We start from the raw sequence: 56,396 nt of genomic DNA on the forward strand, positions 1-56,396 counted from the left end.
GTGCGGGATGGGGATCGCTCGGCTCGTCTGTCGGCTGCTATCCGCAGATATCATGTTGACGGTCCCTCCACCCTGGCTCCTACATACCGCGTAGGAGCCGGGAGGAACATACAAGCCATGCTCGGCTGCTCTCCGCGCGATGATGGGATGAGTCGAGCGTGGCTCGACTCTACAGAAGCACCACGCAGGGCATGGATCTACCGCAGCTGCAGACCGATCCGTAGCACCGGCAGCAACCATTCGATGAACACCTGCACGCGCAGCGCACGGTGTTGCCGATGCGGCTGCAGCAGGGTGACCGGCAATGGCTGTGCGACGTGCTGTGGCATCACTTCCACCAGCGCGCCGGATTGCAGCTCGGCCTGTACGTCGTAGCGCGGAATCTGCAAAAGACCCAACCCCGCTACGCAGCACGCAATCGATGCCTCGGCGCTGTTCACACGCACCCAGCCAGGCATCGGCAGCGTGCGCAGTTGGCCGCCGTCCTGCCACTCCCACGGTTCCACCCGTGCCGTGGTCGGCGACGCGTAGTTCACCGCGCGGTGCTGCGGCAGGTCGGCAGGATGCTGCGGCACGCCGTGTTCGCGCAGGTAAGCCGGCGCGGCAACGTTGACGAAGTCGAGTTGGCCCAGCGTGCGCGCCACCAGGCTGGAATCGCCCAGCTGGCCGACCCGCAGCACCGCATCGCAACCGTCCTCGATCAGGTTCACCGCGCGGTCGGTCATGCCCAGGTCGACTTCCACCTGCGGATACTGCGCGAAGAACCCGGGCAGCGCCGGAGCGATGATGCGACGGCCGATGCGACCGGGTACGTCGATCTTCAGCAGGCCCGACGGCTGGGCGTCGACCTGCAGGAACAGCGATTCGGCGTCCTCGACCTCGGCGATCAGGCGCAGGCAGCGGGCATGGAACACGTCGCCGTCGTGGGTGGTGGACACCCGTCGGGTCGAACGCTGCAGCAGGCGGGTGCCGAGCCGCTGCTCCAGCTCCGCAATGGCTGCCGAGACAGTGGAGCGGGGCAGGCCGAGCTGGTCGGCGGCGCGGGTGAAGCTCGCGCACTCCACGACCCGGGTGAAGATGCGGAAGCGATCGATCCGGTCCATTGTTCGCTGGCTCTGGAAAGTTAAGTCAATGTGGCGGGCTTTATCCGCTTTTTCTGCACGATATCGTCGTCAGGGCAGGGTTGCCACCCCGGGCAGCCCCCTCCCGAGACCGAAGCCATGACCGAGCATTCCCTCAAGGGCAAGACCGTGCTGATCGCCGGTGGCGCCAAGAACCTGGGCGGCCTGATCGCCCGCGACTTCGCCGCACAGGGCGCCAAAGCCATCGTCATCCACTACAACAGTGCCGCTACCCAGGCCGATGCAGAAGCGACGGTAGCCGCGGTGCAGGCCGCCGGCAGCAAGGCGGTGGCCCTGCAGGGCGACCTGACCTCGGCGGCAGCGATGGAGCGCCTGTTCGCCGATGCCGTGGCCGCAGTCGGCCGTCCCGACATCGCCATCAATACGGTCGGCAAGGTATTGAAGAAGCCGCTGCTGGACATCAGCGAAGCGGAGTACGACGAGATGAGCGCGGTCAACGCCAAGGCGGCGTTCTTCTTCCTCAAGGAAGCAGGCCGCCACGTCAATGACGGTGGCCGCATCTGCACCCTCGTCACCTCGCTGCTGGGTGCCTACACGCCGTTCTATTCCAGCTACGCCGGCACCAAGGCGCCGGTCGAGCACTTCACCCGCGCGGCGTCGAAGGAGTTTGGTGAGCGCGGCATTTCGGTGACCGCGATCGGTCCCGGTCCGATGGACACGCCGTTCTTCTATCCGGCCGAGAGCGCCGATGCGCAGGCCTACCACAAGACCGCGGCGGCGCTATCGGCGTTCACCCGTACCGGGCTGACCGACATCGCCGATATCGTGCCGTGGATCCGCTTCCTCGTCACCGATGGTTGGTGGATGACCGGCCAGACCATCCTGGTCAATGGTGGGTACACCACCAAGTAACGCAGCCACGCGTGGCGTGGCTCTACCGTCCTGGTAGGTGCCAACCTTGGTTGGCACGGGCCGGGGCATCCACGCATGGCGTGGGTCTACCAGTGCAGCCACCCCATGGGTGGCTGCGCACGATATCCGGCGGAAAGCGCGCCACGCAGGGCGTGGCGCTACCGGGTCAGCCCAGCTTCGCCAGCACCGCGTCGGTTGCTGCGACCGTACTCACCGCCTTGCCCTTCGCAGCCAGATCAGCAGTGAACACGCCGTCATCCAGCACCGCATGCACGGCGGCTTCCACTGCGGCCGCTTCGGCTTCCAGCCCCAGCGAATGGCGCAGCAGCATCGCGGCGCTGAAGATCGTGGCGTACGGATTGGCGATGCCCTTGCCGGCGATGTCCGGAGCCGAACCGTGGATGGGTTCGTAAATGCCCACCGCACCCGGCTCGCCCAGCGAGGCCGACGGCAGCAGGCCCAGCGAACCGGCCAGCATCGAGGCCTCATCGGTGAGGATGTCGCCGAACATGTTCTCGGTGACGATCACGTCGTACTCGCGTGGCTTGGCCAGCAGGTGCATGGCCATCGAATCGACCAGCTGGTGCTCCAGCGCCACGTCCGGGAACTCCTCGCGGCCAATGCGCGCGGCCACGTCACGCCACAGGCGCGAGGTTTCAAGCACATTGGCCTTGTCCACCGAGGTGACCTTGCCGCGGCGCTGCCGGGCCAGGCGGAAGGCGCTGCGCAGCACGCGCTCGATCTCGGCCACGGTGTAGCGGCACAGGTCGCTGGCGCTGTCGGCGTCGCGGGTCTTGTCGCCGAAGTAGATGCCGCCGGTCAGCTCGCGCACCACCACGAAGTCCACGTCCTGCAGCAGCTCGGCCTTGATCGGCGAGGCGTGCAGCGCGGCCTCGTGGGTACGCACCGGGCGCAGGTTGGCATACAGGCCCAGCGCCTTGCGGATCGCCAGCAGGCCCTGCTCCGGGCGCACCCTGGCGTTCGGATCGGACCACTTCGGGCCGCCCACGGCGCCCAGCAGTACCGCATTGGCGGCCTGGCAGGCGGCAAGGGTCGACGCCGGCAGCGGCTCGCCATGGCGGTCGATGGCGATGCCACCGATATCGTGCTCGCTGAAAGTGAAGGTGTGGTTGAAGCGGTCGGCGACGGCCTTCAGAACGGCCACTGCCGCGGCGGCCACTTCCGGGCCGATGCCATCACCGGGCAGGACAACAATCTCAGCGTGCATGCTCACTCTCGTAACGTTCGATTTCAGGGACACGGCCCAACAGATACCCCAACTGGTCCACGCCTTCCAGCAGGCAGGTCTGCGAGAAGCCATCCAGCGGGAAGGAATAGACGCGCCCATCGGGCGTGCGCAGCTCACGCGCGGCCACGTCGATGGTCAGCGCATCATCCGGGCGCTGCATCAGCGCCTGGACGTCGGCCTCGTCCAGCACGATCGGCAACAGGCCGTTCTTCAGCGCGTTGCCGCGGAAGATATCCGCGATCTCGCTGCTGACGATGGCACGCAGGCCCAGGTCGGTCAGTGCCCAGGGGGCGTGTTCGCGCGACGAGCCGCAACCGAAATTGCGGCCAGCCAGCAGGATGCTGCGGCCGGCGTTGTGCGGCTGGTTGAAGGCGAAGTCGGCAACCGGCTCGCCGTTGGCTTGCCAGCGCCAGTCGTTGAACGCGTTGCGGCCCAGCCCGGCACGCTCGGTGGTGGACAGGAACCGCGCCGGGATGATCTGGTCGGTGTCGATGTTGGTCTGGCGCAGCACCACGCTGGCCGAGGTCAGGGTACGGAAACCGGTCATCACGCCACCTCCTGTGCGAACAGTTCGCGGGTATCGGCGACGTGCCCGTTCACCGCGGCCCACGCGGCGCTCATCGGCGAGGCCAGCAGCGTGCGCGAACCGGGCCCCTGCCGGCCCTCGAAATTGCGGTTGCTGGTGCTCACGGCCAGCTGGCCGGGGGCGACCAGATCGCCGTTCATCGCGATGCACATCGAGCAGCCCGGCTCGCGCCACTCGGCCCCGGCCGCGCGCACGATCTCGTGGATGCCCTCGGCCTCGGCCTCGCGCTTGACGATCTCCGAGCCCGGTACCACCAGCATGCGCACGCGCTCGGCGACACGACGACCGCGCAGCACCTGTGCGACTTCGCGCATGTCGCTCAGGCGGCCGTTGGTGCACGAACCAACGAACACTACGTCCACCGGTGTGCCCGCCAGCGCCTTGCCGGCCTGGAAGTGCATGTAGTCCAGGCCCTTCTGCGCGGCGGCATCGTTGGCGACGGGAATCGGCGCATCCACGGCGATCGCGGTACCCGGATGCGTACCCCAGGTCAGGGTCGGGCGGATGTCGGCGGCGTCGATGTGCACTTCGCTGTCGAAGCGCGCGCCGTCATCGCTGCGCAGCTGTTGCCAGCGCGCCACGGCAGCGTCGAAGTCAGCGCCCTTGGGGCCGCGCGGCGTAGCGGCGACGAAGTCGAAGGTGACCTGGTCGGGCGCCACCATGCCGGCGCGTGCACCTGCTTCGATCGACATGTTGCACAGGGTCATGCGCTGTTCCATGTCCATCGCTTCGATGGTGCTGCCACGGAACTCGATCACATGGCCGGTGCCGCCGTTGACGCCGATCACGCCGATGATGTGCAGGACCACATCCTTGGCGCCGACGCCGGGCGCCAGCGCACCGTCAACGGTGATCGCGAAGGTCTTGGCCTTGCGCTGCAGCAGGCACTGCGTGGCCAGCACGTGGCCGACCTCGCTGGTGCCGATGCCGAAGGCCAGCGAGCCGAATGCACCGTGGGTGGAGGTGTGGCTGTCGCCGCAGACGATGGTCATGCCGGGCTGGGTGAAACCCTGTTCCGGCGCGATCACGTGGACGATGCCGCGGTTGTCGGAAGCCATGTCGAACAGTTCGATGCCGTACTCGGCACAGTTGCGCGCCAGGGTGGCGACCTGTGCTTCGGCGGCGGCGCTGGCGTAGGGCAGCGAGCCGTCGGCGGCAGCAGGCAACGTCGGCGTGGAATGGTCCATCGTGGCCTTGGTGCGATCCGGGCGGCGCGGCGACAGGCCACGCGCGCGCAGCTCGGTGAAGGCCTGCGGTGAGGTCACCTCGTGGATCAGGTGCAGGTCGATGTACAGCACGGCGGGCGCGCTGTCGGATTCGGGAACCACCACGTGGGCGTCCCACAGTTTGTCGTACAGGGTGCGGGGTGCGGAAGTCATGCGTATGCCTGGCAGAAGTACGAGATAGCGAACATCAGTAAAGAAAGCGGAACGGTCAAGTCAGCGACGGCGGGCGAGCACACGCAGGCGCACGTAGTCGGCCAGCGGCTGGCCGGCGGCATTGCGCGGCAGCTGGGCCAGCAACGCGGTGGCAGCCTCGCGCACGGTGGCGCGGGCCTCGGCGGGCAGGTCATCCAGCAGCGGCGCGGCGAATACCCGCAGCCAGCCGGCGACGCCGGTCGGCAGTGGGGTCGGGCGCGGCGTGCACTCGATCAGTTGCACCTGGAAGCCATGCTGGCGCAGGCGGTCGGCATAGGCATCGGCGGTCGGGAAGTACCACTGGAAGGCGCTGGCGCCATGGCCGTGGGCCACGCGTGCGGCCTGGACCGCCGCGACGATCGTGGCCACGTTGCCATGGCCGCCGAACTCGGCGACGAAGCGGCCACCGGGGCGCAGGGCGCGACGCACGCCTTCCAGCACGCGGTCCGGGTTGCCCATCCAATGCAACGCGGCATTGCTGAAGACCGCATCGAACTCGCTGTCGAACGACAGCGCGTGGCCGTCCATCACCTGCGCGTCGACGCCACGCGCACGGGCGGCGATCACCAGTTCCGGCGACGCATCCACGCCGTGGATGCGCGCGCCGCTCAGGGCCAGCTCGGTGCTGAGCACGCCATCGCCACAGCCCAGGTCGAGGATGCGCTCACCGGCGCGCGGATCGAGCAGGCGCGCGACCGCGCCACCGAGCAACGGTACGAAGCCGGCATCGATCGCATAGTCCTGGGCGTTCCACTGCTGGCCAGCGGCTGCGGTAGGAGTGTCGAAGGCGCTCATCTCGGCTTCCTCAGGCGGTTGCGGGGGTGGGAACGTCGGTGCTGCTGTGGCTGGCGGCGTGGCGCTGGCGCAGCAGGCGGTTGGCCACGTCCAGCCAGGCCAGTGCGGAGGCTTCGATGATGTCCTTGCTGGTACCGGTGCCGTCGTACTCCACGCCGTCGTGGCGCACGCTCAGATTGGCTTCACCGCGCGCATCGGCGCCGATGCCGACGCTGTGGACGTGGTAGCTGTCCAGCATCAGCTGTACGCCGGTGGCGGCCGACAGTGCGCCGAACAGCGCATCGACCGGGCCGTCGCCCTGCGCGGTCTCGGCCACGCGGTTGCCGTCCGGGTCGGACAGTTCCACCAGCGCATTGGCGCGGCTGCCGACATCGCTGATGGTCATCGAGGCCAGGCGGTAGCCCTGCGCGTTGGAGCCGCCCTGCATCAGCGCCTGCAGGTCGGCATCGGTAACCACGCGCTGCTGTTCGCACAGGCCCTTGAACTGCTCGAACACCAGCTTCAGCTCGTCTTCGTCCAGCCAGAAGCCCAGCGCGCGCAGCCTCGCTTCGACGGCGGCCCGGCCACTGTGACGGCCCAGCACCATCTGCGAATCCTCCCAGCCCACGTCTTCCGGGCGCATGATTTCGTAGGTGCCGCGATGGCGCAGCATGCCGTGCTGGTGGATGCCCGATTCATGGGCGAAGGCATTGGCGCCGACGATGGCCTTGTTGCGCTGCACCGGCATGCCGACCAGGCGCTGCAGCAGCTGCGAAGTGCCGACGATGCGCGGGGTGTTGATCGAACTGTCCTGCTCGTAGAAGGCCTGGCGCACTTTCAGCACCATCGCGATCTCTTCCAGTGAACAGTTGCCGGCGCGCTCGCCGATGCCGTTGATGGTGCACTCGACCTGGCGCGCGCCACCTTCGATGGCGGCCAGCGAGTTGGCCACGGCCAGGCCCAGGTCGTTGTGGCAGTGCGCGCTGAAGATCACGTTGGCGGCGTTGGGAATGTCGGCGACGCCGGCGATGACCTGCTGGAACATCGCGCGGATCTCTTCCGGCGTGGTGAAGCCGACGGTGTCGGGCAGGTTGATGGTGGTGGCGCCGGCAGCGATCGCCACGCGCGAGACCTCGATCAGGTAGTCCAGCTCGGTGCGGGTGGCATCCTCGGCGGAGAATTCGACATCGTCGATGTACGATCGGGCCAGCGATACGTGCTTGCGTACCGACTCCAGTACCTGCTCACGGGTCATCCGCAGCTTGTGCTCGCGGTGCAGCGGACTGGTCGACAGGAACACATGCAGGCGTGGGTTGGCTGCCGCTTCCAGCGCACGTGCCGAGGTTTCGATATCGGCCTGCAGGCAGCGCGACAGCACGGCCAGGCTCAGGCTCGGGCGACGCAGTTCGCGGCCGATCAGCGCCATCGCCTCGCGGTCGGACTGCGAGCTGGCCGGGAAGCCGGTCTCGATGATGTCCACGCCCAGTTCGTCCAGCGCACGCGCCATCACCAGCTTCTGCGGCGGGCTCATGCTGCAGCCGGGGGACTGCTCGCCGTCACGCAGGGTGGTGTCGAAGATGCGGATGCGCGGGGTGGTAATTCGTTCGATGGTGGTCACAGGGAAATCTCCTCGACAGCGGGTGCGGCGGCTTGCAGGGGGGAAGGGGAAGAGGCGGGGGAGGCGAGGGCGCTGGCCTTGGTCGGCGAGCGCGGGGTTTCGCTGCGCCGTCGCCGTGGTTTGCGCGGCGGGCGCGGCCGGATGTCGGTGAGCAGGCCGGCCAGGACACCGGCATCGATGTTGCCGCCGGACACCACCGCACACTTGCGGCGGCCGGCGACACGGCGGCCAGCTGCCAGCGCCAGCGCACCGGCGCCCTCGGCGATGATGTGTTCTTCCAGTGCCAGCCGCACCAGGGTTTCACGCAGTTCGGCTTCGCGCACGATCACCACGTCGTCCAGCAGCGAGGTGCACAGGCGTCGGGTCAGGAAACCAGGGATCTTCACCCGCACGCCGTCGGCCAGCGAGGCGACGGGGGCGATCTCGCGCACGTCGCGGCGGATGGCGCGCGCCATTGAGTCAACACCTTCCACCTGGGCGCCGATCACGCGCACGCCCTGTGATTTCAGCGCCAGTGCAACGCCGGAGGCCAGTCCGCCACCACCGATCGGCACGATCACCACGTCCGGCGCGTGCGCGGCCAGCTCGATGCCGACGGTACCCTGGCCGGCAATCACATCTGCGTCGTCGAACGCGGACAGGAAGCGGTAGCCATGGCGCTGTGCCAGTTCGACGGCGAAGGCGTAGGCCTCGTCATAGCTGGTGCCATGCTGGCGCACGGTGGCGCCCCAGTGAGCGACGCCGGCGATCTTGGTGGCCGGTGCGCCATGCGGCATCACGGTGATGGCCGGGACGTCCAGGCGGTAGGCCGCCCACGCCACGCCCTGGGCATGGTTGCCGGCCGAGGCGCAGATCACCGGCCGGGTATCGCCGCGTTCGCGGCCGGCCAGCAGCGCGTTCAACGCGCCGCGCACCTTGTAGGACCCGGTGCGCTGCAGGTTCTCCAGCTTCAGCCAGGTGCCGAAGCGCTCGGCATGGTGCAGCGGGGTAGGCGGCAGGAAGCGGCGCAGCCGGGCCTGCGCCGCCAGTACGTCGGCGACGCTTACGTCGCCGACATCGCTTTCCTGGCTGGCATCAGCGGCCGGCATGGGCCACCAGCGGGTTGCAGGCGACCGCCGCATGCGGGCACGGGCGGCGAAGAAGACGCCTCCGTACCGGCACCGTGGTCACTACGGTACGGGTGTTCATACGGATGCTCCTTCCACGGCGGTGACCTGCACGGACACGCAGTCGTAGATCTTCTCGATCTGCCGGCACAGCGTTTCCGCCGGGCGCTGGCCATCCACCACCAGCTGCAGGTGCCAGCGGCCATCGTCGGCGGCCACCGGCGCACCGCTGATCGCACGCGGCGCGAAGCCACGGCGCTCGGCCATGCCGATCACGCGCAACAGCGCGCCTTCGGCCGGGTGCAGCACCAGGTCAAGCCGGTAGTGCATTGGGGACCTCCTGGCGGGCATGGGCGGGGTTGCTTTCCAGCATCGTGCTGTTGGCGGTGTTCGGCGGCACCAGCGGCCACACGTTGGCACGTGCATCGATGGCCACGTGCAGCAGTGCCGGGCCGGGTTCGGCCAGCAGCGCGGCCAGGCCACCTTCCACGTCGTCGCGGTGGTCGATGCGGGTTGCGGCGATGCCGAACACCTGCGCCAATGCCACGAAGTCCGGGTTGTCGGACAGGTCGATTTCGCTGTAGCGCTCGGCGAAGAACAGCTCCTGCCACTGACGCACCATGCCCAGCGAACTGTTGTCCAGCAGCACGATCTTCACCGGCAGGCGGCAGCGGGCGATGGTCGCCAGCTCCTGCACGTTCATCATGAAGCTGCCATCGCCGGAGACCAGCACCACGGTGCGGTCCGGGCAGGCGAACTGCGCGCCCATCGCCGCCGGCAGGCCGAAGCCCATGGTGCCCAGCGCGCCACTGGTCAGGTGGTTGCGCGGGTGGTTGAAGCGGCAGTGCTGGGCCACCCACATCTGGTGCTGGCCGACATCACAGGCGATCACCGCGTCGGCCGGGGCCAGCTCGCTCAGGCGCTTCAGCAGCGCCGGCGCGTAGATGTGTTGCCCCGGGGCATCGTAGCGGGCAGCGAAGCGATCGCGGTGCTGCGCACAGCGCTTGCGCCACGCCTCCTGGTGGGCCTTGGGGGAGGGGAAGGCCGCACGCAGGGCGCGGATGGCGTGACCGACGTTGCCGGGCACGGCGACATCGGCGCTGCGCAGCTTGGAGATCTCATACGCGTCCGCATCGATGTGAACGACGCGGGCGAACGGTGCGAACTCCGCCAGCTTGCCGGTGGCACGGTCGTCGAAGCGTGCGCCCAGCACCAGCAGCAGGTCGCTTTCCTGCACCGCCATGTTGGCCGCGCGGGTCCCGTGCATGCCCAGCATGCCCAGCGACTGCGGATGGCTGGCCGGCAGTGCGCCCAGGCCGCGCAGCGTCATCACGGTGGGGATGGCACTGGCCTCGACGAAATCGCGCAGGTCCTGCACCGCATCACCCAGCGCGATACCCCCGCCGGCGTAGACCACCGGCTTCTCGGCCGCGGCCAGCGCGGCAATGGCTTCGGCCATGGCGGCCTCGGCCGGCGCCGGCGGCGGTTCGACGCTGCTGGGCGCATGGGCCGGCAGATGGCTGGCGTCGGCCAGCTGCACGTCCTTGGGCAGGTCGATCAGCACCGGGCCGGGGCGACCTTCGCGGGCGATCCGGAACGCATCGGCCACCACGCGCGGCAGGTCATCGACGCTGCGCACCAGCCAGCTGTGCTTGACGATCGGCATCGTCAGGCCGAACACATCCAGTTCCTGGAAGGCGTCGGTGCCCAGCAGCGGCGTGCCGACCTGGCCGGTGATGCAGACCATCGGTACCGAGTCCAGCATCGCATCGGCGATGCCGGTGACCAGGTTCGACGCGCCCGGGCCGGAGGTGGCCACGCAGACGCCCACCTGGTTGCTGGCGCGGGCGAAACCATTGGCGGCCAGGGCGGCACCCTGCTCGTGGCGCACCAGGATGTGCTTCAGCGACGAGTCCACCAGCGCGTCGTAGAACGGCATGATGGTGCCACCGGGATAGCCGAACAGCGTGCGGACGCCTTCGGCCTCCAGCGCCTGGGTCAGCCAGCGCGCGCCGTTGGGCGGCGCGCTGCGGTGTGTGGAAGAGTTCATGGGGGAACCTTGCAAAGCGGGTGGGGGAGGGCCGCGCGGTTACGCGGCCTGTCCTTGCAACCAGACCATCTTGGCGCGCAGTTCCTTGCCCACCTTTTCGATCGGGTGCTCCAGGTCGGCCTGCTTGAACCTGTTGTAGTTCGGCAGGCCCGCTTCGTACTCGGCCACCCAGTTCTTGGTGAAGGTGCCGTCCTGGATGTCCTTCAGCACTTCCTTCATGCGTGCCTTGGTGCCGGCGTCGATCACGCGTGGGCCGCTGACGTAGTCGCCGTACTGCGCGGTCTCGGAGATGAATTCCAGCATGCGCGAGATGCCGCCTTCGTAGAACAGGTCGACGATCAGCTTCAGCTCGTGCAGTACTTCGTAGTAGGCGATCTCCGGCTGGTAGCCGGCTTCGACCAGGGTCTCGAAACCGGCCTGCACCAGCGCCGACGCACCACCACACAGCACCGCCTGCTCGCCGAACAGATCGGTCTCGGTCTCTTCCTTGAAGGTGGTCTGGATCAGGTTGGCGCGGGCACCGCCGAGGCCGGCCGCATAGGCCAGGGCGTACTCGGCCGCCTTGCCGCTCTTGTCCTGGTAGACCGCCCAGATGCACGGCACGCCACGGCCGATTTCATACTCGCGACGCACCAGCGCGCCCGGGCCTTTGGGCGCGACCAGCACCACGTCCAGGTCCTCGCGCGGCTTGATCATGTCGAAGTGCACGTTCAGGCCGTGCGCGAACAACAGCACCGCACCCTGTTTCATGTTCGCAGCCAGCACGTCGTCGTAGAGCTTCTTCTGCACCATGTCCGGCGTCAGCACGGCAACCAGGTCCGCATCCTTCACCGCATCGGCTGGTGCTTTCACGGTGAAGCCATCGGCCTGTGCCTTGACCTCGGTCGGGCCACCCGGACGCAGGCCTACCACCACGTCGAAGCCGGATTCGCGCAGGTTCAGTGCGTGGGCGCGGCCCTGGCTGCCGTAGCCGATGACGGCGATCTTGGTCTGGGGCAGGTCGTTGGTGCTCATGGGGGAGGTTCCTTGCGGTGGGAAGAAAAAAAGAACGGCCGGTCGTCGAGGTGACGTGCCGGCCGGTCAGGGGAAAGCGGTGGAGGGGGCGCCGCGCATCGCACAGGCACAGCCACTACGAGGCGTGGTGGTGGTCTGGGTCCGGGCTTTGCACTGAGCGTTGGTCATGGTGGTTGCGTCTGAAACCAGGTCCTGAAATGAAAAAACCCGCACCGGGGCGGGTGCGGGTTTTTGATGAGTTCCGGTGTGTCTGTTGCTTACACGCTGGCTCGTCCCGCACCTGTTGGCTGGGTAATAAGTACGAGCACAAGAATCGAACGCAGCGAGGCGGCGCCGGCGTCGGCGGCTTCAATGTGGGTTCGCAGTGGCGTGTTGTGATGCAACATGTGATCGAGAGAAACACAGCCGTTTTGGCGGTGTCAACCCTCGCGACGGTTTTTTTATCGGTTTCCAGTGAATCCAGCGCAATCGCTTGCGGCACAAGCATGGTTGCCGTTGAAAGTGTTTCGGTGAACCCGAATTCACTCCTTTCAGGGCGGTTTTTGCGCGGAATCCGGCGGCTTTCTGCCTTGGTCCGCATCTACCCCAGGATCAACGTCCATGACCTCTGCCCGATACCGTAGGAAGGTCGCAGCGGCGAAGATCGCGGAACCACCTTCCACCGGAACCCGACCGTGTCCCGACGCCTTGCCCGCTCCCTGCTCGCCGCCGCCGTGCTGGCTGCCGTGCCTGTACTGTCCATCGCCGCCGACCGCATCACCGGCCACACCTTCGCCACCCGTTCGGAGGTGATCGCCCCGCATGCGATGGCGGCTACCTCGCAGCCGCTGGCCACCCAGATCGCGCTGGACGTGATGAAGGGCGGTGGCTCGGCGGTCGACGCGGCGATCGCGGCCAATGCCGCGCTCGGCCTGATGGAGCCGACCGGCAACGGCATCGGTGGTGACCTGTTCGCCATCGTCTGGGACCCAAAGACGCAGAAGCTCTACGGCTACAACGGCTCGGGCCGCTCGCCGAAGTCGCTCACCCTGGCCGAGTTCCAGCGTCGTGGCCTGAAGGACATCCCGGCCACCGGCCCGTTGCCGGTGTCGGTGCCCGGTGCGGTCGACGGCTGGTTCGCCCTGCACGACCGTTTCGGTCGCAAGCCGATGGCCGACAACCTGGCGCCGGCCATCCGTTACGCCCGCGAAGGGCACCCGGTGGCCGAGGTGATCGCCTACTACTGGGACCGCTCGGTGCCCAAGCTGTCGCAGTACCCGGGCTTCAAGGAGCAGTTCACGATCAACGGCCACGCCCCGCGCAAGGGCGAGATGTGGAAGAACCCGAACCTGGCCAGCACCCTGCAGAAGATCGCCGACGGCGGGCGCGACGCCTTCTACAAGGGCGAGATCGCCCGCACCATCGGTGACTACTTCAAGGCCAACGGTGGCTACCTGAGCTACCAGGACATGGCCGAGCACCACGGTGAATGGGTCGAGCCGGTCAGCAGCAACTACCGTGGCTACGACGTCTGGGAGCTGCCACCCAACAGCCAGGGCATCGCTGCGCTGCAGATCCTCAACGTGCTGGAAGGCTACGATTTCTCGAAGATCCCGTTCGGCTCACCCGAGCACGTGCACCTGTTCGTCGAAGCGAAGAAGCTGGCCTTCGCCGACCGTGCGCGCTTCTACGCCGACATGGCATTCCAGCCGGCGCCGGTGCAGAAGCTGATCTCCAAGGAGTACGCCGCGCAGCGCCGCGCGCTGATCTCGATGGACAAGGCCCTGAAGGAAGTGCAGCCGGGCACACCGAAGCAGCTGGAGGAAGGCGACACGATCTACATGACCGTGGCCGACGCCGACGGCATGATGGTGTCGTTGATCCAGTCCAATTACCGCGGCATGGGCAGCGGCATGGCGCCGCCGGGATTGGGCTTCATCCTGCAGGACCGCGGCGAGATGTTCGTGCTGCAGAAGAACCATCCCAACGGCTACGCACCGGGCAAGCGCCCGTTCCAGACCATCATCCCGGCCTTCATTACCAAGGGTGGCAAGCCGTATGCCAGCTTCGGCGTGATGGGCGGCGCGATGCAACCGCAGGGCCATGCGCAGATCGTGATGAACCTGGTGGACTTCGGCATGAACCTGCAGGAAGCCGGTGACGCACCGCGCATCCAGCATGAAGGCTCGACCGAGCCGACCGGGCAGGCCACGGCGATGACCGATGGTGGCGAAGTGAATCTGGAAACCGGCTTCCCGTATGAAACAGTGCGTGCGCTGATGCGCAAGGGGCATCGCATCGTGTTCGCAGATGGGCCGTATGGCGGTTACCAGGCGATCATGCGCGATCCCGACACCGGGGTTTACTACGGTGCTTCGGAGAGCCGCAAGGACGGGCAGGCGGCGGGGTACTGAGGTTTCCCGGCCACCGGGCTGAGCCCCCTCTGCGGTGATGGCAGTGATACGGGGCTTAGCCGGGCGGGTGGATCGTCTGGGGGCCGCTGCAAGTACGTCCATGTAAGCTCGGTCGCCGCATCCATGCGGCTCACTGATCTGGCCCCCAGCCAACCCACCCGCCCGGCCACGGACAGTTTCCGTGTCCGTCACCGCAGGAAAAGAAAAAAGAAGAGCAAGAGCAAAGGCAAAGGCAACAGCCGCGCGCTGTGTGTTGGGGTCGGATCCGTTTTCCGAAGGAAAACGGATCCGACCCCTTCTTGTTTTCCGAGACACATCTTCCACGCAAAGCGTGGAAAACCAACCGTTACCGGGAAACTGTCGGGGGTGGGGCGGTGTGGGTGGGCAGGACCGTTGGCGCCATGGATGGCGCCATCGAGCCCCCATGGATGGGTTCACGGCGTGTCCTGCCCACTCACACCGCCCCACCCAACCAGCAGCAACCCGGAGCCGCCTTTGAATTTGACCTTGGCCCTTGCCTGAAAAGCGGTGCAGCCGCAGGCTGCAAAACACCCTCAATCCTGATCGTGTGCGCGTGCGGCCTCGGCCTGCGTCTCCTCCTGCGCCGCCATCTCGCGTGCGATCCACGCATCGATCATGTGCCGCTGGCGCTGCGCCTGCCGCCGCTCGCGCGTGTATTCCTGGTCCAGCACCCGATACAGCGACACCATCACCAGCACCATCAACAGTGCGAATGGCAACGCCGCAATCGTGATCATGCCCTGCAGTGCATCCAGGCCACCGGCCAGCAGCAACGCCGCTGCGATCAACGCCACCGCGATGCCCCAGGCCAGCTTGCGCTTCAACGGAGGATCGCCTGCTTCGTCAGTGGACATGCTGGCCAGAACCAGTACCGCCGAGTCGGCCGAGGTTACGAAGAAGATCATCAGCAGTACCAGTGCGACGCACGACAGCAGCAGCGGCAGCGGCATGCTGTCGAACAGCGTGAACAGCACCGTCTCGTAGCCATTGCCCAGCGCCTGCACCAGGTCGGCATGGCCGAAGATCTGCGCCCACAGCGCGGTGCCGCCGAATACCGCGAACCAGAAGAAGCCCAGCAGCGTCGGCGCGAGCACTACGCCGATCACGAACTCGCGCACGCTGCGGCCGCGCGAGATGCGTGCGATGAACGAGCCTACGAACGGTGCCCACGAGATCCACCAGGCCCAGTAGAAGATTGTCCAGTCCGCCACCCAGGTGCTGCCGGAGAACGGTGACATGCGCAGGCTCATCGTCACCAGCTGGTTGAGGTAGGAGCCAAGCGTGGTGGTGAACGTATCGAAGATGAAGCCGGTCGGCCCCAGCACCAGCAGGATGGCTGCCAGCAGGGCAGCCAACGCCAGGTTGAAATTGGACAGCCACTTCACACCCCGCTCCACGCCACTGGCGGTGGACGCCATATACAGCACGAAGGCGACGGCAATGATGGTCATCTGCACTGGGACGGTAGCCTGCACGCCGAACACGCGCTCGATGCCGGCGGCGATCTGGATGGTGCCGAAGCCCAGCGTAGTCGCGACACCGATCGCGGTGGCGACCACTGCAGCGATGTTGACCACCCGACCGATCCAGCCGCGATGGTGGCGGCCGATGATCGGCTGCAGCATGTCGCTGACCAGGCCACGGCCGTTGCGGTTGAACTGGAACCAGGCCATTGCCAGCCCGATCAGCGCGTAGATGGCCCACGGGTGCAGGCCCCAGTGGAAGAATGCATAGCGCATCGAGGCGCGTGCCGCGTCCAGGCTTTGCGGAGCAAGCCCTTCCGGTGGCTTGCTGAAGTGCGAAATGGGCTCGGCGGCGCCCCAGAACACCAGGCCGATGCCCATGCCGGCGGCGAACAGCATCGACATCCAGCTGGCCCGCGAGAACTCCGGTTCGGCGTCTTCGCCGCCGATGCGCAGGTTGCCGAAGCGGCCGAAGGCCAGGTACATCAGGAATACCAGCGCCAGGAACACGACCAGCAGGTACAGCCAGCCGATGCCGCGGATGAGTTCACCGAGGATGCTCTGCACCACGGTATTGAAGGGGCCGGGTGCAATACCGGCAAGCAGCACCAGCAGCAGAACCAGTGCGATGGAAACGCGAAACACCATGAAGGAGCTTCTCCGATCAAGGGATTGAGGGGAGCGAGCAGAGCTTGCAGCGAAGGGCCGGCGCCATGCAGCGCGAACCGGGCAGGGGCCGCGTCGGCGGCGAAGGAAGCATCGGTCGCTGGAGCGCGACGGACGTGCACGTTACTGAACGCGACGTCATGGTTCTGTTAACGAATATCGATTGGGGGCAACTCCGGAGGCGGGCGGTCTATGTTCTAATGCACGCCAGAAGCGGGGGTACCGCGGCCATGTGGCCGCGGTTGAGACAGTCCCTTGGAACCTGATCCGGCTCATACCGGCGTAGGGAAGCTTTGCAATGCAGCCATTCCCGGACTCCGCCCAAGGAGCGTCCGGGCACGGTCGCAGTGCGCCGCCGCTTCGTCCCTGACCTTCCTGGACGATGCCCGATGAACGCACAGCTCTCCGCCCTGCAGCAACAGGCCCAGCAACTCTCCGAATCCGTGACCCGGCCCATTCCCGGCTCGCGCAAGATCCACGTGCCCGGTTCACGCCCGGATCTGCAGGTGCCGATGCGGGAGATCGCGTTGACCCGCACCCCGACGCTGTTCGGCGGCGAAGAGAATGCGCCGGTCACGGTCTACGACACGTCCGGCCCCTACACCGATCCGGGCGTGCGTATCGATCTGTCCGCCGGTCTGCCGGCACTGCGTCGCGGCTGGGTGGAGGAACGTGGCGATACCGAGCAGCTCGAAGGCCTGAGTTCGTCGTTCGGGCGTGATCGCGAGCACGACCCCAAGCTCGCTGCCGTGCGCTTCCCCGCACGCAGCCTGCCGCGCCGTGCACGGGCAGGCGCGAACGTCACCCAGATGCACTATGCGCGGCGCGGCATCATCACGCCGGAAATGGAATTCGTTGCCATCCGCGAGAACCAGCGGCTGGAAGCGATCCGCGATGCGGGCCTGCTGCAGCAGCACCCGGGCGAGGCGTTCGGCGCTTCGATCCAGAAGATCATCACCCCGGAGTTCGTGCGGGATGAAATCGCGCGCGGCCGCGCGGTGCTGCCCAACAACATCAACCATCCGGAAAGCGAGCCGATGATCATCGGCCGCAACTTCCTGACCAAGATCAATGCCAACATCGGCAACAGCGCCGTTTCCTCGGGAATCGCCGAGGAGGTAGAGAAACTGGTGTGGGCGATCCGCTGGGGCGGTGACACCGTGATGGACCTGTCCACCGGCAAGCACATCCATGAAACCCGCGAGTGGATCATCCGCAACTCGCCGGTGGCGATCGGTACGGTGCCGATCTACCAGGCGCTGGAGAAGGTTGACGGCCGTGCCGAAGCACTGACCTGGGAGATCTTCCGCGACACGCTGGTCGAGCAGGCCGAGCAGGGCGTGGACTACTTCACCATCCACGCCGGCGTGCTGCTGCGCTACGTGCCACTCACCGCCAAGCGGGTGACCGGCATCGTCAGCCGCGGGGGCTCGATCATGGCCAAGTGGTGCCTGGCGCACCACAAGGAGAATTTCCTGTACACGCATTTCGAAGAGATCTGCGAAATCATGAAGGCCTATGACGTGACCTTTTCGCTGGGTGACGGCCTGCGCCCGGGCTGCATCGCCGACGCCAACGACGCCGCGCAGTTCGGTGAGCTGGAAACACTGGGCGAGCTGACGAAGATCGCTTGGAAGCATGATGTGCAGACCATGATCGAGGGCCCCGGCCACGTGCCGATGCAGCTGATCAAGGAGAACATGGACAAGCAGCTGCGTGAGTGCGGCGAGGCGCCGTTCTATACGCTGGGGCCGTTGACCACCGATATCGCACCGGGCTACGACCACATCACCAGCGCGATCGGCGCGGCGATGATCGGGTGGTTCGGCACGGCCATGCTCTGTTACGTGACGCCGAAGGAGCATCTCGGCCTGCCCAATCGCCAGGACGTGCGCGACGGCATCATGGCTTATCGCATTGCCGCGCATGCAGCCGACCTGGCCAAGGGCCATCCGGGCGCGCAGGTTCGCGACAACGCGTTGAGCAAGGCGCGCTTCGAGTTCCGCTGGGAAGACCAGTTCCACCTTGGCCTGGATCCGGAGAAGGCCAAGGAGTTCCATGACGAGACGCTGCCGAAGGATGCGCACAAGCTGGCCCACTTCTGCTCGATGTGCGGCCCGCACTTCTGTTCGATGAAGATCACCCAGGATGTGCGTGACTACGCCGAGGCCGGCATGAAGGAGAAGTCGGAGGAGTTCCGCGCGGCTGGCGCAGAGGTCTACCACCAGGGATGACGAGTAGCCGGGTGCCGGCCGCTGGCCGGCAGCCGGTTGTGCGGGGGCGGGGAAGCGTGCTGGCCAGCGGCCGGCACCACCGCTCATCACGCCGCTCCCCGCTATGCTCCGCGCATCACCCTGGGGGAAGGACACCATGCCTGTTGCCATGACCACCCGTTGGCTGGCCATTGCCCGCCGTCATCCTTCGGCCTGGCTGCTGGGCGCCCAGTTGATCGCGGTGCTGCTGTACCCCGCGCTGGATGACACCGCTGCCGGCCGCGCGGCGCTGGGCGTGTTCGGCATGGCGGTACTGGGCCTGGCGCTGTGGGTGGTGCAGCGCAGCCCGCTGGGCACCTGGCTGGCACTGGTGCTGGCCATCCCGTCGGTGGTGTTTTCGCTGGCCGGTGCGCTGCTCGACCGCACCACGCTGCTGACCACCGCACAGTTGCTGGAAAGCCTGCTGTATTTCTATACGGCCGGCGCACTGATCGCCTACATGCTCCAGGACCACAAGGTCACCCGTGACGAGCTGTTCGCCGCCGGCGCGACATTCACCTTGCTTGCATGGGCATTCGCGTTCGCATTCTCGGTATGCCAGCAATGGTACCCGGGCAGCTTCCAGGGCACCGGCGGAGGCGCGCAGCGCAGTTGGATGGAGCTGCTTTATCTTAGCTTCAGCTTGCTCTCCGGCGTCGGTCTGAGTGACGTCGTGCCACTGCATCCGCAGGCACGCGCACTGGTGATGCTGGAGCAGTTTTCCGGCGTGATGTACGTGGCTTTGGTGGTTTCGCGGCTGGTCGGATTGACCATGTTGCGGCGCATGTGAAAATGAACGCCAGATAAAAATTTCGCGCCCGAAAGGGCGCGAATGATGTCGCAAATTATGTGAATGCGTCGGCGAGAGAGAGCCTGATGTCGACCACGCGATAGGCGAGGTAACTTGCATAGGCTAGTATTCGCGCGCTCAATTGTTTTTGCGGTATGCGCCGATGCTTTGTGCGGAGTCTGGCTTTTCGCTGTTCCCAGGACGGGGCGGTATCGAAGGCAAACACTGCCCGGGACCTGTCTCTACTGTGTAGCAGAAAATGAACAGCAGCGAAATCCAGCCCCCGGTATCCGATCGGATACGGATAGGAGAGTGCACCGTCACTCTGTCCTCGCGCGAAGTCGAGGTCGTCGGCGCGCGTCGCCCGCGCCGGCTGACGCCGAAGGCGCTGGGCGTGCTGCGCGTGCTGCTGCGGCAGCCGGGCCGCGTTGTCACCCGCGACGAGTTGTTCGCCGAGGTATGGCCGGACACGCTGCCGACCAACGATGTGCTGACCCAGGCCGTCACCCAGCTGCGCAAGGCGTTCAGCAACGACGACGACAACGGCCAGGCCTACATCGAAACCATCGCCAAGACCGGCTATCGGCTTCTGGTCCCGGTACAGGTGCTGGACGATGCCGAGCCCGTGGCCGCAGGCGTCCCTGACGACGAGGGCATGGCCGCACAGCCGGTGACCACTGCTGCGTTGCCTGCGCATCCACAGGCGGCGCGTCGCCGCTGGCGCCATATCCGTCGGCGCGTGCTGCTGGCGTTGGGCGTGTTGATGCTGGCCACGCTGCTGGTGCTGACCACGCTGCTGCTGCGTCGTGCACCGGCCGGCAGTTCGCCGGTGGAGGCTGCCGTGGAGAACGGTACGCGGGTGATCGGCAGCCCGCAGCGGCCGTATCGGTTGATCACCGCGACCAGCGGCTTTGAAACCTATCCCACGCTGTCACCGGACGGTTCTCTGGTGGCCTATGAGGGCGCCAACGAGGATGGCAACGGCGGTGGCGCGATCAAGCTGCAGACCTCCGGCAACGCGCCGGCGCGCCAGTTGCTGGCGCCACCGGCCGGTGCCGTCGATCGCTTCCCGAACTGGTCGCCGGATGGTCGCGAAATCGCCTTCGCGCGGTTCTACGCCGACGGCGGCTGCCAGGTACTGATCGCCAGCGCCACCGGTGGCGCACTGCGCCAGGCCACACGCTGCGATGGCACGGAGCTGCTCAGTTTCGACTGGACGCCAGACGGGCGTGGCCTGGTGTTCGGCAGCATGGTCGGTCGCTACGCGCACCGTGGCATCCGTGTGCTGGACCTGGCCAGTGGCCAGTGGCGCGCGCTGGCCTACAGCGTCGATGAGGATGACTTCGACTACGCACCGCGGTATTCGCCCGATGGGCAATGGCTGGTGTTCGTGCGCAACCCGCAGCTGGGTGATCTGTGGCGGGTGCCGGCCGCGGGCGGTACGCCCGAGCAGTTGACCGATGAAGCGGCAGAGCTGCGCGGCTGGGCCTGGCTGGACGATGGCCGCACCATCGTCTTCGGTCGTCGTGTCGACAGCGAGGCGCGGCTCTATTACCTGGATGTCGAGCGGCACACGTTGCGCGATGCCGGCCTGGATGATGCGCAGTGGCCAGCAGTGTCGCGACGCGGTGGCATGCTGGCTTTCGTCCACCGGCGCGCGCAGTTCGGCGTGTTCAAGGTGCCGATGCAGGGCAGCGGCACGCCCGAGCGCCTGTTCGCCTCCAGTGGCCGCGATGGACAACCGATGGCAGCGCCTGATGGCCGCCAGCTGGTCTTCACCTCCGATCGTTCCGGCAGCTTCGCCCTGTGGTGGGCGGACATGCAGCGGCCGGATTCGCTGCGTCCCATCGAAGGGCTGCGGCCGGAGGCGCGGCAGGCACCGGACTGGTCGGCCGACAGCCGGCAATTGCTCGTGGTTGGCCGCGATGCGCATGGGCGCACGGTGGTCTATGAAATCGCGCCACGCGATGAACGCCTGCAACCCTTGCCGGTTCCGGCCGAACAGCCGTTGCAGGCACTGTATGGCGCCTCGCCGCAGCAGCTGTTTGTGGTCGAGCGCGATGCCGACCAGCGCACGCGGTTGAGCCTGTTCGATCGCAGCGTCCAGCCCTGGCGCCGCTTGGCCAGCATCGATGGGGTGTCGCAGGCGCGCTTCGACCGGAGCAGTGGCCGCGTGTTGTTCACCCGCTTGGCCGCCGGAGGCCTGTGGTCGGCGGATGCCGCGCTGTCTCCGGCCAGTGTGCAGCAGATCAGCGATGACCGGCCCAGCCGCTGGCGATACCGGGCCTGGACCGTGGCCGGCAACAGCGGCATCGGCTACCTCGGTACCTCGACCACGTGTGGCACCACCTTCGTGCGCATCCAGCCCGGCCGCGAGGAGCCGGAACGCTGCCTGGACGCCGAACGGCTCAGCGCCGGCAACGGGCTCAGTGCCAGCGCCGACGGAAAGGACCTGTTCGTGGCGATGGCGGTCAGCGATGGCGCTGACATCGGCGTGATGCGGTTGCCCGAGCGCCCGCCTGCACTGTTCCCCGCATTCTCCAAGTTGTTGTTGTTCAAGGGAAATGGGCCTTCGTAATTTCTTCGTCGGGATCTCGTTGCGAATTCGTGGCGATCTCGTCGGACCTTCCTGACGCAGTGCCGCCTGATTTGGCAAAACGGAGTCCTGTACTAGGCAAATCCGTGGTGCCCCCATGCGTCAACTCTCGCTGGCCGATCGCGGCCAAACTGTTTCCCTGGACCGGTCGCTCGACGACGTCGCACCGACCTGCCTGGGCGTGGCCCGGCTGGGTAGCCTGCAGACCGCCGGCTCCAGCTTCACTGTCTGGATGCAGGTGCGTGGCAGCTCGTGGGTCGAGGCCAAGGAAGGGCGCTTCCGCTTGCGCCAGGGCGAGTGGATCGCCTTCGAGAAGGAATCGCGGCCGCTGGTGCAGGCCGGTCGCAACGGGTTGTGCGTCGGCCTGAACCTGAACATCGAAGCGCTTCGCGTGCTGACCGAGATGGCCGACTGCGGCCTGTATGCAGGTCGTGGCCGGATGAACCGCACTGATGCCCGCGTGGCGCTGCGCCTGTGGCGCGATGCGCTGGCCAGCGGCCAGCCGGCGCAGACCCTGCGCCCGCTGCTGCTGCACCTCGCGGGCCTGCAGCGCGGCCTGGCCGACAACGTGCAGCGCTGCCCGGGCCGCTCGCGCAGCCGCAAGCGCCAGGTGTTCGGCCGCATGCAGCGCGCGCGCCTCTATCTGGAAGGCAACAGCCACCGGGTGGTGCGCATCGGCGAACTGGCCGAGCTGACCAACTTCTCCAGCTGGTACCTGTCCAAGACCTTCCAGAGCCTGTACGAGGAAAGCCCGCAGTCGCTTTCGGCACGACTGCGCCTCGAACGCGCCGCTGATCTGCTGCGCGACACCGACATGATGGTGGGCGAGGTCGCTGCCGCCAGCGGTTTCGACAACTGCTGCAGCTTCGCGCGTGCGTTCCGCGCCCGCTACGGCCAGTCCGCATCGCGCTTCAGGGAGAACGGCGGCTTGCTCCCGCCACAATCCGCAAAGTCTCCGGTTGGTTCGCGCAAATACAGCGCTGCAACGCAATCGTAACGTGCTGGGGTGTTTTAACACGCTGCTAACACGTACCTTGGAGAGATAGATGAACGTTCGTAATCCCGCAGTGCGGTTCGGCCTGCTGCCGGCCGGCATTGCGCTGGCGCTGGCGCCGGCCTTTGCTTCCGCCCAGGAAGCAAAGGGCACCACCGACCTGGACCGCATTTCGGTCACCGGCTCGCGCATCCGCGGCGCTTCGGTGGAGACCCAGCAGCCGATCCTGACGATGACCCGCGAATCCCTGGAAAAGCAGGGCTTCTCGAGCGTCGCCGACGTGCTGAACAACCTGACCTCGGCCGGTTCCCCGGCCATTTCGCGTTCGGAGTCGCTGGCTTCGGGCGAGAACGTGGGCGGCTACTACGTCGACATCCGCAACCTGGGCGCCCAGCGCACCCTGGTGCTGATGAACGGCAAGCGCCTGGGCGCGACCACCGCCGGCTACCAGGATCTGAGCCAGATCCCGATGTCGGCCGTTGAACGCATCGAAATCCTGAAGGACGGCGCCTCGTCGATCTACGGTTCCGACGCCATCGCCGGCGTGGTCAACGTGATCACCCGCAAGAACTTCGACGGCGGCGAAGCCAACGTCTACGTCGGCCAGTACGGCAAGGGCGACGGCGACACCGAAACCTATTCGATGACCCTCGGTGCCCGCGGCGAGCGCGGCAGCCTGACCCTGTCGGCCGAGTACTCGAAGCAGGACCCGGTGTGGGCCAAGGACCGCTGGTACAGCCGTGACGGCTCGCTGGGTCCGAACTCGACCTCGGCCACCTGGAGCCCGATCAGCCAGAACGGCAGCTGGTGCAACCCGACCCAGGTCGACTGCGGCGACTCCAAGCAGGCTGTCTGGAAGACCCTGAACGCCGGCGGCAACCCGAAGAACCCGAATGACTACCACGTCATCACGGCAGACGAATTCGCCAACTCCAACGAGCAGATGACCCTGCTGACCGGTGTGAAGCGCAAGTCGGTCTACATCAACGGTACCTACGACTTCACCGATTCGATCAGCCTGAACACCGACGTGCTCTACAACGAGCGCCAGACGTTCCAGCAGATCGCCGGCTATCCGTTCCAGTCCAACTCCTTCGGCACCCCGCTGGAAGGCTCGAGCGCCTTCAACCCGGTCGGCCAGGACGTCAGCTTCCGTCGTCGCCTGTGGGAAGTGCCGCGTACCACTGACAGCCAGCTGAAGACCCTGCGCTTCGCTCCGACCCTGACCGGCTTCTTCGAGCTGGGCGGCAAGACCTTCGACTGGGATGTCGGCGCGCTGTGGAACCGCAACGAGTCGATCAAGAGCAACCGCGGCGACATGAGCCTGATCGCTGCAGGCCAGGCCCTGGGCCCGTCGTTCATCGACGCCGGCGGCATTGCCCGCTGCGGCACCTCGGCCAAGCCGATCCTGGGCGACTGCCGCCCGTGGAACCCGCTGCTGCCGTACGGCGTTGATGGCCAGGGTTCGCTGGCGAACCAGGAGCTGCAGGACTTCCTGTTCCCGACCTTCACCACCCGCGGCGTCACCAAGACCACCAGCTTCACCGCCAACCTGTCCGGTTCCATCGTGACCCTGCCGGCCGGCGACCTGGGCTTCGCGCTGGGTGTCGAGCACCGCAAGGAAGAAGGCAATTACGTGCCGGACGCCTTCGCGCAGTCGGGCCAGTCCACCGGCCTGGGCCAGAAGCCGACCCGCGGCCAGTACGATCTGAACGAGGTCTACCTCGAGCTGAACGTACCGCTGCTGGCCGACATGGCCTTCGCCAAGGAACTGACCCTGAACGTTGCCAGCCGTTACTCGGACTACAGCAACTTCGGTGGCACCACCAACAGCAAGTTCGGCCTGACCTGGCGTCCGCTGGATGAACTGCTGGTCCGCGGCACCTACGCCGAGGGCTTCCGCGCTCCGACCATCAGCGACCTGTACGGTGGCCTGAGCTCGAGCTTCGAGTCGTACATCGATCCGTGCGGCGTGAACGCCCCGGGCAGCGTTGCCGGCAATGCCGCGTGCACCGCCGCTGGCGCTCCGGCCAACTACGTGCAGCTGGGCCAGGGCAACCTGCCGTGCTCGACCCTGCCGTGCCAGTCGGGTGACCAGTTCGTCTCGGGTGCCAACCCGAACCTGAAGCCGGAAACCTCCAAGAGCACCACTTTCGGCCTGGTGTGGAGCCCGCGCTGGGTGCAGGGCCTGGACGTCTCGCTGGATTGGTACAAGTACGAAATCAGCGACATGATCATCGCTGACAGCGTCGACCGCATCCTGCGTGACTGCTACGTGCTGGGCAACTCCGAGCGTTGCTCGAGCGTGACCCGTGCGGCTGACGGCCACGTCAGTGCGATCACCTACGGCACCGCCAATCTCGGCAAGATGGAAACCGAAGGTTACGACCTGGGCATCAAGTACCGCCTGCCGGAACTGGCGATCGGTCAGTTCAGCATCGACTGGACCACCAGCTACACCGCCAAGTACGACGAGCAGGGCCAGAACAGCGCGGGTGACAACATCATGATCGGCCGCGTCGGCGAGCCGGGCCTGTTCCGCGTGCGTTCGAACCTGGGTGTCAACTGGCAGTACGGCGATTTCGGTGTGAACTACACCGCACGCTACTACTCCGGCATGAAGGAAAGCTGCATCTCGCTGGCTGACGGCTGGTGCGATGCGCCGAACCACATGGCCAATGGCGAGACCGATCCGCTGCGTCACACCGGCTCCAACACCTTCCACGACCTGCAGGTCAGCTGGAAGGCGCCGTGGGATGCGACGATCGCCCTGGGTGCGAACAACGTGTTCGACCACAAGGGTCCGCTGCAGTACTCGGCTCCGAACTCGGCGTTCGCCTATTACGGCGGCTTCGATGTGGGTCGTTTCCTGTACATGAAGTACACCCAGCGCTTCTGATCCATCGAAGTGCGGTAGCAACACGGGGAGGGCGGGCCGCAAGGTCCGCCCTCTTTTTTGTAGGGGAATTCCGGAAACTGTTGGAAGGTGAGCGCAGTCACGGTCCTGTCGTGTCGCAATCGACACAGTCAGGAGGTCCAATACCGGACGCTTGCATCTGGAGAGGGATATGAAGGACACGTTGCTGCGCCAGGCATCAGCCGCTGTACTGATCTATGCGACGCTGGTAGGCGCGGTGTTCGCGCAGGGCCTCGGGGTCTGTGGTGGCGGGCTTTATTGCGAAGCGTTCCGCCAGCAGTGCCTGGCCAGTGGCAAGTCACCGGTCATCTGCGAGTCGCAGTACCGGCGTTGCGTGCAGGATGCCTGCGGTACCCGCTGACATGGAAAGGGCGCACCGTGTGGGTGCGCCCTCTGTCGTCCGGACAACATCCAGCACGCTCAGGCGTCGCTGGGCACCAGTCCCATCAGTGCATTGGCGTGCTCGCGCCATTGCGGCAGTTTGTTCAGCACGCCTGCACGCTGCAGGTAGTCCTCGTCCACCGGATCGCCATTGACCAGCGCCAGGGCCACGTGCACCGCGCCGGTCACCCAGAAGCTGCGGGTGTTGGCGCGCTGCGGCTGCAGATGGAAGGCCACCGCTTCGATGATCGGCATCGGCAGGCCCCACAGGCCCAGCAGGTAGGCGCCGGCCTCGGCATGGCCTGGGCGGGTATCGCCGGCCAGCGCGGGCTCGCTGCGCTCGTTGCGCACGCCGGGCAGCAGCAGGCCGATGTCGGCCAGCAGTGCGGCGGTCGCCCCCAGTTCGGCGCTGGACTCGGGCAGCAGGCGTGCGGCCAGCCGGGAGGCGAGCAGGGCGCGCTGCTGCAGTGAGTTGCGCTCGGCAGCCGACAGCGTCGGCGCGGAGAACACTTCGCTGGCCAGCACCAGGTCACGCAGCGTGGCCAGGCCCAGCCGGGTGACCGCGGTGCGCAGGTCGGCAATTGTGCGGCCCTGGCTGAAGAAAGCCGAGTTCGACAGCTGCAGCACTTTGGCCGCGATGGCCGGATCGGCGGCGACCAGCTTGGCCACATCGGCACTGTCGGTATCGTCGTCATGTTCCAGGGCCTGGGTCAGGCTCAGGTACAGGTGCGGTGGCGATGGCAGTTTCTCGATACGGCCGATGGCATCGCGCAGGCGCGGGCTGTCCAGCACTTCGCGCAGTTCTTCCAGGCTGGTCAATGCCTCCAGCAGCACTTCCGGCGCCAGCGGCAGCGGCAGGAAGCGGTGGGCGACACCGATCAGGCGCGCCGGCGGCGGGCGGTTGCCATGGTGTGCATCGACCAGCGCGATGCGGATGGTTTCCGGGCGCAGTGTCCGGATCTGGCCCAGCAGCGTGGTGGCATTGAGATCGGGCAACTGCGGGCAGACGATCACCGCGTCCACGCCCTGCGTGGCCACCGCGGTCATCGCGGTCTGGCCATCGGCGGCGGTCAGCGGCTGCCAGTCTTCCCCAAGATCGGCAATGAATTCGGTCAGCTCGGCCGGCAGGCTGGCTGCATCCCCAACAAGCAGAATACGCACGACACATTCCCCTGGCTGTCTCGACGATGGATGTCGATGACGTGTGAAGTGACGCAATTTACCTAATACGGCAGCAAGAGTGATGTGCCGTCGTCATGAAACGTGACCCGCATCGCTCCGGCAGGGTATCGCCGGAGCGATGCGGTTCAGGCTCAGGCCTTGCTGTCGAGATGGCGCTGGTGCGCCTCGATCAGGATCTGCTTGGCCTCAGCGGCGCCACCCCAACCGTCCAGCTTGACCCACTTGCCCTTCTCCAGGTCCTTGTAATGCTCGAAGAAGTGGCCAATGCGCTCCAGCCAGTGGCTCGAAACCTGGGCGATGTCTTCGACGTGGGCGTAGCCGCTGAAGATCTTCGAGACCGGCACGGCCAGGATCTTCTCGTCGCTGCCTGCCTCATCGCTCATCTTCAGCACGCCGACCGGACGGCAGCGCACGACCGAGCCCGGCACCAGCGGCAGCGGCAGCACCACCAGCACGTCGGCCGGATCGCCGTCGCCACACAGGGTGCTCGGCACGTAGCCGTAGTTGCACGGATAGCGCATCGGGGTGGACAGGATGCGGTCGACGAAGATCGCGCCGGTTTCCTTGTCCACTTCGTACTTCACCGGTTCCGAGTCCTTCGGGATCTCGATGATGACGTTGATTTCTTCCGGCGGGTTCTTGCCGGGCGAGACGAGTTCCAGGCCCATGGTGTGCTCCAGGTGGGGATATAGACGGATAGCTCACCATTTTATGCCTTTGCCGGGCGCTGTGCAGGGTAGGGCTGGACCGACCTGCGCGCCCGCCCCTGGCGGAGCGAATGGGGCGGGGTTTCCCGATGGGTTCCACCCGGTCCCCCCGGCAGGCTGGACGTCCTTGCCAAGGAGACTTGCCATGAACTGGAACCGCTTGGGCTGTTGCGCCTTGTTGCTGCTGGCGCCGTTGCCTGCGCTTGCGCGCGGGGCGCATGTCAACCTGATCGACTATCCCTCCGACGAGGCCGGATGGGACCGGGCCTTTGCGCTGGAGGACGCGGTGGCCGGCGAATTCGCCGCATGGTGTGCCGACACCTTGTGTGAAGGTGATTACAGCAACTACCGGGTGATGGAGTTCCGCTGCGCCGTGCTTGCCCACCGCGGCACCGTGCAGCGCTGCGTCCTGGTGGTGGCGGCCAGCGAGCTGGAAGTGCATCCCGATACGGGCCAGGTGCGGGTCGACAACGGCAGCTGGGTCTGCCCGGTCGAATTTCAGCCCGGCGTGCCCGTCGAGGCGTTCTATGCCTCACTGGAAGCGCCGGGCGGCCTGACCGCGCCTTTGCCCGGGCTTGACCACGGCATCTTCGATGGGTTGCCTGAATGCCTGCGCACGCAGGGGAGGGTGGGCTGATGGGGAGCTTCTACAAATGCTGGCTGTTGTGTGGCGTGCTGTCTGTCAGCCTGCCGTGCGCCGGTGTCGCGCAGGCCGCGCCTGCGTTCGTCGATGCGCGGGATTACTCCGGCCCGGGGGGCGGCCACGAGCGTTTCCTTGCTGCCGAGCGGCAACTGGTGCGTGGCTTCGATGAGGTGTGTGGCGATACCTTCTGCGAGGGGCAGTACATCAATCTGTGGGCCATGCGCCTGCGCTGTTCCGTGGAACAGGTCGCGGGGGTGGTTGTCCAGTGTGTATGGACCTTCGCCGGCAGCGACACCAGGGTAAAGCCCAGCGGCCTGATCAAGGTCAACCGCGGACGCTATGCCTGCGTGCTGCCGCTGGCAGCCGGGACACGCCTGGAAACCCTGCTGCAGGTGTGGGAAACGGGTGACGGATTCGATGCGTTGCACGCGCCGCTGCCCGGCACGACAGCCAATACCTACGACGCACTGGTTGATTGCCTGTAGTCGGGGTGTTGATAGTAATGTGACTTATTCGCATTAACGGAGTAGCATGCGCGGCGCCTCCGTCTGTCGTCCCGGCTCCGCGCATGTCCTCCAATGCCGCCACGCTCACCGAACTGCTGATCCGCGAGCGGCCAGCGCTGCTGCGCCGGGTGCAGCGCATCCTCGGGGGTGACAGCGGCGCCGAGGACGTGATCCAGGCGGTCTGGTTCAAGGCCCGTGGGGTCGATGACAGCCAGGCGATCGACAATCCGCGGGCCTATCTGTATCGGCTGGCCGCCAACCTTGCCACTGACCACGGCCGCGAATCGAGCCGCCGCAACCGGCTGCTGGCCGACCACTACCTGTGGGGGGCCGACGAGGTGATCTCCACCGAGGAGCAGGCCATGGCACAGGATGAGCTGCAGCGGGTGCTCGATGCGGCGGGTCACCTGCCGGAGCCGACCCGCACCATCTTCCGGCTCAACCGCCTGCAGGGCCTCACCCAGGCCGAGATCGCACGCCGCCTGGGGGTGTCGGTGACCACCGTCGAGAATCATGTGCGCTCCGCGCTGCAGCGCCTGGCCTGGGCGCGCAGTGGCCGATGATCACGCCGGCTTGGGGTTGGCGCGCGCACAGACGTCTTGATCATTGACCGTGGATGCGGTCCAGTTCCCCCGCGCTTGAATGCGCCTGTCCGCCAGCCGATGCGCCCGCCGAACATGCTGCCCGCCGCCAATGACGATAACCTGGCCGAACAGGCCCGGGACTGGATCGCGTGGCTGGCCTCGGGTGACATCAGCGATGTACGCATGCAGGCGTTCGAGCACTGGCTGCAACAGCCGGGGCACCGCAGGGCCTTCGAGCACGAGCGCGCGCTGTGGCGCAGTGTCGGGCCGCGCCCGCAGGCCGGGTCCAGCGGACGGCGTCGGCCGCATCGACTGCGCTGGGCGATGGCAGCGGCGGCAATGCTGGCAATGCTGGTTGCATGGCCGGAGGCGTGGCTGCGCCTGCAGTCCGATCATCGCAGCACGCATCAGGTGCAGCACGTACGGCTGCCCGATGGCAGTCGCGCGGTGCTGGATGCGGACAGTGCGATTGCCGTGCGCTTCAATGCGAACGCCCGCGAGGTCGAGCTGCTGCGCGGGCGCGCCTGGTTCGAGGTCAGCCCGGATGCACAGCGGCGTTTCAGCGTGCGCGCCGGCAATGGCCTGATCGAGGACATCTCCACCGCGTTCACCGTCGCGCGTGGCGACGACGGGGTGGAAACCCAGGTGGGGCAGGGCAGGGTGCGCGTGGCCAGCCCGGCCGACGGTGGCTGGACCTACCTGCAGCAGGGGCAGCGTGCCGTCTACACTGAACATGGCGGAGTCATGCGACGGGCTGACGTGACCGCCGACAGCGTCGGCGCCTGGCGCCAGGGCGAGCTGCTGCTGGAGCAGGTCCCCGTTGCCGATGCGGTGCAGTGGGTCGGGCGCTATCGCGCGGGGCCGACCTTCGTGCGCGGCGATCTGTCACGTCTTCCTGCAGTGAGTGCTGCGTTGCGCATCGACCGCCCGGAACAGGCGCTGGACGCGCTGGCGGCAACGGCGGGTCTTCAGGTTACTCGTCTTCCCTTCGGCGTCGCCATCGTGCAGTAGCTCCACGCCACGCGTGGATGAGCGTCTCTGTGCCGACCAACGGTCGGCAACCACCGCGCACCGTCGGCATCCCCCGCGACCGCAAATCGCTCTTGGGGTTGTCGCGCGCCCAGCCGTCTTACCCGGCGAACGTACCCGCCGTCGCCACGTACGTCGCCGTGTCCGCCCGTGTTGCGGATGACGCCGCGTTCGCGGCACCGATTACCTGACAGGTTCCTCCATGTTCGACTCCCACCGCTCGGGCCACGTACTGCGCCCGTCCCGTCTGTGCATTGCGTTGCTTGCCGCCGGGCTGGCCAGCACGACGCCACCCGCACTGGCGCAGAGCGCCCGCAGCGACCACGCGGCCGTACTGCGCTTCGATATTCCTGCACAACCGCTGGATGAGGCGCTGCGCAGCTACATGCGCCAATCCGGCGTGCAGGTGGTGTACCCCGCATCGCTGGCACACGGCGTAACCTCCCACGCGGTCAGCGGCAGCCTGTCGGCCGACCAGGCGTTGCAGCACCTGCTGCAGGGCAGCGGCGTGGCGGTGCGCCGGGTCAGCGCCGATGCGGTCACTCTGGAGTCAGCAACGCCGGTGCAGGCCGACAGCGGTGTGATCGTCACCGGCACGCTGCGTGTGGCCGGCGACCGCGTCGACAGCGGTGCGAACAACGATGAAGCGCGCCTGCTCGACAGCTACCGCAGCGTGGGTTCGACCACCACGCTCGACCGCGCGCATCTGGAGCGCTTCCGCGGCACCTCCAACGGTGACATCGTCAAGGGTGTGGCCGGTGTCACCGCCGGTGATCCGCGCGTCGGCAATGGCTTCGACGTCAACATCCGTGGCATCCAGGGCCAGGGCCGCGTACCGGTGATCATCGACGGTGGCCAGTCCAGCATGGACACCTACCGCGGCTATGCGGGCCAGTCACAGCGCACCTACCTCGACCCCGACCTGATCTCCAGCCTGACCATCACCAAGGGCCCGAGCCTGCAGGCCAACGCCTCCGGTGGCATCGGCGGTATGGTAGAGATGGAGACGCTGAAGATCGGTGACGTGCTGCGCGAGGGGCGCGACTTCGGGGCGCGCGTGCGCGGTGGCCTGGCCAATGGCAGTGCCAACAACCTGCCGTCCTACAGTGCGACACCGCGCACCGATCGCAGCGCCACCGGCAGCCAGTTCTTCAACGTGGCCGGTGCCGGTCACTGGGACCGCTTCGATCTGGTCGCCGCCTACGCTTACCGGGACAACGGCAACTACTTCTCGGGCCGGCATGGCTACGATGATTTCCCGCAGACCCGTCGCACGCTGGCGCCGCTGAATCCGCCGCGCAGCGAAGTGTTCAACACCTCCTCGCGCTCGAAGTCGGCGCTGCTCAAGGGCACCTGGCGCATCGACGACGCGCAGACGCTGGAGGCCGGTTACCGCCGTTACGAAGGCACCGCCGGCGAGATCATGGCCTCGCAGATCATCCGGGTGGATCGTGACCGCATCCCGCAGTGGGATCCGGGCCACGTCGACATGGACAGCTACAGCCTGCGCTACCGCTTCAACCCGGACAGTGAGCGGGTTGACCTGCGCATCAATGCCGCCTACACCGACACCGACAGCGTGATGTACAACAGCCTGACCGGCATCACCCCGTGGTACTTCGATCGCCGCACCGAGTGGTACGACGCGCCCAGCTTCAGTGGCGATCCCGGCTACAAGGATGCCTACCGGAACCCGCTGCGGCAGAAGCGCTTCAACCTGGATGCCAGCAACACCTCGACGTTCGACACACGCGCCGGTGCGTTCACGCTCGACTACGGCCTGTCCTACAGCGACGAAGACATCGCCCCGGGCAGCTCGGGCCCGATCAAGCACGACGACCTGGTCAACAACCGCTTCCTGCGCAACGCCGAGCGCAAGGAATACAGTGCCGTGGCCTCGCTGAAGTGGCAGCCCGACGAACACTGGGAACTGCTGGCCGGTGGCCGCTGGAACCGGGTGGAGGTGCACGACCGCAACCGCCTGGCGACGCCTGATACGTATGAGGTGCAGGGCCAGTACCGCTACACCGAGCTGCTCAACGGCAACCCGGCACTGCCGTCGTGGCGTGCAAAGCGCATTGCGCTGCTGAACTGGTATCCGGATGCCAATGGCAATTTTACCCAGGAATCGCTGCTGGCCTCGCCGTACAAGAAGGGCACGGTGGGCGACATCGGTGGGTGGAACTTCTATGACGCCGGCAAGCCGCAGGATCTGGAAGTGCCGGTCAGCTGGACCTGGTCGCAGCCGATCCGCCGCCGCGACTCCGCGTTCTCGCCGACCGCCAGCGTGGCCTACCGCTTCAGCGAAGACACCCTGGTCTACGTGAAGTATGCCGAAGGCACCAAGCTGCCGAGCCTGTTCGAGACCACGCTGGGCCTGTTCACCGCCGCCAAGCCGGTGGGTGAGCTGAAGCCGGAGCGCGCGCGCAGCTGGGAAATCGGCGCCAGCACCCTCCGCTACAACCTGTTCACTGCCGGCGACCGCCTGGCGCTGAAGCTGGCGTATTTCGACACCCGCATCGACGACCTGATCACCCGTGACTACCGCACGCTGTCGGCCGGTCTGATCCGCAACGTCGACCAGTTCAAGGTCTCCGGCATGGAGTTCCAGTCCAGCTATGACAGCGGCAAGGTCTTCGCCGACCTGTCCGCGCACTACTACTTCAAAGCCAAGACCTGCGCGCCGGACATCGCCGCCGAGCGCCGGGCCTATGGCGCACAGCGCAGGAACGATGAGCTGGCCCACACGCCTAACTGCGTGGACGGCGGCTTCGAGGGGTCGTACACCAACACCCAGAACCCGCCGCGCTACATGGTCAACCTGACCCTGGGCTCGCGCCTGTTCGACGAGCGCCTGACCTTCGGCACCCGCGTGGTCCACAACGCCGGCCCGATCAGCACGCTGGACAAGGACTGGAACGTGGGCCTGTCGGCGATCCAGCAGCTGTACCGGCCAACCACGCTGGTGGATCTGTTCGCCAGCTGGCGCTTCAACGACCAGCTGTCGGTCGACGCCGGCGTCGACAACCTGACCGACCGCTACTATCTGGATCCGCTCGCCCTGGGTGTGATGCCGGCCCCGGGCCGCACCGCACGGCTGGCCTTGACCTGGAAGTACTGATCGGCGGGGTCGGATCCCTTTCCTGCGGAAAGGGCTCTGACCCAGGGTGAGGCGACGGTAGCGCCGGGCCTTGCCCAGCGCCTTCCGCCAGGCACTTAAAGCCCGGTCGCCGCCTTCACCGCATCTTCGTGCAGCGACTCGTTCAGCTCGTCCACCACGGTGGTCCATGCCGCATCAGCCTGCAGCGACTCGGACAGGAACTGGCGCTGGGCATCGTTCCAGTACGGCGCTTCGAACACTTCAACGTCGGTGGCCAGCTGGTGCTCGCGGATGAAGCGGGCGATGCCCTCGGCGCTGGCGTCCAGGCCCAGCTGCAGGAACAGGTTGGTCATGCGCGGTTCGGTGGTGATCATCATCGGTTCCGGGTGGAAGAAGGGGATGGCCCATTATCGGCGCACATGGGCTTGGGGAAACCCCTGCGGCGGACGTCTACAGCAGGACGACCCTCCTGGCATTCCCCCATGAACGCACACATCGCTCCCGAAGACAGCCGCAGCCTGCGGCTCAAGGCCGCCACACGCGACAGCCACGGTGCGCTGGACAAGCGCATCATGGCCGGTGACATCTTCGCCGACCGCAGCAACTTCGCCCGTTTCCTGCGCGTGCAGTATCGCTTCCACCGCAGCATCGATGCGCTGTATGCCAACCCTGCCCTGGACGCATTGCTGCCCGATCTCGGAGGGCGCCGGCGCCTGACACAGGTCGCACGCGACCTGCAGGACCTGGAGCAGACCCTGCCTGGCGCGGACATCGACGCGCTGCCCTCGGACCTCGCGCTGCCCACTGCGTTGGGTTGGCTGTACGTGGCTGAAGGTTCCAATCTCGGCGGCACCATTCTGTACAAGATGGCGGCCACGCTCGGCCTGCACCGTGATTTCGGCGCTCGCCACCTGGCCGCCCATCCCGATGGCGCAGCGCGCCACTGGCGCGAGTTCACCGCTGTGCTGGACGCGGTGCCGCTGAGTGGCGAGCAGGAGCAGCAGGTGATCGATGCGGCCGACGCCGCGTTCCGCAGCGTGCACGGCCATGTCGAAGTGGAATTCGCCTGATGCCCGGCGCGCGCCCACAGGTGCAGCGCTGATGCGCTGGCTCTGGTTCGCGCTGGGCTGGGCGATGGTCGGCCTCGGCGTGATCGGCGCGTTGCTGCCGGTGATGCCGACCACCATCTTCCTGATCCTTGCGGTGGGCTGCTTCGCACGCAGCTCGCCGACGTTCGAGCAGCGCCTGCTGGCGCATCCACGCTACGGCCCGTCGCTGCGGCTGTGGCGCGAGCAGGGTGCCGTGTCGGGCAAGGGCAAGGCGTTTGCCAGTGCAGGCATGGCGGTGGGCTTTGCCCTGTTCTGCTGGGGCGCGCATCCGTCGTGGCGCCTGTTGCTCGGCGTGGGCCTGTTCTTTGCCGCCAGCGCCGGTTACGTGCTCAGCCGGCCGGCACCGCGACTGGAGCCCAATCCGGTCGTGGAAGTGGACGACGCCAACGATCCTCGCGCGGCCCGCCGCCGCACCGCATCCCCCGATACCGCTGGAACCCGGGACGATGCTGCCTGCTGACCGGCCCCTGTGGCCGCTCCCGCACTGACCCCGTGCGGCATGTACCTGGCCGCCGACGTGGTGGTGAAAACCGTGATGATCGCGCTGGCAGTGGCATCGCCGGCCACCTGGACCGTACTGCTGGCCAGGGGCTGGGAGGTGGCGCGGCAGGCCCGGCAGCTGCGTGCCGCACGCGCGCTGTTGCTGCAGGCACCCAGCCGCCCCGGCGAGAACGCTGACGCCAGCGTGCAGGAGGGCATCGCACGGGCGATGCTGGATGCAATCCGTACCGAACTGCACCTGTCGCAGGATCTGGTGGGGCGAGCAACCGAAGGCGCCGGTGCAGCCGCAGGGTGACCTGTCACCGCCGCGTGCGCCGGAGCCGACGCCTCCGCCGGACACCGCTGACGCCCCGGTCCCGGCGCCGCCGCCCGAGGTGGCCGGCGACCCCGTGGACGTGATGGTGCCGGTGTCGGTGTCGTTCTTCCTGCGCGGGCGGTGATCGCCAGCGGGGTGGGATCCCTTTTCCGCAGGAAAGGGATCCCACCCGGTCAAGCCTGCCATCCGCGCGTCGCGTGGCTCTACAGCAGCGGCACCAGCAGCAGCGCCACGATGTTGATGATCTTGATCAGCGGGTTGATCGCCGGGCCGGCGGTGTCCTTGTACGGGTCACCAACGGTATCGCCGGTCACCGCGGCCTTGTGCGCTTCGCTGCCCTTGCCACCGAAGTGGCCATCCTCGATGTACTTCTTGGCGTTGTCCCAGGCGCCGCCGCCTGTGGTCATCGAAATGGCCACGAACAGGCCGGTGACGATCGTGCCGATCAGCAGGCCGCCCAGTGCGCGCGGCCCCAGCAGCAGGCCGACCACCACCGGCACGGCGACCGGCAACAGCGAGGGCACGATCATTTCGCGGATCGCCGAGCGGGTCAGCATGTCCACCGCCTTGTCGTACTGGGGCTTGCCGGTGCCCTGCATGATGCCGGGGATCTCGCGGAACTGGCGGCGCACTTCTTCCACCACTGCACCTGCCGCGCGGCCGACCGCTTCCATCGCCATCGCACCGAACAGGTAGGGAATCAGGCCGCCGATCAACAGGCCGATGATCACCGTGTGGTCGCTGAGATCGAAGCGGAACTCCTGGCCGGGATGGGCTGCCTGCAGGTTGTGGGTGTAGTCGGCGAACAGCACCAGTGCCGCCAGCGCCGCCGAGCCGATCGCATAGCCCTTGGTCACGGCCTTGGTGGTGTTGCCCACCGCATCCAGCGGATCGGTGATGTCGCGGATCTCCGAAGGCAGCTCGGCCATTTCGGCGATGCCACCGGCGTTGTCGGTGATCGGGCCGTAGGCATCGAGGGCGACGATCATGCCGGCCATCGACAGCATGGCGGTCGCGGCGATGGCGATGCCGTACAGGCCGCCCAGTGCGAACGCACCCCAGATCGCCGCACACACCGCCACCACCGGCAGCGCGGTGGATTTCATCGAGATGCCGAGTCCGGCGATGATGTTGGTGCCGTGGCCGGTGGTCGAGGCCTGTGCTACGTGTTGCACCGGCTTGTACTGGGTGCCGGTGTAGTACTCGGTGATCCACACGATCAGGCCGGTCAGGACCAGGCCGATCAGCGCGCAGCCATACAGCGCCATCGGTCCATGCACGTTGTCGGACATCAGTCCGGTGGTGATCGGGTAGAAGGCGATGGCGGCCAGCACGCCGGAAACGATCACGCCCTTGTACAGCGCCCCCATGATCGAGCCGCCTGGCTTCACCTTGACGAACAGCGCGCCGATGATCGAAGCGATGATCGACACGCCGCCCAGTACCAGCGGATACAGCACGGCATTGGCACCGGCTTCGGCCAGCATCAGGCTGCCCAGCAGCATGGTGGCGATGACGGTGACTGCATAGGTTTCAAAGAGGTCGGCCGCCATGCCGGCGCAGTCGCCGACGTTGTCACCGACGTTGTCGGCGATCACCGCCGGGTTGCGCGGATCGTCTTCGGGAATGCCGGCTTCGACCTTGCCGACCAGATCGGCGCCGACGTCGGCGCCCTTGGTGAAGATGCCGCCCCCCAGCCGCGCGAAAATCGAGATCAGCGAGGAGCCGAAGGCCAGGCCGACCAGCGCGTGCAGCGCCTGTTCCATCGGCAGGCCCATCTGCAACAGCAGTGCGTAGTAGCCGGCCACGCCCAGCAGGCCCAGCCCGACCACCAGCATGCCGGTGATCGCGCCGCCGCGGAAGGCGACGTCCATCGCCGCGCTGATGCCGTTGCGCGCCGCCTCTGCGGTACGCACGTTGGCGCGTACCGACACGTTCATGCCGATGTAGCCGGCGGCGCCGGACAGCACCGCGCCGACTGCAAAACCAATCGCGGTGTACCAGCTGAGGAAGATGCCGACCAGCACGAACAGCACCACGCCGGCGATGCCGATGGTCAGGTACTGGCGGTTGAGATAGGCACGCGCACCTTCCTGGATCGCGGTGGCGATCGCGACCATGCGTGCATTGCCGGTGGGTTGGCGCAGGATCCAGCGCGCCGAGACGATTCCGAACAGGATCGCGAGAATGGCGCAGCCCAGCGCCAGTGACAGCCCGTGACGTTCCAGCATTAGACCCCTCCGCAGAATGGATGTAGGCATCCAGTGGCGATGAACGGCACCACGAGGGGGACGACGGGCTGCAGCCTGGAACCAACCCGTACCGACCTTGGCGGTCGTCCGACGTATGGCGGTGTTCAGCATTCCCTGGTGCCCGCAGTATGCGTGCCGCCACTTGCAGAGTCGAGCCATGCTCGACTGGCTCCTCGGAGCCGCGGCGCATGCCGTCGGGCCATGGGCATGATTCGCGAGCCAACGGCCTTTGCACCCCGTTAAGCCAGTCTCTGCAAGCCTGCGCACAGTCCCGTAGGAGATCCCCCATGCGCTTGTCCCTGTTGATGCTTGCCGCCCTGGTCCCGGCCGTGCCGGCATTCGCCGCGGAAACCCCGGAACTGCAGCGTGCCGTGGGCGCGCCGCAGGCGGTGGGTGCGGTGCATACGCTGCGGCAGATCCCCGAGGCCTGCGCGCGGCTGGAAGGTGCGTTCACCGGCGACGCCGCCGCGCCCTACCGCTTCTCCGCCGTGCGTACCAGCGAACAGTGCCAGCCACGTGCGCGCTTCGTCGATTACACCAAGGCGCAGCCAAGTGCGGACAAGGGCTGGAAACTCAACGATGTGATCCGCGTGCCGAACGCGGCGTGCCCGGCCCAGCAGGCAGTGGTGCGGGTGTGGCGTCTGCCGTCGAGCAACAAGGTTGAGCTGGACGGCCAGGGCCAGTCGCGCATTTACCTGGAGGAGGCGAAGAAGCGGGCCGCCGCCGGCCAGATTCCGCAGGTGACGATGTTCGCCGCGCAACTGCAGATGGAAGGCAAGGCCTGCAATTGAGATGGCGCCGGCGCTGCGCCCAGGCATCCACGAGGGTAGTGCCGGCCGCTGGCCGGCAACCGGCTGATCAATCCGCCAGCATTGCTCCCCGCGCCACCAGCAGCTCGCGCAATGCCTTGCGGTGGCAGTGCGCTTCATCCTCGCAGTAGCAGCCCACGCTGATGTCGCTGTGTTGCGACATCGCGGCCAGAAGGTCCAGCGCGTGGGCAGCATCGGGCGCCTTCATCTCGGCCTTGTAATGGCGGAAGAAGGCGGTCCAGTCGGCCGTCGTCGTTGCCTCATGCGCCCGCTTCACCAGCTCCGCGCTGGGGGACAGGGTCGGAAACCAGACGTCGTACCAGTCCTGTCGGGCGAACTCGCTGCGCGGCACGCCGCGCGGTGGGCGCCGAACGGTGCCGATGCGCAGCCCCTCGCCGGGTTGGCGCGGCGTACCGAGTCGAACAACACGCAGTGCCATGATGATCTCCATGAAAAGGGGACGGAGGGGATTAAGTCGTATCCGACCCACTGCTGATGCTGTTGGAGATGACAGAGGGGCGTATGCGACTTAATCCCCTCCGTCCCCTTTTTCAGGTCAGCCTTCGAAGGCCGGTAGTTTCTGCTTCACCGCCACGTTCTTCAGGGTGACGTACTTCGGCAGGCCATCGGTGCCATAGGGAAGCGGTGCTTCGCCCCTGATCAGTGGTGACAGGTAGGCGCGCGCCCTGGCCGTGATGCCGAAGCCATCGCGGCGGATGAAACCGGCCGGCATCTTCTTCTCGTGGTTGGCGATCTTCGACAACGGCGCGGCTTCGATCTTCCAGCGATACGGTGCATCGCTGCTGCGCACGATCACCGGCATCACGCCATTCTGGCCCTTCAGTGCCAGCTGCACCGCGGCCTTGCCCACCGCCTGCGCCTGCTCCCAGTCGGTCCTGCTGGCCAGGTGGCGGGCCGAGCGCTGCAGGTAATCGGGCAGGGCCCAGTGCACCTTCAGGCCCAGCTGGTCCTTGACCCGGCCGGCCAGGTGCGCCGCTACGCCGCCGAGCTGCGAATGACCGAACGAGTCCTTGCCACCGCCGGCATCGGCAACGAAGCGGCCATCAGCGGTGGCGATGCCTTCCGACGCCACCACCACGCAGTAGCCGACACGCTCGACCACCGCCTTCACCTTGGCCAGGAAGGCGCCCTCGTCGTAGGCGCGCTCGGGCAGCAGGATGATGTGCGGCGCTTCGTCATCACCGTTGCCGGCCAGGCCCGCGGCGGCGGCCAGCCAGCCGGCGTGGCGGCCCATCGCCTCGTAGATGAAGACACGGGTGGAGGTTTCGGCCATCGCCGCCACGTCCAGTGCCGCCTCGCGCACCGAGACCGCGGTGTACTTGGCCGCTGATCCGAAGCCGGGGCAGGTGTCGGTCACCGCCAGATCGTTGTCGATGGTCTTGGGCACGCCGATACAGGTCAGGTCGTAGCCGGAGGCTTTGGCCAGCTGCGAGACCTTCAGCGCGGTATCGGCCGAGTCGTTGCCACCGTTGTAGAGGAACCAGCGCACGTCATGCGCGCGCAGCACCTCCAGCAGGCGGTCATAGCGGGCGCGGTCGGCGTCCAGCGACTTCAGCTTGACCCGGCACGAACCGAAGGCCCCGCCCGGGGTATGGGCGAGGGCGCGGATCGCGGCCGCACTCTCTCTGCTGGTGTCGATCAGCTCCTCGCGCAGGACGCCGAGGATGCCGTTGCGGGCGGCCAGGACCTTGATGCCCTTGGCCCGGGCCTGCTCGATCACCGCTGCCGCCGTGGCATTGATGACGGCGGTGACACCGCCGGACTGGGCATAAAGGAGGGTACCGTTGCGCATGCTTCTACCTGTTCGGGGGAAGGGACATTGCAGGGACATTACCCGGATGCGGTAAAGTGGCGCTATTGCGGTGCAGCGATACCGGACCGTCCGGGACGCGAACCTTCTTTGTTTTCAACACGTTGGAGTCAGGTCAATGCGATTGGTTCTGTTGGGACCGCCCGGTTCGGGCAAGGGGACACAGGCGACGCGCCTGAAGGAAAAGCTGGGGATCGCCCACATTTCGACCGGTGACATGCTGCGCGCGGAAATCGCCGCCGGCACCGAGCTGGGCAAGCAGGCCAAGACGGTGATGGATGCCGGCAACCTGGTGTCGGACGACATCCTGCTGGGCATGCTGGAGTCGCGCCTGACCCAGGCTGATGTCGCCAAGGGCTTCATCCTCGATGGCTACCCGCGCAACGTGGCCCAGGCCAATGCGATGGATGGCCTGCTGGCCAAGATCGGCCAGCCGCTGGACGCAGTGGTGCAGCTGGATGTGCCCACCGAGCTGCTGGTCGACCGCATCGCCGGCCGCGCCAAGGAGCAGGGCCGCGCCGATGACAACCCGGAAGCGGTGCGCCAGCGCCTGCAGGTCTACAACGACCAGACCGCCCCGGTGGTCGATTTCTACGCCGGCCGTGGCACCCTGGCCCGCGTCGATGGCGTCGGTGAGCTGGACGAGATCGAAGCCCGCATCCTGGCAGCGATCAAGGCCTGATCCGGCGGGGCCGGCATGCTTCCGGTCCTTCGGGCGCAAAAAACACAGGCCTGGTCCGCGAGGATCAGGCCTGTGTCGTTTGATAGGCGCCAGCGAAGGGCTTGCTCAGGGCCCCGCAGCATGAGCTCCCTTGGGGATGGCCTCTTGGGGAGTAGGACCGGTTCGGGTACTGCGGCTGGCAGTTCGAATTGTGTCCGGGTTCACAGAACATCGCTATCGGGAATTCCCTGACAGCTCATTGGAGTTTTCTCACATCCCGTGTAGGGGTTGTCTTACCCGATAGCGGACATTGGCCCTATACAGCCGTCATCGGTCACAATCCTCGGTCATGAGCAGCGTACATATCCTTGCAATTGCCGGCACCTTCATGGGCGGCGTGGCCGCCCTGGCGCGGGAACTCGGGCATTCCGTCAGCGGCAGCGACCAGGCCATCTACCCGCCGATGTCGACCCAGCTCGAACAGCTGGGCATCATCCTGGACCAGGGCTACCGTGCCGACAGCGTGCCGGCCGGCACCGACGAGGTGGTGATCGGCAACGCACTGTCGCGCGGCAATGCCGCCGTGGAAGCCGTGCTCGATGCCGGCCAGCGCTATATCTCCGGCGCGCAGTGGCTGTCCGAGCAGGTGCTGCCGGGCCGCGACACGCTGGCCGTGGCTGGTACCCACGGCAAGACCACCACCACCACCATCCTCACCTGGCTGCTGGAAAGTGCAGGGCGCTCGCCGGGCTTCCTGATCGGCGGTGTCGCCGAGGATTTCGGTGTCTCCGCCCGCGTGGGCCAGGGCCGCGAGTTCGTGGTCGAGGCCGATGAGTACGACACGGCCTTCTTCGACAAGCGCAGCAAGTTCGTGCACTACCGGCCGCTGGTGGCCATCCTCAACAACCTTGAATACGACCACGCCGACATCTTCCCGGACGTGGCCGCGATCCAGCGCCAGTTCCACCATCTGGTGCGTACCGTACCCGCACGTGGGCGGCTTATCGTCAACGGCGAGGATCAGTACCTGGCCGAAGTGCTGGCGATGGGCTGCTGGACCCCGGTCGAGCGTTTCGGATTCGATCCGGCGCTGGAGTGGCATGCCGAGCTTCTGGCCGCCGATGGCAGCGCCTTCCGCGTGCACCATCGTGGGCAGGCGCTGGGCGATGTGCAATGGTCGCTGCTGGGCCGCCACAACGTGCTCAACGGGCTGGCCGCGCTGGCCGCCGCGCACGCAGTGGGCGTGGCGCCGGCCGAGGTGATCCCGGCGCTGGCACGCTTCCGCAGCGTCAAGCGCCGCATGGAAGTGATCGGCAGCCATGACGGCATCACCGTCTACGACGATTTCGCCCACCATCCGACCGCGATCGCCACCACGCTGGAGGGCCTGCGTTCCAAGGTGGGCGATGCGCGCATCGTGGTCGCGATGGAGCCACGCAGCAACTCGATGCGGCTGGGCGCACATGCGCAGGCGCTGGCTCCCTCGCTGGCGCTGGCCGATGAAGTGGTGTTCCTGCATCGCCCGGAACTGGCCTGGGATGCTGCGGCGGTGATCGCCGCGGTGCGTGGCCAGGCCCACGCGGTGCCCGATACCGACGCATTGCTGGCGCAGCTGCAGGCCAGCGCGCGCAGTGGCGACCACGTGGTATTCATGTCCAACGGTGGCTTCGACGGTGCCCCGCGACGCTTCCTCGCCGCGCTGCAGGCCCGATGAGCGGCGATGGCTCGCTGCCGCTGTTCCCGCTGCACACCACGCTGGTGCCGGGTGCAGCGGTGGGCCTGCGCGTGTTCGAGCGGCGCTATCTGGACCTGGTCCGCGACAGCGGCCGCAGTGGTGAGGGATTTGGTGTCTGCCTGATCCTCGAGGGCGAGGAGGTCGGCGCACCGGCGACACCGGCTGCCTTTGGCGTGCAGGTACGCATCGAAGACTTCGATGTCGGCGCCGACGGCGTGCTGCAGCTGCGCCTGCGCGGCACCCGTCGCTTCCATGTCGAGCGCACCCGCGTGCGCGACAACGGCCTGGTGGTGGCTGATGTGCGCTGGTGCGAGGAAGACCCCGACGACGAACTGCGGCCGCAGCATGCACTGCTGGCCACGGTGCTGGGGCACATCATCGAGCAGGCCGGCGAGGCCTATGCGCCGGCCAATCCGGCGCTGCTGGACCAGGCCAGCTGGGTCGGCTGGCGGCTGGCCGAACTGCTGCCGCTGAGCGAGCAACAGCGCCTGCAGCTGCTACAGATGGACGACCCGCACCAGCGATTGCAGCAGTTGCTGGGCTGGATGCCGTAGCAGCCATCCACGCATGGCGTGGATCTACTGTAGCGCCGAGCCCATGCTCGGCGTGTTGGATCGTGCGAAGCGCAGCCGGGCATGGGCCGGCGCGACAGTGGGTGATCGCGCACCGTCCCCCTCAGGGCGTAGTGGTCTTCAACCGCAGCACCGGCAACCCGGTTTCGCTGTGCACATCCTCGCGCTGCGGCAGCTCCTGCACGGCCTCCTTCACCGCATTCAATGCCGGGTCGACGCCACGCAGCGGGTGCCACATGCCGATCCATTCGAAGTGGCGCTCGTAGCGCAGGGTCTGCGCACTGCCCAGCCATAGCGGCGTATTGCCCGGTTGCAACTGCGCAGGGGCCGGCCACAGGCGCAGTACGTAGCGCTCATCACGGTGTGTACCCGTGCGTACCATCAGCAGCGCCTCGACGCGGGTGTCCAGCGTCGCCGGCAGCACCGGCAGTTCATCGGCGCCGGTGTTCTTGTCCAGCATCAGCAGCGCCTGCTGCCAGCCGGCCTGCTCCTGCCGCTTCCAGCCGCGCGCTTCCAGTTGTGCCTGCAGCGGTGCCAGCGGACCGGCCACCTGCACGTCCAGCGGCCAGCGCTGGTCGTCGTCGAACTCGTTGCGGCGCGCCGGCAGTGTCGCCCAGTCGTGCTGCCACCAGGCCTGCGTGTCCATTGCCTGCGGGGCCGGCAAGGTCGGCTCGAAGCGTTCCAGCTTCACCGGGATATTGCGCGGTGCGTACCACATCGCGGCGACGGCGAAGACGCCGTAGAACAGCCATGCCACCGGCTTCACCCAGAACGAGCGGTTGAAGCGGCGGCGGTAGGCGATGCCCAGCACCAGCAGCCAGAACGTGCCGAACAACATGCCGCCGATCACGTCGCTCAGCCAATGCGCGCCCAGGTACAGGCGCGAGAAACCGATCAGGCTGACCACGATGCCCGACACCAGGTACGGCCAGACGCGGGTGCGGCCGGGCATCTCGCGGGCGATCAGCACCGCGAAGAAGCCGAAGGTGATGGTGGCCATCGTCACCGACACCGACGGGAAGCCGAAGCCACTGCTGGCGTCGACCGGGCGCACCACATCGACGGTGGCACCGAGCAGCATGGTCAATGCGAGGCCGAAGGCAAGCGCGGCCAGCCAGTGTGCGGCCGCCATCCAGCGCCGGCGCCAGACCAGGTAGCCCATCGCCGCCGCAGTGGCCGGCAGCAGCACCTGCCAGGCGCCCAGCGACGCCAGCGCGGCCATCGGGTAATCGGCCAGCGGGTTGCGCAGGGCCAGCATGGCCTGGTGTACCAGCAGGTCGATCGCCAGTGGCTCGCCATGTGCGACCACCACGGTCAGCAGCGCGAACCAGCCCCAGCCCAGCACCAGCAGCATCAGCGCCAGCATCGCCAGCGGCACCGACTGGCGCCGCTTCGGGTCCAACACACCGACGGTGTAGCGGCCCAGCGTCGGATGGCGGTTGGACCAGTCAAGCAGGCGTGCCAGCCAGTTGTCCATGCGCGCGGCCGACCAGCGGTAGCCGTACAGCACAATGGCCCAGACCAGGCCGAGGATCACCGCCAGCAGGCCGACCACCACCACCAGCCGACCGGCTACCGCGGCCACCGCGTCATAGGCCTCGCCAAGAATCCAGCCCGGGGCCAGGAACAGCACCGCCCATGAAATGCTGGCGATACCACTGGCCTGCACATAGCGGCTCGCTGGCATCTTCATCATGCCTGCGATGGCGGGCACGAACGGCCGGATCGCGCCGACGTAGCGTGCCACCAGGATGCTCTTGAAGGCATTGCGGCGGAACAGGTTTTCGCCGCGGTCGAGCAGCTGCGGGTAACGGCTGAAGGGCCACACGCCACGCAGGCGGTCACCCCAGCGGCGCCCGATCCAGTAACTGATGCCATCACCGGCGAACGCGCCCAGTGCGGCTGCGGCCACCGCGTACGGCCCGGAGATCTGGCCCAGTCCGATGAACACGCCCACCGCGAACAGCAGCGGCAGGGCCGGCACGATGGCACCGAGAATGATCACTGCATCGCAGAAGGCGATGAGGAAGATAACGGCACCCGCCAGCACGGGGTGAGCGGCAATCCACGCGAGCGTGGCGTCGATCCATGAAGAGTCCATTGCCCGATTATAGGGGCGTGAAGGTGACTGGTTCCCAGCCGCTTGGTGACCGTTTGCAACCGGCGCCATCGCCTAGAATGGGCCCATGCCGCATACGCCAGACACGCCACCGCATGCTTTGAAGGCCGACAGCTTCGGTTGCATCCTCCGTGTGGAAGGGCCGGCCGGCCCCTTCGTACGCCGTGACCTGGGCGCCACACCACTGTGGTTGCGGCTGCCGGCCTGGTGGCTGGCCCGCCGCGAAGCGCGCGCGCTGCGCCATATCCACGGCATGGCCGATGTGCCGCAGCTGCTGGCGTGGAATGGGCATCATCTCGACCGCAGTTTCATGGCCGGCGACGCCATGTACCAGCGCCCACCGCGTGGCGACCTGGCCTGGTTCCGCGCCGCGCGTCGCCTGCTGCAGCAGCTGCATCGGCGCGGCGTGGCCCACAACGATCTGGCCAAGGAAGCCAACTGGCTGGTGACCGAGGACGGCCGCCCGGCATTGATCGACTTCCAGCTGGCGGTGATCGGCAACCCGCGCTCGCGCTGGATGCGCCTGCTGGCCCGCGAGGACCTGCGCCACCTGCTCAAGCACAAGCGCATGTATTGCCGCGAGTCGCTCACCCCGGTGGAGAAGCGGGTGCTCAAGCGCACCTCCTGGGTGCGCGAACTGTGGTTCGCCACCGGCAAGCCGGTCTACCGCTTCGTCACCCGCCGCATCCTGCATTGGGAAGACAACGAGGGGCAGGGGCCCAAGCCGTGAGTCCACTGCAGGTAGTGACCGGCCCGCCGAGCGTGGGGAGTGTCCTGCGCCCACAGCTGGCCAGCGCCGACTTCGTGCATGCCTGCCAGGCAACGACCCATCGTGATGGGCGTTCGGCCCTGCAGGCCTATCGCGATATGGCCGCGACCATTCCCGGCTGGTTCGATGGGCTGATGGCACTGCGCAATCGCGGCATGCGCCTGCTCGGCATGAAGCACCTGGGCTCGTTGCGCGCGGTGCAGGACATCGCGCAGCCGCATCCGGGGCAACGGCTGGGCATCTTCACCCTGCAGTCGTTGGATGACGATGCCATCGTGCTGGAAGACGACGACCGCCACCTGCGTGTGCAGCTGGCCCTGCAGTGGCAGGGCGACGTGCTGGAAGTGGCGACCGTGGTGCATACGCACAACGCGTTCGGGCGCGTGTACATGCTGCCGGTTGCACCGGTGCATCGGCTGATCGTGCCGCATCTGCTGAGGAAGCAGGTGCAGGGGTACCGGTGATTCGACACTGCGCTCGCCGGGCCATGCCCGGCGACACGCGGCGTTTCCAGGTTACGGCGTCGCCGGCACCACCTGCTGGCCGATGAAGTTGCGCTTGGCATCGAAGTCGTAGGCGATCTGCAGCTGGCCCACATCCGGGCAGGCGTGGCAGTCGCGCAGCGGCGTGCGGTACAGCAGGCGGATGCCGCCGTTCTCCAGCGGCGTGGCCCCGGCCGACTGCGCCGGTGCGAACGGCGTGGCCTGCGGGTGGTCCTTCAGCAGGGCCTGCACGGTGGGGTCGGCACGCAGGGTGTCGTCCAGCTGCACGGCATCCACATCGATGCGCTTGCCGCTGGCGTCGACCAGACGGGTGCCCTCGTTGGTGTTGGCGCGGAACGGATACTCGACCGTGGCAATGCCCAGGCCTTCGTTCTCGTGCCAGGCCGTCACGTAGGCCAGCTCGCCGCCGGTGGACAGCTGTTCGGCGGCGGTGATCGCATCGGCGCTGGCGCCGCCGGCGCGCATCGCATCGCGCAGGCAATCACGCGTGGCCGCATTCTCGCCCTGGCGGCAGGCGTTGAGGTCGCCATCCCACACCACTGCCTCGCTCCAGCGCAGCTTGCCGTCGGCGGCGGCCTTCTCTGCGCTGGGGGTATCACCGGCAGGCGGCTCCTTGCCGGGTTCCGGCGAACGGCCCTGGCAGGCAGTCAGCAGGGCAAGGCCCAGGGCAGGCAGCAACAGGCGGGAACGGCGCATGGCGTGAACCTCGTGCGTTGACTGGAGGCCCAAGTATCGTCAAGGCCGGGTGAACTCCACGTCGGCGCGGCATACTAGCGGCTCATTGCATACGCTGGAGTGTGGAACGTGGGCAGTCTGCAGGGCAAAACGCTTTTCATCACTGGTGCCTCGCGTGGCATCGGCCTGGCCATCGCACTGCGCGCTGCGCGTGACGGCGCCAACGTGGCGATTGCGGCCAAGTCGGCGGTGCCGAACCCAAAGCTGCCGGGCACCATCCATACCGCAGCCGAAGCCGTTACCGCGGCCGGCGGCCAGGGGCTGGCGCTGAAGTGCGACATCCGCGAGGAAGAGCAGGTGCAGGCGGCGGTTGCCGCCACGGTCGACGCCTTTGGTGGCATCGACATCCTGGTCAACAATGCCAGCGCGATCTGGCTGCGTGGCACGCTGGATACGCCGATGAAACGCTTCGACCTGATGCAGCAGGTCAATTCGCGCGGCAGTTTCCTGTGCGCGCAGGCCTGCCTGCCGTACCTGCTGCAGGCGCCGAATCCGCACATCCTGACCCTGGCGCCGCCGCCCAGCCTGGAACCGAAGTGGTGGGGCGCGCATACCGGCTACACGCTGGCGAAGATGGGCATGAGCTTCGTCACGCTCGGCCTGGCCGCGGAATTCGGCCCGCAGGGTGTGGCGGTGAACGCGCTGTGGCCGCGCACGGTGATCGCCACCGATGCAATCAACATGATTCCGGGCGTCGATGCGGCCGGCTGCCGCACGCCGCAGATCATGGCCGATGCAGCGCACGCGGTGCTGGTGCGCGAGGCGGCGGGTTTCCACGGCCAGTTCCTGATCGACGATGAAGTGCTGGCACAGGCCGGCGTCAGCGATCTGTCCGGCTATGCCGTGGACCCGTCGCGGTCGTTGTTGCCGGATCTGTTCCTGGACTGAGTGCTACGTTGCGCAAGGGCCGAGGGCTGCGGCCCTCGGCCTGCTGCGCTAGAATGCAGGGCTGTAATCGTTTTCAACAGGGATGTGAACACATGACACGTACGCTTTCCATCGCGGCGCTGGCCGCTTCGCTATCGCTTGTCCTGGCCGCCTGCGGTGGCAAGGCCCCTGCAACCGCTGGCGACGCCGGCGCCGCAGGCACGCCGGAGGTCAACACGGTGCCGTCGGACGCACAGCAGCAGTTGACTGCGAAGCTCAACGCCTACATCGGCTGCTTCAACGCGCTTGATTCGAAGACGCACGACAGCCTCCAGTCCTACACGCGCTGGATCAAGGACGTCGAGGCCGGCCCGAGCGGGCGCGAGACACAGGTGTACGGTCCGTTCGAGATCAGCGATTACGACATGAAGCAGTGCGATGGCCCGGTGACCGAGGCGATGGCTGCCAAGCCGGCGCTGGCCGAACTCGATGCTGCTGCCAGCCATTATCAGCAGGCGCTGAAGGCGCTGGTGCCGGTCAGCAAGGAGGCGCACGACTACTATGATCGCCAGGACTACGAAGACGACCAGTTTGCCAAGGGCAAGCAGCTGCACGCGCCCTTGATGGCCGCATTCAAGGACTTCGTGGTTGCCAGCGAAACGTTCAACGCCGAGCTGGAGCGCCAGAATGACGCTGCCCAGCGCGAGCAGCTCAAGGTATTGGAACAGGCCGAGGGGCGAACGCGCGAGTACTACCGTCTGGCGATGATGCTGGAAGCCAAGGCGATCGTGGAGCTGATGAGCGAGGACGACTTTGATCCGGCCCAAGCCCGTGAACGACTCGACGCCTTCAACCGTATTTCCGACGAGGCGCATGCCAAGGTGGCCGATCAGGAGCCGGGCAAGCTGGACTGGAACAGCTTCGAGCGCGAAGCCGAGAACTTCCGTCGGGAAGGCAAGGAGCGGCTGCAGCGGGTCAGCAGCAAGACGCCCTACAGCGATTTCGAACGGCGCATGCTGGATTCGCCCTCGATGGCGCCGCGCGGTTCGGCCAGCAAGCTGATGCAGGAATACAACTCGCTGGTTTTCCAGAGCAACCGCCAGTAAGCGGGAAGCTCAGCGCGTCATTTTTGTCGCGATTGAGCAGGTTGATTGCGGCATGACACACCCCGCAGCCCCGAATGCCAGCACCTTGCCGAGGTGCTGGAGCGCGCGCTCGCGCCATGCAGGACGATGGCTGCAGTTTTCACTTGTGCAAGGAACTGATTTGAACGCATCCACACGCCTGATTCCTGTTCTCCTGCTCGGCGCGCTGGCCGGCTGCAACAACCCGGCCGGGCTGGCGGTCGCCGACCCCGGGCTGGAGAAGGTGAACGCCTACATCGAGTGCTACAACGGCGTCGAACAGCCCATCCACGAGGGTTTCCAGACCTACACGGGCTGGATGAAGGATCCCGAGGCCGGCCCGACCGGCGAGGAAGCGCAGCCGCGTTCACCCGGCAAGCTGTTGTCGCACCGGGTCGACTACTGCGGCCAGCCGGTGACCGATGCGCTGGCAAAGACCCCTGCCACGCCGCTGGATGCACCCGCACGACAGTACCAGCGGGCATTCCAGGCACTGAACACCCTGATCGAGCGTGCCGATGGGTACTTCACCCGCGAGGACTATCGTCGCGATGGTGGCGATGGGATGCGCAGCCAGCATGCCCCGCTGATGCAGGCCTATGCTGATTTCTTCAAGGCCAGCGAAGCGATGGATGAGGCGCTGGAAAAGAACGAGAACGATCGCCGCGCCGCCCAGCTGAAGCAGATCGAGGAAAGCGAAGGCCGCTCGCTGGCCTATTACCACCTGCGCCTTGTCGGCGATGGCAAGCAGCTGGCGATGGCGTTCCAGAGCGACGCGCCGGACGTTGCGGCGTTGCGCGGCCAGCTGGCCGACTATCAGGCGCTGGTGACGGAAATCCAGAACAGTGGTGTCGGCAAGGACGACCCGATGTGGGGCCATGTGCAGCGTTCGGCCGACAAGCTGGTGCGTACCGCCGGGCGCGGAGTCGAGCGCCTGGAACAGGGCAAGCCGATCACCGCCGATGCGCTGGCCGCCGAGCGCAAGGCGTCGGGCAGCTGGCTCACCACTGACCCTGAAGGCGCACAGTCGACCATTCTGGATGCCTACAACGACCTGGTGACCACCAGCAACCGCATGCGTTGAGGGCGATCCACGCAGCGCGTGGATCTACCGGGGGTAGTGCCGGCCGCTGGCCGGCATCTGCCTCAATGGCTGAATGCATCCGGCAGTTCACCGCCACATTTGCGGCAGTGCCGTGCATCCGGCTCGTGGCCTTCCAGCCCGCAGTGCGGGCAGCCGCGGGCATCCCGGCGCGCGGCCAGCTCGGCTTCGCGCATGGTGCTGGCCAGTTCGGCGGTGTAGATGCCGGTAGGCACGGCGATGATGCTGTAGCCGATCAGGATCAGCACCGAGGTGACGAAGCGGCCCAGCACGGTCTGCGGCACGATGTCGCCGAAGCCGACCGTGGCCATGGTCACCACCGCCCAGTACATGCTGGCCGGGATGTTGGTGAAGCCGTGTTCGGGGCCCTCGATCACGTACATCAGCGCGCCGGCGATGATGGTGATGGTGATCACCGTGAACAGGAACACCAGCACCTTGCGCCGGCTGCGCCACAGCGACGTCATCAGGACGCCGCTTTCCTCGATGTAGCGGGTCAGCTTGAGGATGCGGAACACCCGCAGGATGCGCAGCGCACGCACCACCAGCAGGCTCTGCGCGCCCGGGATGAACATCGACAGGTAGGCGGGCAGGATCGACAGCAGGTCGATGATGCCCCAGATGCTCACCGCGTAACGCAGCGGGCGCTTGACCACCGCCAGGCGCAGCAGGTACTCGGCGGTGAAGATGATCGTGAAGCCCCATTCCAGGATGTACAGGCCGGTGGACCATTCGGCATGCAGGTGCTGCACGCTGTCGATCATCACCACCAGGATGCTGGCAACAATCGCCACCACCAGGATCAGGTCGAAATTGCGCGAGGGCCGCGAGTCATGGCGGTAGATGATGTCGAACCACCGACGGCGCCAGCCGGTCTCGGTGGCGGGGTTGAGCTGGGGGGCGGAAAACGGTCGCATGGGCGCATTGTGCCGCAGGGGTTCCGGCGCGAGAATGGGCATTCCTGAACCCTGCCGACTGCCATGACTGCCGCGACCGATCCGCTGATCTCCCTTTCGCACTACTACCTGCCGGTCTACAAGCCCCGCCAGGTGGTGCTGGAGCGAGGGCAGGGCGCCCGCGTGTGGGACAGCCAGGGGCGTGAGTTCATCGACCTGGCCGCCGGCATCGCCGTGTGCGGCCTGGGCCACAATGATCCGGACCTGGTGGCCGCGCTGGTCGAGCAGGCCGGCAAGCTCTGGCACACCAGCAACGTTTTCTACAGCGCGCCGCCGCTGCACCTGGCCGAGGAGCTGGTGAAGGCCAGCCGCTTCGCCGAGCGCGTGTTCCTGTGCAATTCCGGCGCCGAAGCCAACGAAGTGGCGATCAAGATGGTCCGCAAGTGGGCCTCCAGCCAGGGCCGCCCGGCCGACAAGCGGGTGATCATCACCTTCCGTGGCAGCTTCCACGGCCGCACCCTGGGCGCGGTGACCGCTACGGCCCAGCCGAAGTACCAGGAAGGCTACGAGCCGCTGCCTGGCGGCTTCCGCTACATCGATTTCAACGATGAGGTACAGCTGGAAACCGCGATGGCCGCCGGCGACGTGGCGGCGGTGATGCTGGAGCCCATCCAGGGCGAGGGCGGCGTGATGCCGGCCAAGTCCGGTTTCCTCAAGTGCGTGCGCGAACTGTGCGACCAGCACAACGCACTGCTGGTGCTGGACGAGATCCAGGCCGGCATGGGCCGCACCGGCACGCTGTTCGCGCACTGGCAGGATGATGTGGTGCCGGACATGGTCACCCTGGCCAAGGCACTCGGCGGCGGCTTCCCGATCGGCGCGATGCTGGCCGGCCCGAAGGTGGCCGAGACCATGCAGTTCGGCGCGCACGGCACCACCTTCGGCGGCAACCCGCTGGCCGCTGCGGTGGCCCGCGTGGCACTGCGCAAGCTGGCCTCGGCGGAGATCGCCGCCAACGTCAGCCGCCAGTCCAAGGCGCTGCGCGATGGCTTTGCCCGCATCAACGATGAGTTCGGTGTGTTCAGCGACGTGCGTGGCCGCGGCCTGATGCTGGGCGCGGTGCTGGGCAAGGACTTCGCCGGCCAGGCCGGGGCGATCCTCGACCATGCCGCCGAGCACGGCCTGCTGACCCTGCAGGCCGGCCCGGACGTGCTGCGCTTCGTGCCGTCGCTGAACATCACCGACGAAGAAGTGGCCGAAGGCCTCACGCGCCTGCGCGCAGCGATTGCTGCGTTCATCGCCGCGCGCTGAAGCCAGGGTGCCGGGGTCGGATCCCTCTCCCGCGGAGAGGGCTCTGACCCCAATCAGCTCACCGCGTAACGCTTCAACACCTTGCCCAATCCACGGCCATCGCGCACGGTTTCCGCGTGCAGGCCGGCGGCGCGTGCGCCGCGCACATTGGCGAACAGGTCATCGACGAACAGCGTGCGCGAAGGCGCCACGCCCAGTACGTCGAGTGTGCGCAGGAATACTGCGGGCTCAGGTTTGCGCAGGCCGAAATCGGCGCTGCAGAACACGCGTCCCTGCAGTGCAGGGAACAGTTCCGGCAGCAGGGTGGGCAGCGCCTGCACCATCAGCGCGCCATTGTTGGTCAGTACCGCCAGTGGCAGCTGCAGGACCTGCAGCCGCTGCAGCACCGCGTGCTGCGGATGGCTGGCCGCCTGGCGTGCGGCGATCCAGCTGGGTACATCGACGGTCCTGCCCAGGCACGCCCCCAGCCGCGCCAGGTAGGCCGGACCCTGCAGCGTGCCGTTGTCATGCGCCGCTTCCAGTCCGCTGTCGAACAGCGCCGCCTGCACTGCGGCAGGGCTAACATCCAGTGCCTGCGCCAGGTGCAGCACGCGCTGCGCGCGCTGGTACTGCACCAGCACGCCGTCCACATCCAGCAGCAACAGGTCGATCCGCATCGGTCGAGCATGCCATTGCAGTGAGTGCGCGGGAAACCCTGGAGTGGGCATGCGACAGACGGTCGCAGACGCGGCCGCAGGGGGCTGCCTAGAATGGTGCTTGAACCGCAGGAGAGGCAACGATGAAGGCTTGGTGGGTGGCAGTGGGACTGGGCGCGCTGATGCTGGCGCCGTCGGCGATGGCGCGGGTGTGTGCGGTGAGCATCGACAGCACCGACCAGATGAGCTTCAGCAGTCGCGAGATCAAGGTCGCCGCTGATTGCACCGCCGTGGATCTGACCCTGCGCCATACCGGCAAGCTGGCCGCTACCGCGATGGGCCATAACTGGGTGCTGACCCGCACGGCCGATTACCAGCCGGTGGCACTGGCGGGCATGCGCATGACCCTGGCCGACAGCTACCTGCCGAAGGCCGACAAGCGCGTGCTGGCGCACACCAAAGTGATTGGTGGTGGCGAGACCACGCGCGTGCGCTTTTCCACCCAGGGCCTGCAGAAGGGCGGCGACTACACCTTCTTCTGCTCGTTCCCCGGCCACTTCGCGATGATGAAGGGCAAGTTCGTCTTCGGTTAGAAAAAAAAAAGGGACGGAGGGGATTAAGTCGTTTGTGCACAAACGACTTAATCCCCTCCGTCCCCTTTTTGCGATCAGCCCTTGGTGGCCTTGAACGCCACGCGTGCAGCGGCGAGGGTGGCCTCGATCACCGCATCGTCGTGCGCGCTGGACAGGAAACCGGCCTCATACGCCGACGGTGCCAGGAACACGCCCTGGTCCAGCATCGCGTGGAAGAAGCGGTTGAACGCCGGAATATCACAGGCCGTGGCCTGCGCATAGGTCTCCACCTTTTCGTCGGTGAAGAACAGACCGAACATCGCGCCCACGCGGGTGGTGGTCACCGCCACGCCAGCTTCGGCGGCGGCCGCTTCCAGGCCGGCGCACAGGCGTGCGGTGCGTTCGGCCAGGTCGTCGTGGAAACCCGGCTGCTGGATCAGTTCCAGCATCGCCAGGCCAGCGGCCATCGCCACCGGGTTGCCGCTCAGCGTGCCAGCCTGGTAGATCGGGCCGGCCGGGGCGATCTGCTGCATCAGCTCGCGGCGACCGCCGTACGCACCCACCGGCATGCCGCCGCCGATGATCTTGCCGAACGTGGTCAGGTCCGGGGTGATGCCGTAGTGCGCCTGCGCACCGCCGAGGGCGACGCGGAAGCCGGTCATCACTTCGTCGAAGATCAGCAGCGCGCCGTGTTTCGTACACAGTTCGCGCAGGTGCTGCAGGTAGCCCTCGCGCGGCGGGATGCAGTTGGCGTTGCCGACCACCGGTTCGATGATCAGGCCGGCGATGTCATCGCCCTGCTGCTCGAACAGCGCAGTGGCCGCTTCGAAGTCGTTGTAGGGCAGGGTCAGGGTCAGTTCGCTCAGCCCGGCCGGGACGCCCGGCGAGGTCGGCACGCCCAGGGTCAGCATGCCGCTGCCGGCCTTGACCAGGAACGAGTCGCCGTGGCCGTGATAGCAGCCTTCGAACTTGACGATGCGGTTGCGGCCGGTGGCGCCACGCGCCAGGCGGATCGCCGACAGGGTGGCCTCGGTGCCGGAGTTGACCATGCGCACCATCTCGCACGAGGGCACCAGGCGGGTGATGGTCTCGGCCATGGTCACCTCGGCCGCGCATGGCGCGCCGAACGACAGGCCGTTGTCGATCGCCTTCTTCACCGCCTGGCGTACCGCCGGGTGGTTGTGGCCGACGATCATCGGGCCCCAGGAGCCGACGTAGTCGATGTAGCGGTTGCCGTCGACGTCGTACAGGTAGGCGCCGTCGGCGCGCTCGACGAAGAACGGTTCGCCGCCGACCGACTTGAACGCGCGCACCGGCGAATTGACGCCGCCCGGCAACAGCTGCTGGGCGCGGGAGAACAGGGCGTGGGACTGGTCGTGGTTCATGGGGGAATATCCTGGGCGTTACGCGAACTGGGCGAGGAAGGCGCGCTGGGTCGCGACCGGATCTTCGGCGGCGAACACGCTGCTGACCACGGCGACCAGATCGGCACCGGCGTCGATGATGGGACCGACATTGTCCGGCGTCAGCCCGCCGATCGCCACCCGTGGCACGCCCAGTGCGGCGCTTTGCCGCAGCAGGTCGGCATGGGCGCGGCTGGTGGTGATCTTGGTGGTGGTCGGGAAAAACGCGCCGAAGGCCACGTAGCTGGCGCCGGCGGCCACGGCCCTCTCGGCATTGGCCAGCTGGTCATAGCAGGAGGCGCCGATGATGGCCTCGGGGCCGAGCAGGGCGCGCGCGCTGGGGATGTCGCCGTCGGTGCCGCCCAGGTGCACGCCCGCCGCGCCCACGGCCTTGGCCAGCGCCGGGTCATCGTTGACGATCAGCGGCACGCCGTGGTCCGCACACAGTGCCTGCAGCGCGGTGGCCTGCTCCCGCCGCAGCGCGTCGCTTGCGGTCTTGTTGCGGTACTGCAGCCAGGTGGCGCCGGCGGCCAGCAAGGGT

General features: G+C 67.0%; 50 protein-coding genes, 1 pseudogene and 1 riboswitch (1 of these 52 running past the window's edge). Of the genes and pseudogenes, 28 read left to right on the forward strand and 23 right to left on the reverse strand.

Features of this window, described 5'->3' with window-relative positions:
• Nucleotides 1–197 precede the first annotated feature (197 nt).
• A complete protein-coding gene (locus KXV01_RS19210; RefSeq protein WP_049440951.1) occupies nucleotides 198–1,103 on the reverse strand; it encodes a LysR family transcriptional regulator in 906 nt (301 codons plus the stop codon).
• 117 nt (nucleotides 1,104–1,220) lie between these two features.
• Between KXV01_RS19210 and KXV01_RS19215 the strand changes: the two genes are divergently transcribed.
• Entirely contained in the window at nucleotides 1,221–1,994 is a 774-nt protein-coding gene (locus KXV01_RS19215; protein WP_019662047.1) for an SDR family oxidoreductase, read from the forward strand.
• A gap of 166 nt (nucleotides 1,995–2,160) precedes the next feature.
• Here the strand turns inward: KXV01_RS19215 and leuB are convergent, their stop codons facing one another.
• The 9 genes from leuB to ilvC all read right to left on the reverse strand — a co-directional run bounded on the left by leuB (nucleotide 2,161) and on the right by ilvC (nucleotide 11,809).
• Nucleotides 2,161–3,222, reverse strand: a complete 1,062-nt coding sequence (gene leuB / locus KXV01_RS19220) for a 3-isopropylmalate dehydrogenase (RefSeq protein WP_099495280.1) — start codon at nucleotides 3,220–3,222, stop codon at nucleotides 2,161–2,163.
• Nucleotides 3,212–3,790: a 3-isopropylmalate dehydratase small subunit gene (leuD, locus tag KXV01_RS19225; protein ID WP_049440955.1), complete on the reverse strand. Its 579-nt coding sequence runs from the start codon at nucleotides 3,788–3,790 to the stop codon at nucleotides 3,212–3,214. Before leuD ends, leuB begins: the two co-directional genes overlap by 11 nt.
• A complete protein-coding gene (leuC, locus tag KXV01_RS19230; protein WP_099495279.1) occupies nucleotides 3,790–5,208 on the reverse strand; it encodes a 3-isopropylmalate dehydratase large subunit in 1,419 nt (472 codons plus the stop codon). Before leuC ends, leuD begins: the two co-directional genes overlap by 1 nt.
• A gap of 60 nt (nucleotides 5,209–5,268) precedes the next feature.
• The gene (locus KXV01_RS19235; protein ID WP_099495278.1) at nucleotides 5,269–6,042 is read right to left on the reverse strand and encodes a class I SAM-dependent methyltransferase; all 774 of its coding nucleotides are present in this window, start codon (nucleotides 6,040–6,042) and stop codon (nucleotides 5,269–5,271) included.
• A gap of 10 nt (nucleotides 6,043–6,052) precedes the next feature.
• The gene (locus KXV01_RS19240; RefSeq protein WP_099495277.1) at nucleotides 6,053–7,639 is read right to left on the reverse strand and encodes a 2-isopropylmalate synthase; all 1,587 of its coding nucleotides are present in this window, start codon (nucleotides 7,637–7,639) and stop codon (nucleotides 6,053–6,055) included.
• A complete protein-coding gene (locus KXV01_RS19245) occupies nucleotides 7,636–8,727 on the reverse strand; it encodes a threonine dehydratase (RefSeq protein ID WP_099495276.1) in 1,092 nt (363 codons plus the stop codon). The genes KXV01_RS19240 and KXV01_RS19245 overlap by 4 nt, the downstream gene beginning before the upstream one ends.
• Nucleotides 8,728–8,823: 96 nt before the next feature.
• Nucleotides 8,824–9,075, reverse strand: a complete 252-nt coding sequence (locus tag KXV01_RS19250; protein ID WP_005419108.1) for an ACT domain-containing protein — start codon at nucleotides 9,073–9,075, stop codon at nucleotides 8,824–8,826.
• Nucleotides 9,059–10,795: an acetolactate synthase 2 catalytic subunit gene (gene ilvG, locus KXV01_RS19255; protein ID WP_049440962.1), complete on the reverse strand. Its 1,737-nt coding sequence runs from the start codon at nucleotides 10,793–10,795 to the stop codon at nucleotides 9,059–9,061. Before ilvG ends, KXV01_RS19250 begins: the two co-directional genes overlap by 17 nt.
• 39 nt (nucleotides 10,796–10,834) lie before the next feature.
• Nucleotides 10,835–11,809, reverse strand: a complete 975-nt coding sequence (gene ilvC, locus KXV01_RS19260) for a ketol-acid reductoisomerase (protein ID WP_014038401.1) — start codon at nucleotides 11,807–11,809, stop codon at nucleotides 10,835–10,837.
• Between the two features lie 674 nt (nucleotides 11,810–12,483).
• Between ilvC and ggt the strand changes: the two genes are divergently transcribed.
• Nucleotides 12,484–14,202 carry a gamma-glutamyltransferase gene (gene ggt, locus KXV01_RS19265; protein WP_111097335.1) on the forward strand — a complete coding sequence of 573 codons (1,719 nt, stop codon included), beginning with the start codon at nucleotides 12,484–12,486 and terminating at the stop codon, nucleotides 14,200–14,202.
• 554 nt (nucleotides 14,203–14,756) lie between these two features.
• On the opposite strand, the gene KXV01_RS19270 is transcribed toward ggt, so the two are convergent.
• Complete coding sequence (locus tag KXV01_RS19270; RefSeq protein ID WP_100478731.1) at nucleotides 14,757–16,334, reverse strand: BCCT family transporter; 1,578 nt, start codon at nucleotides 16,332–16,334, stop codon at nucleotides 14,757–14,759.
• Between the two features lie 223 nt (nucleotides 16,335–16,557).
• Nucleotides 16,558–16,659: riboswitch (TPP riboswitch) on the forward strand.
• 82 nt (nucleotides 16,660–16,741) lie between these two features.
• Here KXV01_RS19270 and thiC point away from each other — a divergent pair.
• From thiC to KXV01_RS19300, 6 genes are all read left to right on the forward strand, one after another.
• A complete protein-coding gene (gene thiC / locus KXV01_RS19275; protein ID WP_049413306.1) occupies nucleotides 16,742–18,586 on the forward strand; it encodes a phosphomethylpyrimidine synthase ThiC in 1,845 nt (614 codons plus the stop codon).
• Nucleotides 18,587–18,722: 136 nt separating this feature from the next.
• Nucleotides 18,723–19,394 (forward strand): ion channel, encoded by a 672-nt coding sequence (locus tag KXV01_RS19280; protein WP_049439493.1) that lies wholly within the window; start codon nucleotides 18,723–18,725, stop codon nucleotides 19,392–19,394.
• 259 nt (nucleotides 19,395–19,653) lie between these two features.
• Nucleotides 19,654–21,972: a winged helix-turn-helix domain-containing protein gene (locus KXV01_RS19285; protein WP_049413302.1), complete on the forward strand. Its 2,319-nt coding sequence runs from the start codon at nucleotides 19,654–19,656 to the stop codon at nucleotides 21,970–21,972.
• A gap of 115 nt (nucleotides 21,973–22,087) precedes the next feature.
• Entirely contained in the window at nucleotides 22,088–22,987 is a 900-nt protein-coding gene (locus tag KXV01_RS19290; protein WP_049435641.1) for a helix-turn-helix transcriptional regulator, read from the forward strand.
• 49 nt (nucleotides 22,988–23,036) lie between these two features.
• The gene (locus KXV01_RS19295) at nucleotides 23,037–25,883 is read left to right on the forward strand and encodes a TonB-dependent receptor (protein WP_049413682.1); all 2,847 of its coding nucleotides are present in this window, start codon (nucleotides 23,037–23,039) and stop codon (nucleotides 25,881–25,883) included.
• A gap of 169 nt (nucleotides 25,884–26,052) precedes the next feature.
• Nucleotides 26,053–26,262, forward strand: a complete 210-nt coding sequence (locus KXV01_RS19300; protein ID WP_049413684.1) for a hypothetical protein — start codon at nucleotides 26,053–26,055, stop codon at nucleotides 26,260–26,262.
• Nucleotides 26,263–26,321: 59 nt separating this feature from the next.
• Here the strand turns inward: KXV01_RS19300 and KXV01_RS19305 are convergent, their stop codons facing one another.
• Together KXV01_RS19305 and ppa are read right to left on the reverse strand one after the other, a co-directional pair.
• A complete protein-coding gene (locus KXV01_RS19305; RefSeq protein WP_049413685.1) occupies nucleotides 26,322–27,443 on the reverse strand; it encodes an HDOD domain-containing protein in 1,122 nt (373 codons plus the stop codon).
• A gap of 152 nt (nucleotides 27,444–27,595) precedes the next feature.
• Nucleotides 27,596–28,132, reverse strand: a complete 537-nt coding sequence (gene ppa, locus KXV01_RS19310) for an inorganic diphosphatase (protein ID WP_005410935.1) — start codon at nucleotides 28,130–28,132, stop codon at nucleotides 27,596–27,598.
• 184 nt (nucleotides 28,133–28,316) lie between these two features.
• Between ppa and KXV01_RS19315 the strand changes: the two genes are divergently transcribed.
• From KXV01_RS19315 to KXV01_RS19335, 5 genes are all read left to right on the forward strand, one after another.
• A complete protein-coding gene (locus KXV01_RS19315) occupies nucleotides 28,317–28,808 on the forward strand; it encodes a hypothetical protein (protein ID WP_049413686.1) in 492 nt (163 codons plus the stop codon).
• Nucleotides 28,808–29,299 (forward strand): hypothetical protein, encoded by a 492-nt coding sequence (locus KXV01_RS19320; protein ID WP_049413687.1) that lies wholly within the window; start codon nucleotides 28,808–28,810, stop codon nucleotides 29,297–29,299. The genes KXV01_RS19315 and KXV01_RS19320 overlap by 1 nt, the downstream gene beginning before the upstream one ends.
• A gap of 83 nt (nucleotides 29,300–29,382) precedes the next feature.
• Nucleotides 29,383–29,883 carry an RNA polymerase sigma factor gene (locus KXV01_RS19325; RefSeq protein ID WP_049413688.1) on the forward strand — a complete coding sequence of 167 codons (501 nt, stop codon included), beginning with the start codon at nucleotides 29,383–29,385 and terminating at the stop codon, nucleotides 29,881–29,883.
• Between the two features lie 99 nt (nucleotides 29,884–29,982).
• Nucleotides 29,983–30,915 (forward strand): FecR domain-containing protein, encoded by a 933-nt coding sequence (locus KXV01_RS19330; RefSeq protein ID WP_099591120.1) that lies wholly within the window; start codon nucleotides 29,983–29,985, stop codon nucleotides 30,913–30,915.
• A gap of 220 nt (nucleotides 30,916–31,135) precedes the next feature.
• The gene (locus tag KXV01_RS19335) at nucleotides 31,136–34,054 is read left to right on the forward strand and encodes a TonB-dependent receptor (RefSeq protein ID WP_099495428.1); all 2,919 of its coding nucleotides are present in this window, start codon (nucleotides 31,136–31,138) and stop codon (nucleotides 34,052–34,054) included.
• Between the two features lie 95 nt (nucleotides 34,055–34,149).
• On the opposite strand, the gene KXV01_RS19340 is transcribed toward KXV01_RS19335, so the two are convergent.
• Nucleotides 34,150–34,407, reverse strand: coding sequence for a DUF2789 domain-containing protein (locus KXV01_RS19340; protein ID WP_049413695.1), 258 nt, complete (start codon nucleotides 34,405–34,407; stop codon nucleotides 34,150–34,152).
• Between the two features lie 108 nt (nucleotides 34,408–34,515).
• Between KXV01_RS19340 and KXV01_RS19345 the strand changes: the two genes are divergently transcribed.
• The 4 genes and pseudogenes from KXV01_RS19345 to KXV01_RS19360 all read left to right on the forward strand — a co-directional run bounded on the left by KXV01_RS19345 (nucleotide 34,516) and on the right by KXV01_RS19360 (nucleotide 36,083).
• A complete protein-coding gene (locus KXV01_RS19345) occupies nucleotides 34,516–35,103 on the forward strand; it encodes a biliverdin-producing heme oxygenase (protein WP_099495429.1) in 588 nt (195 codons plus the stop codon).
• A 31-nt stretch (nucleotides 35,104–35,134) separates the two neighbouring features.
• A complete protein-coding gene (locus tag KXV01_RS19350; protein ID WP_049413699.1) occupies nucleotides 35,135–35,602 on the forward strand; it encodes a YbaN family protein in 468 nt (155 codons plus the stop codon).
• Nucleotides 35,589–35,896: pseudogene (locus tag KXV01_RS19355) on the forward strand (tonB-system energizer ExbB); the annotation flags it as partial. The gene KXV01_RS19350 and the pseudogene KXV01_RS19355, both read left to right, overlap by 14 nt.
• Nucleotides 35,897–35,921: 25 nt before the next feature.
• Nucleotides 35,922–36,083: a hypothetical protein gene (locus tag KXV01_RS19360; RefSeq protein ID WP_239666974.1), complete on the forward strand. Its 162-nt coding sequence runs from the start codon at nucleotides 35,922–35,924 to the stop codon at nucleotides 36,081–36,083.
• A gap of 79 nt (nucleotides 36,084–36,162) precedes the next feature.
• Here KXV01_RS19360 and KXV01_RS19365 read toward each other — a convergent pair whose 3' ends face one another.
• Nucleotides 36,163–38,190, reverse strand: a complete 2,028-nt coding sequence (locus KXV01_RS19365) for a sodium-translocating pyrophosphatase (protein WP_111096652.1) — start codon at nucleotides 38,188–38,190, stop codon at nucleotides 36,163–36,165.
• A 308-nt stretch (nucleotides 38,191–38,498) separates the two neighbouring features.
• Here KXV01_RS19365 and KXV01_RS19370 point away from each other — a divergent pair, with 308 nt between their 5' ends.
• Nucleotides 38,499–39,002, forward strand: coding sequence for a hypothetical protein (locus KXV01_RS19370; RefSeq protein ID WP_111096653.1), 504 nt, complete (start codon nucleotides 38,499–38,501; stop codon nucleotides 39,000–39,002).
• Between the two features lie 67 nt (nucleotides 39,003–39,069).
• Here the strand turns inward: KXV01_RS19370 and KXV01_RS19375 are convergent, their stop codons facing one another.
• Nucleotides 39,070–39,459 (reverse strand): DUF488 family protein, encoded by a 390-nt coding sequence (locus KXV01_RS19375; RefSeq protein ID WP_111096654.1) that lies wholly within the window; start codon nucleotides 39,457–39,459, stop codon nucleotides 39,070–39,072.
• Nucleotides 39,460–39,576: 117 nt separating this feature from the next.
• Complete coding sequence (locus KXV01_RS19380) at nucleotides 39,577–40,833, reverse strand: 6-phosphofructokinase (protein ID WP_111096655.1); 1,257 nt, start codon at nucleotides 40,831–40,833, stop codon at nucleotides 39,577–39,579.
• A 136-nt stretch (nucleotides 40,834–40,969) separates the two neighbouring features.
• Between KXV01_RS19380 and KXV01_RS19385 the strand changes: the two genes are divergently transcribed.
• The 3 genes from KXV01_RS19385 (at nucleotide 40,970) to KXV01_RS19395 (ending at nucleotide 43,801) form a co-directional block, all read left to right on the forward strand.
• Entirely contained in the window at nucleotides 40,970–41,533 is a 564-nt protein-coding gene (locus KXV01_RS19385; RefSeq protein ID WP_005419045.1) for an adenylate kinase, read from the forward strand.
• 328 nt (nucleotides 41,534–41,861) lie between these two features.
• On the forward strand, nucleotides 41,862–43,226 hold the full coding sequence (gene mpl / locus KXV01_RS19390) for a UDP-N-acetylmuramate:L-alanyl-gamma-D-glutamyl-meso-diaminopimelate ligase (protein WP_049413707.1): 1,365 nt from the start codon (nucleotides 41,862–41,864) through the stop codon (nucleotides 43,224–43,226).
• Entirely contained in the window at nucleotides 43,223–43,801 is a 579-nt protein-coding gene (locus KXV01_RS19395) for an LON peptidase substrate-binding domain-containing protein (protein WP_111096656.1), read from the forward strand. The genes mpl and KXV01_RS19395 overlap by 4 nt, the downstream gene beginning before the upstream one ends.
• A 121-nt stretch (nucleotides 43,802–43,922) precedes the next feature.
• On the opposite strand, the gene KXV01_RS19400 is transcribed toward KXV01_RS19395, so the two are convergent.
• On the reverse strand, nucleotides 43,923–45,920 hold the full coding sequence (locus KXV01_RS19400) for a bifunctional DedA family/phosphatase PAP2 family protein (protein WP_111096657.1): 1,998 nt from the start codon (nucleotides 45,918–45,920) through the stop codon (nucleotides 43,923–43,925).
• 85 nt (nucleotides 45,921–46,005) lie between these two features.
• Between KXV01_RS19400 and KXV01_RS19405 the strand changes: the two genes are divergently transcribed.
• Entirely contained in the window at nucleotides 46,006–46,668 is a 663-nt protein-coding gene (locus KXV01_RS19405) for a serine/threonine-protein kinase (protein WP_111096658.1), read from the forward strand.
• The gene (locus KXV01_RS19410; protein WP_049413711.1) at nucleotides 46,665–47,171 is read left to right on the forward strand and encodes a DUF2867 domain-containing protein; all 507 of its coding nucleotides are present in this window, start codon (nucleotides 46,665–46,667) and stop codon (nucleotides 47,169–47,171) included. The genes KXV01_RS19405 and KXV01_RS19410 overlap by 4 nt, the downstream gene beginning before the upstream one ends.
• A 51-nt stretch (nucleotides 47,172–47,222) precedes the next feature.
• Here the strand turns inward: KXV01_RS19410 and KXV01_RS19415 are convergent, their stop codons facing one another.
• Nucleotides 47,223–47,906 (reverse strand): hypothetical protein, encoded by a 684-nt coding sequence (locus KXV01_RS19415; protein ID WP_049413712.1) that lies wholly within the window; start codon nucleotides 47,904–47,906, stop codon nucleotides 47,223–47,225.
• Between the two features lie 108 nt (nucleotides 47,907–48,014).
• On the opposite strand from KXV01_RS19415, the gene KXV01_RS19420 reads away from it, so the two are divergent.
• From KXV01_RS19420 to KXV01_RS19430, 3 genes are all read left to right on the forward strand, one after another.
• Entirely contained in the window at nucleotides 48,015–48,833 is an 819-nt protein-coding gene (locus tag KXV01_RS19420; RefSeq protein ID WP_049439911.1) for an NAD(P)-dependent oxidoreductase, read from the forward strand.
• A 92-nt stretch (nucleotides 48,834–48,925) separates the two neighbouring features.
• On the forward strand, nucleotides 48,926–49,918 hold the full coding sequence (locus KXV01_RS19425; RefSeq protein ID WP_111096659.1) for a YiiG family protein: 993 nt from the start codon (nucleotides 48,926–48,928) through the stop codon (nucleotides 49,916–49,918).
• 160 nt (nucleotides 49,919–50,078) lie between these two features.
• A complete protein-coding gene (locus tag KXV01_RS19430) occupies nucleotides 50,079–51,020 on the forward strand; it encodes a YiiG family protein (protein ID WP_111096660.1) in 942 nt (313 codons plus the stop codon).
• 62 nt (nucleotides 51,021–51,082) lie between these two features.
• On the opposite strand, the gene KXV01_RS19435 is transcribed toward KXV01_RS19430, so the two are convergent.
• Complete coding sequence (locus tag KXV01_RS19435) at nucleotides 51,083–51,955, reverse strand: ion transporter (RefSeq protein WP_049413719.1); 873 nt, start codon at nucleotides 51,953–51,955, stop codon at nucleotides 51,083–51,085.
• Nucleotides 51,956–52,018: 63 nt separating this feature from the next.
• Between KXV01_RS19435 and KXV01_RS19440 the strand changes: the two genes are divergently transcribed.
• On the forward strand, nucleotides 52,019–53,245 hold the full coding sequence (locus KXV01_RS19440; protein ID WP_111096661.1) for an acetylornithine transaminase: 1,227 nt from the start codon (nucleotides 52,019–52,021) through the stop codon (nucleotides 53,243–53,245).
• Between the two features lie 53 nt (nucleotides 53,246–53,298).
• Here the strand turns inward: KXV01_RS19440 and KXV01_RS19445 are convergent, their stop codons facing one another.
• Nucleotides 53,299–53,901: an HAD-IA family hydrolase gene (locus KXV01_RS19445; protein ID WP_099495438.1), complete on the reverse strand. Its 603-nt coding sequence runs from the start codon at nucleotides 53,899–53,901 to the stop codon at nucleotides 53,299–53,301.
• Nucleotides 53,902–54,023: 122 nt separating this feature from the next.
• On the opposite strand from KXV01_RS19445, the gene azu reads away from it, so the two are divergent.
• The gene (gene azu, locus KXV01_RS19450) at nucleotides 54,024–54,473 is read left to right on the forward strand and encodes an azurin (protein WP_049413722.1); all 450 of its coding nucleotides are present in this window, start codon (nucleotides 54,024–54,026) and stop codon (nucleotides 54,471–54,473) included.
• 74 nt (nucleotides 54,474–54,547) lie between these two features.
• On the opposite strand, the gene hemL is transcribed toward azu, so the two are convergent.
• On the reverse strand, nucleotides 54,548–55,837 hold the full coding sequence (hemL, locus tag KXV01_RS19455) for a glutamate-1-semialdehyde 2,1-aminomutase (RefSeq protein WP_049417097.1): 1,290 nt from the start codon (nucleotides 55,835–55,837) through the stop codon (nucleotides 54,548–54,550).
• A gap of 18 nt (nucleotides 55,838–55,855) precedes the next feature.
• Nucleotides 55,856–56,396: the 3' portion of a thiamine phosphate synthase gene (gene thiE / locus KXV01_RS19460; protein ID WP_111096662.1), read on the reverse strand. The gene runs 86 nt beyond the window's last position; 541 of the gene's 627 nt are visible here — the last part of the coding sequence; its start codon lies beyond the right edge, outside the window — the gene reads right to left on this strand; the stop codon is at nucleotides 55,856–55,858.

Source organism: Stenotrophomonas sp. Ps181 (genome assembly GCF_025697425.1).
Taxonomy (GTDB): Bacteria; Pseudomonadota; Gammaproteobacteria; order Xanthomonadales; family Xanthomonadaceae; genus Stenotrophomonas; species Stenotrophomonas sepilia.

Excerpts from the sequence above, each read along its gene's own strand:
- KXV01_RS19365 (WP_111096652.1), bottom strand. The coding sequence starts at position 38,190 with ATGCTGGAACGTCACGGGCTGTCACTGGCGCTGGGCTGCGCCATTCTC.
- KXV01_RS19280 (WP_049439493.1), top strand. The coding sequence starts at position 18,723 with ATGCCTGTTGCCATGACCACCCGTTGGCTGGCCATTGCCCGCCGTCAT.
- leuB (WP_099495280.1), bottom strand. The coding sequence starts at position 3,222 with ATGCACGCTGAGATTGTTGTCCTGCCCGGTGATGGCATCGGCCCGGAA.
- KXV01_RS19250 (WP_005419108.1), bottom strand. The coding sequence starts at position 9,075 with ATGCACTACCGGCTTGACCTGGTGCTGCACCCGGCCGAAGGCGCGCTG.
- KXV01_RS19270 (WP_100478731.1), bottom strand. The coding sequence starts at position 16,334 with ATGGTGTTTCGCGTTTCCATCGCACTGGTTCTGCTGCTGGTGCTGCTT.
- KXV01_RS19445 (WP_099495438.1), bottom strand. The coding sequence starts at position 53,901 with ATGCGGATCGACCTGTTGCTGCTGGATGTGGACGGCGTGCTGGTGCAG.
- KXV01_RS19325 (WP_049413688.1), top strand. The coding sequence starts at position 29,383 with ATGTCCTCCAATGCCGCCACGCTCACCGAACTGCTGATCCGCGAGCGG.
- KXV01_RS19395 (WP_111096656.1), top strand. The coding sequence starts at position 43,223 with ATGAGCGGCGATGGCTCGCTGCCGCTGTTCCCGCTGCACACCACGCTG.
- ppa (WP_005410935.1), bottom strand. The coding sequence starts at position 28,132 with ATGGGCCTGGAACTCGTCTCGCCCGGCAAGAACCCGCCGGAAGAAATC.
- mpl (WP_049413707.1), top strand. The coding sequence starts at position 41,862 with ATGAGCAGCGTACATATCCTTGCAATTGCCGGCACCTTCATGGGCGGC.
- KXV01_RS19290 (WP_049435641.1), top strand. The coding sequence starts at position 22,088 with ATGCGTCAACTCTCGCTGGCCGATCGCGGCCAAACTGTTTCCCTGGAC.
- KXV01_RS19370 (WP_111096653.1), top strand. The coding sequence starts at position 38,499 with ATGCGCTTGTCCCTGTTGATGCTTGCCGCCCTGGTCCCGGCCGTGCCG.
- KXV01_RS19295 (WP_049413682.1), top strand. The coding sequence starts at position 23,037 with ATGAACGTTCGTAATCCCGCAGTGCGGTTCGGCCTGCTGCCGGCCGGC.
- KXV01_RS19235 (WP_099495278.1), bottom strand. The coding sequence starts at position 6,042 with ATGAGCGCCTTCGACACTCCTACCGCAGCCGCTGGCCAGCAGTGGAAC.
- KXV01_RS19415 (WP_049413712.1), bottom strand. The coding sequence starts at position 47,906 with ATGCGCCGTTCCCGCCTGTTGCTGCCTGCCCTGGGCCTTGCCCTGCTG.
- KXV01_RS19330 (WP_099591120.1), top strand. The coding sequence starts at position 29,983 with ATGCGCCCGCCGAACATGCTGCCCGCCGCCAATGACGATAACCTGGCC.
- KXV01_RS19215 (WP_019662047.1), top strand. The coding sequence starts at position 1,221 with ATGACCGAGCATTCCCTCAAGGGCAAGACCGTGCTGATCGCCGGTGGC.
- KXV01_RS19285 (WP_049413302.1), top strand. The coding sequence starts at position 19,654 with ATGAACAGCAGCGAAATCCAGCCCCCGGTATCCGATCGGATACGGATA.
- KXV01_RS19345 (WP_099495429.1), top strand. The coding sequence starts at position 34,516 with ATGAACGCACACATCGCTCCCGAAGACAGCCGCAGCCTGCGGCTCAAG.
- ilvG (WP_049440962.1), bottom strand. The coding sequence starts at position 10,795 with ATGAACTCTTCCACACACCGCAGCGCGCCGCCCAACGGCGCGCGCTGG.
- KXV01_RS19440 (WP_111096661.1), top strand. The coding sequence starts at position 52,019 with ATGACTGCCGCGACCGATCCGCTGATCTCCCTTTCGCACTACTACCTG.
- leuD (WP_049440955.1), bottom strand. The coding sequence starts at position 3,790 with ATGACCGGTTTCCGTACCCTGACCTCGGCCAGCGTGGTGCTGCGCCAG.
- KXV01_RS19210 (WP_049440951.1), bottom strand. The coding sequence starts at position 1,103 with ATGGACCGGATCGATCGCTTCCGCATCTTCACCCGGGTCGTGGAGTGC.
- KXV01_RS19380 (WP_111096655.1), bottom strand. The coding sequence starts at position 40,833 with ATGCGCAACGGTACCCTCCTTTATGCCCAGTCCGGCGGTGTCACCGCC.
- leuC (WP_099495279.1), bottom strand. The coding sequence starts at position 5,208 with ATGACTTCCGCACCCCGCACCCTGTACGACAAACTGTGGGACGCCCAC.
- ilvC (WP_014038401.1), bottom strand. The coding sequence starts at position 11,809 with ATGAGCACCAACGACCTGCCCCAGACCAAGATCGCCGTCATCGGCTAC.
- KXV01_RS19435 (WP_049413719.1), bottom strand. The coding sequence starts at position 51,955 with ATGCGACCGTTTTCCGCCCCCCAGCTCAACCCCGCCACCGAGACCGGC.
- KXV01_RS19340 (WP_049413695.1), bottom strand. The coding sequence starts at position 34,407 with ATGATCACCACCGAACCGCGCATGACCAACCTGTTCCTGCAGCTGGGC.
- azu (WP_049413722.1), top strand. The coding sequence starts at position 54,024 with ATGAAGGCTTGGTGGGTGGCAGTGGGACTGGGCGCGCTGATGCTGGCG.
- KXV01_RS19405 (WP_111096658.1), top strand. The coding sequence starts at position 46,006 with ATGCCGCATACGCCAGACACGCCACCGCATGCTTTGAAGGCCGACAGC.
- hemL (WP_049417097.1), bottom strand. The coding sequence starts at position 55,837 with ATGAACCACGACCAGTCCCACGCCCTGTTCTCCCGCGCCCAGCAGCTG.
- thiC (WP_049413306.1), top strand. The coding sequence starts at position 16,742 with ATGAACGCACAGCTCTCCGCCCTGCAGCAACAGGCCCAGCAACTCTCC.
- KXV01_RS19425 (WP_111096659.1), top strand. The coding sequence starts at position 48,926 with ATGACACGTACGCTTTCCATCGCGGCGCTGGCCGCTTCGCTATCGCTT.
- KXV01_RS19335 (WP_099495428.1), top strand. The coding sequence starts at position 31,136 with ATGTTCGACTCCCACCGCTCGGGCCACGTACTGCGCCCGTCCCGTCTG.
- KXV01_RS19245 (WP_099495276.1), bottom strand. The coding sequence starts at position 8,727 with ATGCCGGCCGCTGATGCCAGCCAGGAAAGCGATGTCGGCGACGTAAGC.
- KXV01_RS19300 (WP_049413684.1), top strand. The coding sequence starts at position 26,053 with ATGAAGGACACGTTGCTGCGCCAGGCATCAGCCGCTGTACTGATCTAT.
- KXV01_RS19385 (WP_005419045.1), top strand. The coding sequence starts at position 40,970 with ATGCGATTGGTTCTGTTGGGACCGCCCGGTTCGGGCAAGGGGACACAG.
- KXV01_RS19315 (WP_049413686.1), top strand. The coding sequence starts at position 28,317 with ATGAACTGGAACCGCTTGGGCTGTTGCGCCTTGTTGCTGCTGGCGCCG.
- KXV01_RS19400 (WP_111096657.1), bottom strand. The coding sequence starts at position 45,920 with ATGGACTCTTCATGGATCGACGCCACGCTCGCGTGGATTGCCGCTCAC.
- KXV01_RS19320 (WP_049413687.1), top strand. The coding sequence starts at position 28,808 with ATGGGGAGCTTCTACAAATGCTGGCTGTTGTGTGGCGTGCTGTCTGTC.
- KXV01_RS19375 (WP_111096654.1), bottom strand. The coding sequence starts at position 39,459 with ATGGCACTGCGTGTTGTTCGACTCGGTACGCCGCGCCAACCCGGCGAG.
- KXV01_RS19350 (WP_049413699.1), top strand. The coding sequence starts at position 35,135 with ATGCGCTGGCTCTGGTTCGCGCTGGGCTGGGCGATGGTCGGCCTCGGC.